This window comes from Microbulbifer sp. TYP-18 (assembly GCF_040932045.1).
GTDB lineage: Bacteria > Pseudomonadota > Gammaproteobacteria > Pseudomonadales > Cellvibrionaceae > Microbulbifer.
Map to the genome: position 1 here is coordinate 1 of NZ_JBFRBC010000019.1, position 57,671 is coordinate 57,671.

At 59.0% G+C, this 57,671-nt stretch carries 50 protein-coding genes (1 of these 50 running past the window's edge); 21 read left to right on the forward strand and 29 right to left on the reverse strand.

Annotated elements, in window-relative coordinates:
• From ABVT36_RS14385 to ABVT36_RS14405, 5 genes are all read left to right on the forward strand, one after another.
• The coding region (locus ABVT36_RS14385) for a hypothetical protein (protein WP_368457158.1) at positions 1 to 773 on the forward strand (773 nt) is incomplete at its 5' end.
• Positions 774 to 1,169: 396 nt separating this feature from the next.
• The gene (locus ABVT36_RS14390) at positions 1,170 to 1,814 is read left to right on the forward strand and encodes a hypothetical protein (protein WP_368457159.1); all 645 of its coding nucleotides are present in this window, start codon (positions 1,170 to 1,172) and stop codon (positions 1,812 to 1,814) included.
• A gap of 869 nt (positions 1,815 to 2,683) precedes the next feature.
• Positions 2,684 to 3,118: a hypothetical protein gene (locus tag ABVT36_RS14395; protein WP_368457160.1), complete on the forward strand. Its 435-nt coding sequence runs from the start codon at positions 2,684 to 2,686 to the stop codon at positions 3,116 to 3,118.
• Between the two features lie 75 nt (positions 3,119 to 3,193).
• Positions 3,194 to 4,114, forward strand: a complete 921-nt coding sequence (locus ABVT36_RS14400) for a hypothetical protein (RefSeq protein ID WP_368457161.1) — start codon at positions 3,194 to 3,196, stop codon at positions 4,112 to 4,114.
• On the forward strand, positions 4,111 to 4,581 hold the full coding sequence (locus ABVT36_RS14405; RefSeq protein ID WP_368457162.1) for a hypothetical protein: 471 nt from the start codon (positions 4,111 to 4,113) through the stop codon (positions 4,579 to 4,581). Before ABVT36_RS14400 ends, ABVT36_RS14405 begins: the two co-directional genes overlap by 4 nt.
• Before the next feature lie 416 nt (positions 4,582 to 4,997).
• On the opposite strand, the gene ABVT36_RS14410 is transcribed toward ABVT36_RS14405, so the two are convergent.
• The 11 genes from ABVT36_RS14410 to ABVT36_RS14460 all read right to left on the reverse strand — a co-directional run bounded on the left by ABVT36_RS14410 (position 4,998) and on the right by ABVT36_RS14460 (position 20,323).
• Positions 4,998 to 5,903 carry a hypothetical protein gene (locus ABVT36_RS14410; protein ID WP_368457163.1) on the reverse strand — a complete coding sequence of 302 codons (906 nt, stop codon included), beginning with the start codon at positions 5,901 to 5,903 and terminating at the stop codon, positions 4,998 to 5,000.
• Positions 5,904 to 6,433: 530 nt separating this feature from the next.
• Complete coding sequence (locus ABVT36_RS14415; protein ID WP_368457164.1) at positions 6,434 to 6,865, reverse strand: VOC family protein; 432 nt, start codon at positions 6,863 to 6,865, stop codon at positions 6,434 to 6,436.
• 305 nt (positions 6,866 to 7,170) lie between these two features.
• Complete coding sequence (locus ABVT36_RS14420) at positions 7,171 to 8,178, reverse strand: fumarylacetoacetate hydrolase family protein (RefSeq protein ID WP_368457165.1); 1,008 nt, start codon at positions 8,176 to 8,178, stop codon at positions 7,171 to 7,173.
• Complete coding sequence (locus ABVT36_RS14425) at positions 8,175 to 8,732, reverse strand: VOC family protein (RefSeq protein WP_368457166.1); 558 nt, start codon at positions 8,730 to 8,732, stop codon at positions 8,175 to 8,177. The genes ABVT36_RS14420 and ABVT36_RS14425 overlap by 4 nt, the downstream gene beginning before the upstream one ends.
• Positions 8,733 to 8,766: 34 nt before the next feature.
• Complete coding sequence (gene hppD, locus ABVT36_RS14430) at positions 8,767 to 9,864, reverse strand: 4-hydroxyphenylpyruvate dioxygenase (RefSeq protein ID WP_368457167.1); 1,098 nt, start codon at positions 9,862 to 9,864, stop codon at positions 8,767 to 8,769.
• Positions 9,865 to 10,069: 205 nt separating this feature from the next.
• Complete coding sequence (locus tag ABVT36_RS14435; protein WP_368457168.1) at positions 10,070 to 11,920, reverse strand: glycoside hydrolase family 3 protein; 1,851 nt, start codon at positions 11,918 to 11,920, stop codon at positions 10,070 to 10,072.
• A gap of 13 nt (positions 11,921 to 11,933) precedes the next feature.
• Positions 11,934 to 12,884: a DUF4380 domain-containing protein gene (locus ABVT36_RS14440; RefSeq protein WP_368457169.1), complete on the reverse strand. Its 951-nt coding sequence runs from the start codon at positions 12,882 to 12,884 to the stop codon at positions 11,934 to 11,936.
• Positions 12,872 to 15,466 (reverse strand): exo 1,3/1,4-beta-D-glucan glucohydrolase, encoded by a 2,595-nt coding sequence (locus ABVT36_RS14445; protein WP_368457170.1) that lies wholly within the window; start codon positions 15,464 to 15,466, stop codon positions 12,872 to 12,874. The genes ABVT36_RS14440 and ABVT36_RS14445 overlap by 13 nt, the downstream gene beginning before the upstream one ends.
• Positions 15,467 to 15,486: 20 nt before the next feature.
• Positions 15,487 to 16,527: a glucokinase gene (gene glk, locus ABVT36_RS14450; RefSeq protein WP_368457171.1), complete on the reverse strand. Its 1,041-nt coding sequence runs from the start codon at positions 16,525 to 16,527 to the stop codon at positions 15,487 to 15,489.
• Positions 16,528 to 16,530: 3 nt separating this feature from the next.
• Positions 16,531 to 18,840: an ADP-ribosylglycohydrolase family protein gene (locus ABVT36_RS14455; RefSeq protein WP_368457172.1), complete on the reverse strand. Its 2,310-nt coding sequence runs from the start codon at positions 18,838 to 18,840 to the stop codon at positions 16,531 to 16,533.
• A 151-nt stretch (positions 18,841 to 18,991) separates the two neighbouring features.
• The gene (locus ABVT36_RS14460; protein WP_368457173.1) at positions 18,992 to 20,323 is read right to left on the reverse strand and encodes a sugar MFS transporter; all 1,332 of its coding nucleotides are present in this window, start codon (positions 20,321 to 20,323) and stop codon (positions 18,992 to 18,994) included.
• Positions 20,324 to 20,709: 386 nt separating this feature from the next.
• Here ABVT36_RS14460 and ABVT36_RS14465 point away from each other — a divergent pair, with 386 nt between their 5' ends.
• Positions 20,710 to 21,879, forward strand: a complete 1,170-nt coding sequence (locus tag ABVT36_RS14465; RefSeq protein WP_368457174.1) for a sensor histidine kinase — start codon at positions 20,710 to 20,712, stop codon at positions 21,877 to 21,879.
• Positions 21,880 to 21,890: 11 nt separating this feature from the next.
• A complete protein-coding gene (locus ABVT36_RS14470; RefSeq protein WP_368457175.1) occupies positions 21,891 to 22,769 on the forward strand; it encodes a LytR/AlgR family response regulator transcription factor in 879 nt (292 codons plus the stop codon).
• Between the two features lie 47 nt (positions 22,770 to 22,816).
• Here ABVT36_RS14470 and ABVT36_RS14475 read toward each other — a convergent pair whose 3' ends face one another.
• The 5 genes from ABVT36_RS14475 to ABVT36_RS14495 all read right to left on the reverse strand — a co-directional run bounded on the left by ABVT36_RS14475 (position 22,817) and on the right by ABVT36_RS14495 (position 29,768).
• On the reverse strand, positions 22,817 to 23,629 hold the full coding sequence (locus tag ABVT36_RS14475; RefSeq protein ID WP_368457213.1) for a symmetrical bis(5'-nucleosyl)-tetraphosphatase: 813 nt from the start codon (positions 23,627 to 23,629) through the stop codon (positions 22,817 to 22,819).
• 165 nt (positions 23,630 to 23,794) lie between these two features.
• On the reverse strand, positions 23,795 to 24,592 hold the full coding sequence (gene rsmA, locus ABVT36_RS14480) for a 16S rRNA (adenine(1518)-N(6)/adenine(1519)-N(6))-dimethyltransferase RsmA (RefSeq protein WP_368457176.1): 798 nt from the start codon (positions 24,590 to 24,592) through the stop codon (positions 23,795 to 23,797).
• A gap of 210 nt (positions 24,593 to 24,802) precedes the next feature.
• Positions 24,803 to 25,810 (reverse strand): 4-hydroxythreonine-4-phosphate dehydrogenase PdxA, encoded by a 1,008-nt coding sequence (pdxA, locus tag ABVT36_RS14485; protein ID WP_368457177.1) that lies wholly within the window; start codon positions 25,808 to 25,810, stop codon positions 24,803 to 24,805.
• On the reverse strand, positions 25,807 to 27,174 hold the full coding sequence (locus tag ABVT36_RS14490) for a peptidylprolyl isomerase (RefSeq protein WP_368457178.1): 1,368 nt from the start codon (positions 27,172 to 27,174) through the stop codon (positions 25,807 to 25,809). The genes pdxA and ABVT36_RS14490 overlap by 4 nt, the downstream gene beginning before the upstream one ends.
• Complete coding sequence (locus tag ABVT36_RS14495) at positions 27,174 to 29,768, reverse strand: LPS-assembly protein LptD (RefSeq protein ID WP_368457179.1); 2,595 nt, start codon at positions 29,766 to 29,768, stop codon at positions 27,174 to 27,176. Before ABVT36_RS14495 ends, ABVT36_RS14490 begins: the two co-directional genes overlap by 1 nt.
• A 236-nt stretch (positions 29,769 to 30,004) precedes the next feature.
• Between ABVT36_RS14495 and ABVT36_RS14500 the strand changes: the two genes are divergently transcribed.
• The 8 genes from ABVT36_RS14500 to trpC all read left to right on the forward strand — a co-directional run bounded on the left by ABVT36_RS14500 (position 30,005) and on the right by trpC (position 37,510).
• Positions 30,005 to 31,087 (forward strand): aminoglycoside phosphotransferase family protein, encoded by a 1,083-nt coding sequence (locus ABVT36_RS14500; RefSeq protein WP_368457180.1) that lies wholly within the window; start codon positions 30,005 to 30,007, stop codon positions 31,085 to 31,087.
• Positions 31,084 to 31,776 (forward strand): NDP-sugar synthase, encoded by a 693-nt coding sequence (locus ABVT36_RS14505; RefSeq protein WP_368457181.1) that lies wholly within the window; start codon positions 31,084 to 31,086, stop codon positions 31,774 to 31,776. The genes ABVT36_RS14500 and ABVT36_RS14505 overlap by 4 nt, the downstream gene beginning before the upstream one ends.
• Before the next feature lie 52 nt (positions 31,777 to 31,828).
• Positions 31,829 to 32,500, forward strand: a complete 672-nt coding sequence (rpe, locus tag ABVT36_RS14510) for a ribulose-phosphate 3-epimerase (protein ID WP_368457182.1) — start codon at positions 31,829 to 31,831, stop codon at positions 32,498 to 32,500.
• A gap of 223 nt (positions 32,501 to 32,723) precedes the next feature.
• A complete protein-coding gene (gene trpE, locus ABVT36_RS14515) occupies positions 32,724 to 34,217 on the forward strand; it encodes an anthranilate synthase component I (protein ID WP_368457183.1) in 1,494 nt (497 codons plus the stop codon).
• The gene (locus ABVT36_RS14520; RefSeq protein WP_367149779.1) at positions 34,214 to 35,077 is read left to right on the forward strand and encodes an ion transporter; all 864 of its coding nucleotides are present in this window, start codon (positions 34,214 to 34,216) and stop codon (positions 35,075 to 35,077) included. Before trpE ends, ABVT36_RS14520 begins: the two co-directional genes overlap by 4 nt.
• Complete coding sequence (locus tag ABVT36_RS14525) at positions 35,074 to 35,652, forward strand: aminodeoxychorismate/anthranilate synthase component II (protein WP_367149778.1); 579 nt, start codon at positions 35,074 to 35,076, stop codon at positions 35,650 to 35,652. The genes ABVT36_RS14520 and ABVT36_RS14525 overlap by 4 nt, the downstream gene beginning before the upstream one ends.
• 17 nt (positions 35,653 to 35,669) lie before the next feature.
• Positions 35,670 to 36,719 carry an anthranilate phosphoribosyltransferase gene (gene trpD / locus ABVT36_RS14530; RefSeq protein WP_368457184.1) on the forward strand — a complete coding sequence of 350 codons (1,050 nt, stop codon included), beginning with the start codon at positions 35,670 to 35,672 and terminating at the stop codon, positions 36,717 to 36,719.
• The gene (trpC, locus tag ABVT36_RS14535) at positions 36,716 to 37,510 is read left to right on the forward strand and encodes an indole-3-glycerol phosphate synthase TrpC (protein ID WP_368457185.1); all 795 of its coding nucleotides are present in this window, start codon (positions 36,716 to 36,718) and stop codon (positions 37,508 to 37,510) included. The genes trpD and trpC overlap by 4 nt, the downstream gene beginning before the upstream one ends.
• 192 nt (positions 37,511 to 37,702) lie before the next feature.
• On the opposite strand, the gene crp is transcribed toward trpC, so the two are convergent.
• A complete protein-coding gene (gene crp / locus ABVT36_RS14540) occupies positions 37,703 to 38,314 on the reverse strand; it encodes a cAMP-activated global transcriptional regulator CRP (RefSeq protein ID WP_367149821.1) in 612 nt (203 codons plus the stop codon).
• Positions 38,315 to 38,647: 333 nt separating this feature from the next.
• Here crp and ABVT36_RS14545 point away from each other — a divergent pair, with 333 nt between their 5' ends.
• Positions 38,648 to 39,055, forward strand: coding sequence for an OsmC family protein (locus ABVT36_RS14545; protein WP_367149774.1), 408 nt, complete (start codon positions 38,648 to 38,650; stop codon positions 39,053 to 39,055).
• A 50-nt stretch (positions 39,056 to 39,105) separates the two neighbouring features.
• Here ABVT36_RS14545 and coq7 read toward each other — a convergent pair whose 3' ends face one another.
• The 11 genes from coq7 to ABVT36_RS14600 form a co-directional block, all read right to left on the reverse strand.
• Entirely contained in the window at positions 39,106 to 39,753 is a 648-nt protein-coding gene (coq7, locus tag ABVT36_RS14550) for a 2-polyprenyl-3-methyl-6-methoxy-1,4-benzoquinone monooxygenase (RefSeq protein ID WP_368457214.1), read from the reverse strand.
• Between the two features lie 26 nt (positions 39,754 to 39,779).
• Entirely contained in the window at positions 39,780 to 41,075 is a 1,296-nt protein-coding gene (gene purD / locus ABVT36_RS14555) for a phosphoribosylamine--glycine ligase (RefSeq protein WP_367149773.1), read from the reverse strand.
• A gap of 84 nt (positions 41,076 to 41,159) precedes the next feature.
• Positions 41,160 to 42,731, reverse strand: a complete 1,572-nt coding sequence (purH, locus tag ABVT36_RS14560; protein WP_368457186.1) for a bifunctional phosphoribosylaminoimidazolecarboxamide formyltransferase/IMP cyclohydrolase — start codon at positions 42,729 to 42,731, stop codon at positions 41,160 to 41,162.
• Between the two features lie 161 nt (positions 42,732 to 42,892).
• Positions 42,893 to 43,204 (reverse strand): DNA-binding transcriptional regulator Fis, encoded by a 312-nt coding sequence (gene fis, locus ABVT36_RS14565; protein WP_367149771.1) that lies wholly within the window; start codon positions 43,202 to 43,204, stop codon positions 42,893 to 42,895.
• Entirely contained in the window at positions 43,201 to 44,199 is a 999-nt protein-coding gene (gene dusB / locus ABVT36_RS14570) for a tRNA dihydrouridine synthase DusB (RefSeq protein WP_367149769.1), read from the reverse strand. Before dusB ends, fis begins: the two co-directional genes overlap by 4 nt.
• Before the next feature lie 215 nt (positions 44,200 to 44,414).
• Positions 44,415 to 45,518, reverse strand: coding sequence for a DUF3426 domain-containing protein (locus tag ABVT36_RS14575; RefSeq protein WP_368457187.1), 1,104 nt, complete (start codon positions 45,516 to 45,518; stop codon positions 44,415 to 44,417).
• An 87-nt stretch (positions 45,519 to 45,605) separates the two neighbouring features.
• Positions 45,606 to 46,487 carry a 50S ribosomal protein L11 methyltransferase gene (gene prmA, locus ABVT36_RS14580; RefSeq protein ID WP_368457189.1) on the reverse strand — a complete coding sequence of 294 codons (882 nt, stop codon included), beginning with the start codon at positions 46,485 to 46,487 and terminating at the stop codon, positions 45,606 to 45,608.
• Between the two features lie 117 nt (positions 46,488 to 46,604).
• Complete coding sequence (gene accC, locus ABVT36_RS14585) at positions 46,605 to 47,945, reverse strand: acetyl-CoA carboxylase biotin carboxylase subunit (RefSeq protein WP_368457190.1); 1,341 nt, start codon at positions 47,943 to 47,945, stop codon at positions 46,605 to 46,607.
• Between the two features lie 15 nt (positions 47,946 to 47,960).
• Positions 47,961 to 48,425 (reverse strand): acetyl-CoA carboxylase biotin carboxyl carrier protein, encoded by a 465-nt coding sequence (accB, locus tag ABVT36_RS14590; protein ID WP_368457191.1) that lies wholly within the window; start codon positions 48,423 to 48,425, stop codon positions 47,961 to 47,963.
• Positions 48,426 to 48,453: 28 nt separating this feature from the next.
• Positions 48,454 to 48,909, reverse strand: a complete 456-nt coding sequence (aroQ, locus tag ABVT36_RS14595) for a type II 3-dehydroquinate dehydratase (protein WP_368457192.1) — start codon at positions 48,907 to 48,909, stop codon at positions 48,454 to 48,456.
• A gap of 370 nt (positions 48,910 to 49,279) precedes the next feature.
• Complete coding sequence (locus ABVT36_RS14600) at positions 49,280 to 51,028, reverse strand: protein-disulfide reductase DsbD family protein (RefSeq protein WP_368457193.1); 1,749 nt, start codon at positions 51,026 to 51,028, stop codon at positions 49,280 to 49,282.
• 127 nt (positions 51,029 to 51,155) lie between these two features.
• Here ABVT36_RS14600 and ABVT36_RS14605 point away from each other — a divergent pair, with 127 nt between their 5' ends.
• The 4 genes from ABVT36_RS14605 to ABVT36_RS14620 all read left to right on the forward strand — a co-directional run bounded on the left by ABVT36_RS14605 (position 51,156) and on the right by ABVT36_RS14620 (position 54,930).
• Positions 51,156 to 51,896 carry an N-acetylglucosaminyltransferase gene (locus ABVT36_RS14605; RefSeq protein WP_368457194.1) on the forward strand — a complete coding sequence of 247 codons (741 nt, stop codon included), beginning with the start codon at positions 51,156 to 51,158 and terminating at the stop codon, positions 51,894 to 51,896.
• Positions 51,893 to 52,342: a copper chaperone PCu(A)C gene (locus ABVT36_RS14610; protein ID WP_368457195.1), complete on the forward strand. Its 450-nt coding sequence runs from the start codon at positions 51,893 to 51,895 to the stop codon at positions 52,340 to 52,342. Before ABVT36_RS14605 ends, ABVT36_RS14610 begins: the two co-directional genes overlap by 4 nt.
• A 93-nt stretch (positions 52,343 to 52,435) precedes the next feature.
• The gene (locus tag ABVT36_RS14615) at positions 52,436 to 53,005 is read left to right on the forward strand and encodes a YajG family lipoprotein (protein WP_368457196.1); all 570 of its coding nucleotides are present in this window, start codon (positions 52,436 to 52,438) and stop codon (positions 53,003 to 53,005) included.
• Between the two features lie 164 nt (positions 53,006 to 53,169).
• A complete protein-coding gene (locus tag ABVT36_RS14620; RefSeq protein ID WP_368457197.1) occupies positions 53,170 to 54,930 on the forward strand; it encodes an EAL domain-containing protein in 1,761 nt (586 codons plus the stop codon).
• 63 nt (positions 54,931 to 54,993) lie between these two features.
• On the opposite strand, the gene ABVT36_RS14625 is transcribed toward ABVT36_RS14620, so the two are convergent.
• On the reverse strand, positions 54,994 to 56,016 hold the full coding sequence (locus ABVT36_RS14625; RefSeq protein WP_368457198.1) for an adenosine kinase: 1,023 nt from the start codon (positions 56,014 to 56,016) through the stop codon (positions 54,994 to 54,996).
• Positions 56,017 to 56,237: 221 nt separating this feature from the next.
• Between ABVT36_RS14625 and mrcB the strand changes: the two genes are divergently transcribed.
• Positions 56,238 to 57,671, forward strand: the 5' portion of a protein-coding gene (gene mrcB, locus ABVT36_RS14630; protein ID WP_368457199.1) for a penicillin-binding protein 1B. Its footprint extends 1,245 nt past the window's final position; the window shows 1,434 of its 2,679 coding nt (coding positions 1-1,434); its start codon is at positions 56,238 to 56,240; its stop codon lies off the right edge, out of view.

The following is a 57,671-nucleotide window of genomic DNA, read 5'->3' on the forward strand; positions in this document are numbered from 1 at the left end:
TTCCAGGTGAAAAAACAAACAACCTCAGGGTTGTTTTGGTCAAATTCAGGCCCGCACCAGAAAATACTGATACTGCCGTAGCGATTGTTGAGTTATTCAGACGTTCCCTAGAAGTGTTGTTGATATTTGGAAGAAAGATTCGGATTAAAATTATGAAAAAAACCATAATAATTTTTTTTAGTATTTTATTTTTAACTCCTTTTAGCTTAAAAGCCTATGTGGTGAAGAAAATAAGTCTGAAAGAAATGTTTTCCAGGTCTTCGCAAGTAGCACAAGTAGAAATTAGTAATGGAAAAAGAAATATAATACTGCGTAACAATAAAAATTATGATTGTGGTTTTAAATACATGGCAGAAGTAGTTTTTAATTTTAAAGGCAAAAAAAGAAAAATTGCATTTGGTTCAGAATCTAAATTAATAATAGGGGGGAGATATTTGGTTTTTTTAAATTTGGAAAATTTGGATGCAAAATTAAATTATTTGGCAATGGGAAGAGCTGACGTAAATGGCTACGAAACATGTACTGAAGGAGGGGAGCTGTATGCAAGTGCATTTCACAGTGAAATTTTTGAATTTGACCCATTGTGGGAAGTGATCACAGGAGATTTGGCTGTTAAATCAATTTTAGAGGCTCCATTTATAGGATCGATGAGAGCGAAAAAAATTATGCTGAAAAGTGACGAGGCGCCTGAAAAATATTTACAGGAAGCCTCTTATTGGATTATTCCATGGGATGAATTTGAATTGAAATTAGACGCATTGTCTTTAAAATAGCCAATTTAAAACTTAACGAAGATAATTTATACTTTAATTTTGCTGCCACCTCTTACTGTTGAAAAATACCAAGGTAGCAAGAAAAACCTTTTTTAGTATTGGGGCAATCCATTTTCATTGGGGTATCTAATTTTGTACTAGCCTCGCATGCTGCTAAGGTTTATTTTGAGTTTAGTTACAAACTTAAGCTTTTAGTGAACATTAAACTAGAGTAGAACTTATACTACAGTTTATTTAAATTAAGTTGAAAACCCAATTCAATCATTTGGGCATGAGGCAGCCCACTCGATGGGGATAGATGTTTCTCAAGCTAATGCAACAGGTTACCACCCGAATGCAGAAAAGATGGGCTGGGGTGGGGTTAGTAAGTTTAATTTTATATATGGGAAATCATAAATGTTCTTCAAATTTGGACTGGCATCAACTTCCATAATTATATTTTCTATGAAAGCATTTTCTTTAGATGTTGGTAAAAAATTTGTGGAATTGGATGATATAGTAAACAAATATGAATATATACTTCGTGTAAACATAATTGATTCTGAGGTTAAATATTTTTATTTTAACAGCGTCAAGCATGATTGTGGTATTGTATATCGCGCCGATATAATTGACTCTCTAGGCAAGAAGGTAAAAGAAAGTAAAATAACTTTTTCTTCTATGATGCCTATGAAAACAAATGCAAATTACTTAGTATTTTTAACAGAAAGTCCCCAGTTTTTACGAAAAAAAGATTTTGTTGTAAAAAATAAAGAAAGTTATTTGCTTTATTCTGAAATAGATAGGTGTGTAGAAGAGTTTCCTTCATTTAACACAAATGGTAATGGAGTGGTGTTTGAGTTTGATGAAACTGAAGAAGATGGAGCCATAAATATTATTTACAATTCTCCGAACATACTTTTACCAGATGAAATTGATTTACGTCAGAGGGTATATGAGTTGTGCCCTTATCCTAATAAAAATGAAAAATGTGTGGTTCAGCTGATATACCAGGTATTCGATTGGTTCGACTTTAGGGCTATGGTTTTGAGAGAACAATAAACTAATTTATGAATAGTAGTTCATGCTATTAATAAATGGAATTGCAAATAAAAAAATGAATACCTTGACTATACTAATCATACTGATTATAGATTTTGGCTAGACAATGGTAAAAGAACAAGAGCGTCACCCGACTGCTCTCTATGGCCAAGTTTTAAACAAGGTAGAACCTACCTTGTAATAATAGGCGATAAGGATAGCTATAAAGCACACGAAGAAATTCGAGTTAATAATGATGCCTGGTTAAGGGAGGTAAGACTACAAGTTAAAATTACGCCTCGTCGGTAAATCTGTGGGTCGCTTCCGGAACCGGTAGCTGCCCAAGCGCATGAAATAGCGAAATTTCCAGGCATCTGTAGGTCCTGAATCCGTAGGGTTTTCTGGCAGTCACTTTCGCTTTGTTGTTCAAACCCTTGATAACGCCTTTGGATAAGCACTGATGGTGATGCCGCAGGAAAAATTTGGACATTACCTAACACCATTATTGGTGCTGCGTATGGCTTAGCTGGACATGTAATTGGAGAAATAGGCTACGCTCTTGGGATTTACAACGTTAGTCCAAGTATAAGTTTTGGCAATAATAGTATCCAGTTTATTAATAATTCATTTACGCTTCGTGGCACGGCAATAACGCTAGGGAATACTATTTCTTATGGTCAAGGGAGCCCGCCATCGAAATATGGTGCATATGGAGATCTAAGTGTTAACATTGGTCTACATGAAGAAGCACACACTTACCAGTACCAGGTATTAGGACCTTTATTCTTGCCCGTTTACCTCGGCAGTGAAATATTTTCAGGTCCGGGTCTAAATATCTTCGAGAACGCAGCTCAGAATTATGGTAGAGGGTCCGAAAAATGGTGGCCACAATGAAGTATTTACTGATAGCTTGTATTTTTATTTTTGGATGTGATCATTTCCCAGGCCCTAATATTAGAAGTGAATTTCCGAAACAAGTTAAGTTAAAAATTTCATATAGTGATGGAAATATTTTTTCATATGATTGGCCCCCGTGTCGAGTTTTTGGTTTAGGGGCTATGGAAGTAGGTCGATTTGGCGTTAGAGAAAAAAATGTATCTATTGAAGAAATTATTATTGAGTCAGAAGGGAAAGTAATCCATCGTTTTGGTGAGGCTATGATTAACTCTTTGCTTGAAAAGGAAAAAATAGAAAACAATTATCCGATCTGGATTATCGATGAGTCGGGTATCCATTTTTCTACAGACGTAGAGTGTTCAATAGAAAATATAATAAGAAATTATAGTTTTAAATCTGCGTTAAAAGATTTTTCTGATGTAGTCTAATTTCCATAATGTCTTTAACAAAGATATGTTTTTTTATGGGCTAGCCTTCTTTTGAATGAATAACAATGCGAGAGTTTGGCTTTCAATTGCAGGGTTTTTAAGTTCTATTCAATCAAATTTTCTTGCAGCCGACATATTTTTTTAGACGACCGGGGAGTCCATCAATGCGGTATCCGCCTCTCCACCGTCGTCGGTATCGCCATCGCCGTTGTAGCCTCACCGGCCGCCGCCGGAGTTTATTTTAAGGTAATGGCAGGGCTAAATGTCGCCATCAGCCTGGCCAACGGGGCGCCCCTGGGGGATGTGATTATGGGCTTTGCGGTGGGGATGGTCACCTCCGGGATCGGGGGCGCCCTTGGCGCCAGTCTCTCCAATTCGCTGGGCGTGGCCGGCCATTATCTGGCCGGTGGCCTGGCCGGAGGTGTGGCGGCGAAGGCCCTGGGCGGGCGGTTTAAGGATGGTTTTGCCGGAGGGCTGTTGGGCGCTGCAGCCCGGCATGTGATGGGAGAATTTAAGCAAAGGCCTGCGCAACAAGAGAGTTTAGAGGCTACGGAATTGAGTTGTTCAGGTGAGGCTTCGTGTCAAGAAAAGTTTGAGGAGCATTGGGCAAAGAATAAAGTAAAAATACAACGAGTGCAATCTTCAGAAGCTGAGGATGTAGCTGCTATCTTAGCTACAAATCAAGACGGGATTGATGCGTCGGCCTTATTAAATCTAAAGAGAGAAACCGAAGGGCTTATGTTTAAAGATGGGACTGTTGCTACGGTTGGCTTTCCTGGGAAAGATGTGTCAACACTCCGAATTCCCAATGTGGGATATGATAAATCGGGCAATACGATAGTGCTTCACTTTCATCCGAACAATAATCCCTTCAATACACAGCTCCTCCCGTCAGTAGCCGATTTGAATTATAGTATAAGAAATAACACTATTATGGTTAATGTTAACCCAAGAGATACTAGTGAATATTTGATATACAGAGGTGTTAGAGAGTGAAGCAAAAATTTTATTTATCTATATTTCTGGCATGGTACTTCCCATATAAATTATTTGCTTCTGAAATTGAGGTATCTGCAGATATATTTGAAGTTACGCCGGTTAATTTAAATTCGACGGGGATATGTATAAAGTATGAGGATACAGGATCCCCATACTTACGTGCAAAAATTGGGCTGCCAAAAACTTTCAAAGACAAAAATTTCAACCTGGCAAATGTTACGATAAAGGGCGAAAGAGGGGAAAGAACAAGCATAGAGGTTGTTCCAGCACTTACAGGATTGTTTTATGAAGTACTTATATCCTCTGTAAGGCACGATGGAACTTTAGATAACCTAAAATTAGAAGCAGTCTATGGTGATTCAACTTCAATCCCATTCGTAGTCACGCTATACTTTAAAGCGTTTAGAGAAGCTTTTAATTCATCAAATGATATTTTTATATATGGGAAAAATTGCAACTTGTAATTGATGCAGAGTATCCTAAGTTAGCAATAAAAGAAAAAATGTTGAGTATGCGTAGATAATTGAGATCCGGATAAAATCTCTATACTAAGCCTTTAAAAGAAGACTTTTAACAGGCGTCTCCATATCAATGATAGGTGTTTCTATTATTTACTTTCTTCAGAAATAGTTAGACATATTAAAAAATGTCTTCCGCTTAAGCTATTTCTTTGGGTGTGGCTGGGGATTATCTGACCGGAGTTGCGGCAGTCCGAGCAATTCTAGGGTAATAGGTTTTCCTTGATGTGTCGGATGCACTGAGTTTTAGCCGAAACTATTTTAGTGATCCGTCAATATGGTGTCGATTAATGATGTATAAATTTTAACAATCAATTATTCCCAATCGCAGTTATCAATAGCATAAAATTTCTTATAGTTTGTTATGGGTATAAATAATCAGCAGCAGCAAGGCTCATCTTTTTGTAGTCATGACCTACGCCAGGAACAATGATTTTTTTCCACTGGAAGTCTGCATTCATTTGTGCTGCCTGTTTTTTAGCCATATCATAGAAATAAGCTCCCCTCTCCAACCTATGTAATCCCTGTTTGTTCATTCGCTTATTTTTAACTAAGTGGCCTCGGGTTTCATTTTCATTGTCTAGCTCGCCAAGAAAGATGACTAGATTCTCTGAAAATGCTTTTTTAACTTGATCTAAGGTAACGGGCGCTCCGGCGATGCCAGTGGGGAACTGGGTGTCAGGGTCTGGAACCGTATACCAACCGGAATTTGCTGACAAAATTCGATTGACTTTGCTTGATTGGTGAAAAAGTGTGAATCGATGTAATATTTGTCCCCCTGCTGAGTGACCGAATAGATCATATTTATCCGTAGTGAGCTCAAATTTATTCTTTATTAAATTAAAAAGACGATCAAAATCACTGAAAATCCATTCATTCGGATCCTTGGTTATAGAAAAACTTTCAAAGTCCGTTTTTTCCGCATTAATCTTTACATTACTTAACATTCTGCCAAGGTTATAATTCCAAAATCTTGGATAATGCTCTTCGGAATAGCTGGGAGAAATTACGATAAATCCTTTTTCCTCTGATTTTTTAATCCACGCATCCCGGTAAGACCAGGCATTTCTCCCCGCTCCCGGCAAAACAAGAACAACAGGGGAATCCTTTTCCCAGGAGGTTGGGATATGGTAGTAAAGATCAATCGTCTTTTCAGTTCGCCCCGGTCCTCCCAAGATTTCTATATGTCCAGAGCCTTCAGTTTGCTCTTGGGCCTGCAGCAGTGGGATAAGAAAAAGTGAAAGTAACCAAGCAAAAAATATTTTCATATTTAGTTCTCCTTTGGCCGTCATCGTGGATGATGGTAATAGAAAATCTTTTAAAGCAATGCAGTTCAAAATTTTTGTTTTATTGCTTTACGCTTAATTCCTGTATGCGGATTGTTTTCGGCTTAGCCATTCTCTGGCCCAGTTTCTAGTCAGATTTTCTACAAAGCATTGCAGGTTAATTAGATGTCAAGCTAATTATTGGTGCTAAGGTCTCATATAGGAAAATGATACTCATGGAGAGTATCCCAAACATCATTGCTGATTATAACCCCTCCTGTATTTATTGATTTTTTAGGGGCGATAAGCTTTGCTGGCATACTATTAACCCGGCAATTAAATAAGTTACCGGATTAAAGCGGTATAAGGGTGTGCCGCCGGGCGGAGGCCGGCGCAAGCCCCTTCGTATATTTGCGCGAGTTTTCAGGGGCGACAATCCAATCGATAAGGGGTCATCTATTGGATTGCCGGGTTAACAGTGGTGGGTGCGCCTGTTTAGCGCCTGCCGGCCAGTGGCTGAGCCGGTATCCGGGTCAGTCGTTGTCCACTGGCAGAAACATGACCTCCGGATTCACCATGGATTTCATTTCCAGCACGTTTCCGTTTGGGTCTTCAATAAAAAAGGTTTCCTGTTCATACTCGCTGCCCACAAAACGGCGGTAGGGCTTGTCCAGGTATTGCAGGCCAGCGGCCTCGATACGGCCTTTGAGTGCCTGGAACTGGTCGTCCGGGAGGTGAATGCCGAAATGGGGCACGGCTACTGCGCCCATGTCGACGTCGTGGCGCACATTCGGCAGCTTTTCGGTACTTTGGTGCAAGGTCAACTCATTGCCCCAAAAATCGATATCGACCCAGCGTCCCTCTTCACTGTTGCCGGTTTTGCAGCCGAGCACATCGCAGTAGAAGGTTTTGGCTTTGTTGAGATCCCCGGCGGGAATGGCCAGGTGCAGGCAGTTGGATTTCATGGTGCCTCCGTTAAGCTATTATCTTTGAAATCATGGTAAAACAGTAAAATACCATTTCGGTTTGTACTGATTCAGATGACAATATCCTAACAAATTCCCCACCAGGGGAATATTCATAGGTGACATAAAATTCGACAACCGGAACTGTGTCACCGGTGAAGTGGGCTGGTGGCCCTTGGTCGGCCTGGGCTGTGCGCCAGGGAGGTCTGGGGATCTGCTTCTTGGGGCAAGCCGCAAAAACTCACTTGCGGCCCTGGCCCGCAGTATCGGGCGGGTGTGGCGCGGCCTTCCCTGGCCGCTGAGGGTCAGGCTTTGCTGACCAGCTGGTCAATGCGGCCAAAGATGGAGTGGCCGTGTTTGTCGAACATCTCGATGGAGATACAGTCCCCAAAGTCCATGAAGGGTGTCTTGGGCCCACCGTTGTTGATGGTCTCGATCATGCGGATCTCGGCGATACAACTGTAGCCGTGACCGCCCTCGGCCACCGGCCTGCCGGGACCGCCGTCCATTTTGTTGGACACGGTGCCGGAGCCGATGATGGTGCCGGTACCCAGGGGACGGGTTTTGGCGGCGTGGGCGATCAGCTGGCCGAAGTGAAAGGTCATGTCCACACCGGCGTTGGGTTTGCCGAAGATTTCACCGTTCAATTCCGACACCAGTGGCAGGTGCAGCTTGCCCTCCTGCCAGCTGTCGCCCAACTGGTCCGGGGTGACGCATACGGGGGAGAAGGCACTGGACGGCTTGGATTGGTAAAAGCCGAATCCCTTGCCCAGTTCGTTGGGGATCAGGCCGCGCAGTGACACGTCGTTCACCAGCATCACCAGCTTGATATGCCCCAGCGCATCGGTGGCGGATACGCCCATGGGCACGTCGTCGGTGATAACGGCGATCTCCGCTTCGAAATCGATACCAAAGCCTTCGCTCTGGGGCATGACGATGGGGGCGCGGGGTGCGAGGAAAGTATCGGAGCCACCCTGGTACATCAGGGGATCGGTCCAGAAACTCGCCGGTACCTCGGCGTTGCGCGCCTTGCGCACCAGTTCGACGTGATTTACATAGGCGCTGCCGTCGGCCCATTGATAGGCGCGCGGCAAAGGTGAGGCGCACTGGGCCTGATCGAAGGGCTGCCCCTCGATGGCGCCGCTCTGCAGTTTCAGGTAGAGCGCCTCCAACTGCCCTGAGACCTGGCCCCATTCGTCCAGGGCGCTCTGCAAGTTGGGCGCTATGTCCCCGGCTGGGGCCATGCGGCTCAGGTCTTCGGATACTACTACCAGCTGGCCGTCGCGGCCGGAATTGAGACTGGCTAATTTCACTTTGCCTCCCCTGCTTGTGTTGGTTTGAATTCCTCTTGGCCGTGCATCCAGGCCGCGTGACGGGGCGCTTTTTTGGTGCGGGACCACTCTTCGAGCATATCTTCCGCGACCCGCTTCAGCTCCTGGTGCATGCCGGGCTTGGCGGTGTTGGCGGCTAGCTCGATGCGGTGGCCGTTGGGATCGAAGAAGTAAATGGACTGGAAAATGGTGTGGTCGGTGGGGCCCAGTACCTCGATACCCGCTTGCTCGAGTTTTTGCTTCATCTCCATCAGTACATCCATGGTTTCCACTTCCAGCGCGATGTGCTGCACCCACTGGGGGGTGTTTTCGTCGCGGCCCATGTCCGGTGAGTTGGGCAGTTCGAAAAATGCGAGCACATTGCCCTGTCCCGCATCCAGAAACACGTGCATGTAGGGATCGGGCGCCCCGGTGGAGGGCACCCGGTCTTCGGCGATGGCCAATTGAAATTCCATGCCCAGGAGGTCGCGGTAGAAGTTCACCGTCTCCCTGGCATCGCGGCAGCGATATGCCACATGGTGTATGCGCTTGATCATGGTCTCTGTTCCTGTCAATGGATCGCGGATGCCATCAGGCCTTGGGCGTCTCTGCTTTGTCGTCGCCGATCACGCCGCGCTGCAACTGGTCGCGCTCGATGGATTCGAACAGGGCTTTGAAGTTGCCTTCGCCAAAACCTTCGTCCTGTTTGCGTTGGATAAATTCAAAAAACACCGGGCCGAGCATATTGGCGGAGAAGATCTGCAACAGCAGCCGCGGCTGGCCGCCTTCGGTGGTGCCGTCCAGCAGTATACCGCGGGATTTCAGTTCGCCGGTGGGCTCGCCGTGGTCCGGAAGGCGCTCCTCCAGCATTTCGTAGTAGGTGTCCGGCGGCGGGGTCATGAATTCCATGCCGCGCCCCTTGAGCCGGTCCCAGCACTGCAGCAGGTCGTCGCAGGCGAAGGCGATATGCTGGATACCCTCGCCGTTGTATTTCATCAGGAATTCTTCGATCTGGCCGCCACCGCCGGCCGCCTCTTCATTGAGGGGAATGCGGATCTTGCCGTCCGGTGCGGTCATGGCCTTGGACAGCAGGCCCGTGTATTCCCCCTTAATATCGAAGTAGCGGATTTCGCGGAAGTTAAATAGTTTTTCGTAGTAATTGGCCCAGTACTCCATACGCCCGCGGTAGACGTTGTGAGTCAGGTGATCCAGGGTGTGGAAGCCGCAACCCTCTGGGTGCCGGTCGACGCCCTCGAGCCAGTGAAAATCGATGTCGTAGATAGTTCCACCTTCCTGATAGCGGTCGATCAGGTACAGGGTGGCGCCGCCGATACCTTTGATGGCGGGCAGGTGCAGTTCCATAGGCCCGGTATTCACCGCCACTGGCTGGGCGCCTCTGCGCAGGGCCTCCTCGTAGGCGAATTTGGCATCCTTGACCCGAAATGCCAGCCCGCAGGCGGAGGGGCCGTGTTCCTGGGCATAGAAGTAAGCGTGGCTGTCCGGCTCGTAGTTGGTGATGAAGTTGATGTCACCCTGACGCCACAATTCCACATCCTTGGAGCGGTGGCGAGCGACTTTGCTAAAACCCATGGCTTCGAACACGGTTTCCAGTACACCCTTTTCAGGTGCGGTGAACTCTACAAATTCAAAGCCGTCGAGGCCCATGGGGTTTTCAAATAAATCGGACATATGGCCCTCCCTTTTTTGCTCGATTGGCCGGTGCTCCAGGCATGGATTCCGACCCATTAGTTACACATGCAACTAACCTAGTTGCATGTGTAACTAATGTCAAGAACCCAGTCTGGATGGTGGCTGGATGAGAGGGCAGGGCGGAAAAAAGCAGCCGGTGCGGCGCTTCCCCTCGCCGCACCAGCCGACAGGAAACCCGACCCGGCTATTGATAGGTGAGGCCGAAACCGAAGGGGAACAGTGGAGCGTAGTTTGTGTCGCCGATATTGATCGGAACCTGTTGCAGGGACCTGGGCCAGGTCACCGGCAGCTTGCCTTTGGGCCCATAGTCGCCGAAGAGTACATCCGCCACACCGGCGCCCTCACTGCCTGGCAGCCAGGCCGCCACCACCGCCTGGGCGGAGGCAATTTCATCGGCGATCAGCAGGGGACGCCCGGAAATAACCACCAGTACCGTGGGTGTGCCGCTCTCCTTTACCCGCGCCAGCATTTGCCGCTGGGGTTCGCTCAGGGTGAGCGGCTGACACTTTTCACAGGGGGCGGGGCGGTAGTCGCCGAAGCCCTCGGCGTAGGGCTCCTCGCCCACCACCACTATGGCGACATCGTGGCCAGCCGCGCCTTCGCCGGCGGCGTTATAGGTCACTTGCCCCCGGGCCAGCGAGCGGATCCCCTCCAGAATCGTGGTGCCGTCGGTGATGGCCCCGCGCTTGCCCTGCCACTCGATGGTCCAGCCACCGGACTGCAGGCCTATATTGTCGGCGTGGTCGCCGGCCACAAAGATGCGGGCATTCTTTTTCAATGGCAGCAGACCGGCCTCGTTTTTCAGCAGTACCTGGGATTCGCGCACCGCCTGGCGGGCCAGGGCGCGATGCTCCGGGTTACCGATAGGGGAGTCGACGCCGTCGGCGCTGCTCAGGGGCGCCATGGGCGCATCGAACAGGCCGGCCCGCAATTTGGTGGCCAGGATCCGGCTGACGGCGTCATCGATGCGCGCCATGGGCACTTCACCGGCCTTGACGGCGGCGGTGAGGTCGCTGATAAAGTCGCGCCAGTTCTCCGGTTCCATGATCATATCCAGGCCGGCGTTGACTGCGCGCACTACCCGTTCACGGTTGGTGTCTGCGGGTATTTCCTCCAGTGCGGCCCAATCCGAGATGGTGATACCGTCGAATCCCAGCTCACCTTTGAGTTTGTCGGTCAACAGCGCCTTGTGCTCATGCATTTTGGTGCCATTGACGCTGCTGTAGGACACCATTACCGCGCCCACACCGGCCTTCAGCGCCGGCACATAGGGGGCTATGTGGATGCGCTCCAGCTCTGCGGCGTCGAGGCGTGTGTCCCCGCGGTCGATCTCGTAACCTTCATCGCCGGTGCCATAAATGGTGCCACCATCCGCCACCCAGTGCTTGGCAGTGGCCACCAGTTTGTTGTGACGGATATTGGCGCTGTCCAGAGGGCCGCCCTGCAATCCTTCCACATAGGCCCGGCCCAGTGTGCCCACCAGTTGCGGGGATTCGCCGAAACATTCGTAGGCCCGGCCCCAGCGGTCGTCGCGGGCGACACAAAGCGTGGGGGCGAAGGTCCAGTGGACACCGCTGGCGGCCACTTCACTGGCGGTAGCCGCACCGATTTCCCGCGCCAGCTTTGGGTTGCGAGTGGCGCCAATGGCAACGTTATGGGGAAAGATAGTGGCGCCTCGGACATTGCTGTGGCCGTGCACGGCGTCCGTGCCGTAGATCAGGGGAATTCCCGCCGGGGTGGAAGTGGCGGCATCCTGATAGGCGTCGATCATTTCGACCCATTCGGCGCGGGTGTTGTTTCCCGGGAAGGAGCCACCCCCATTCAGGATTGAGCCCAGGTAGTATTTTTTTACGTCTTCCGGGGTGGCGAACTTGCGTTCGGCCTGGGTCATCTGGCCGATTTTTTCCGCCAGCGTCATCCGGCTCAGGATTTCACTGACCCTTTTATCGGTGGCATCCGCAGCCGGCTGGCCCATTAAAGGAGCGGCGGTGGCAATGGCCCCCAGCAGTGTGCAGATTTTTATCAGTTGTTTCATGCTCTTCCTTACTTCACTTTGAGTTGGGGTCCGGTGCCGCTTCTGCCACCGATCCGCCATGGATCAAGGCCCTGGCACGCTGCAGCTGCTGCCGTACCAGTCGCAGCAGTGAAGGCGAGGCGGGTTCAACGGCCACTTCGTCCGGGATTTCGGTGACCAGCCAGTGGACGCGCCAGTCCAGGTGCTGCGCCGGCGCCAGCGCCTGTGCAGCGCTTTGTATTTCCAGCTCCAGATAGGGGCTGTGCCCGCTCAAATAGAGTTCGATATCCCCCTCGCCGCTGGCCATACGATGCTGCGCAACGGGGGGGTAAATTTTCAAATACAGCTGGCCCTGGGCGGCGTAGGCGAGCCAGCCGGCGGTGCCGTTGGCGATGACTTTGCCCTCGCGCAGGGGTTCACTGGGCGCCATGGGCAGCCACAGGATGCCCTCCTTATCCAGCAGATAATCCACTTGTCCCCGCACCTGTTGCACACTGGCGGGGGTTACCGGTGCAAAGGCCAGCCCGGCGCGGGCGACCCGCGTCACCTCCCAGGCGGCCACCTGCTCAAAGCCGCTTTGCGCCTGGATGCGGTAGTCCAGTTGCAGCAGGTTGTGGCCCAACGTGCGCAGGTTCTTCCGTACCTGGGCGCCCGCACCGGGCGCACTCAGTAGGGTGACGCTGTTGCCCCCCTGTTGCAGAACCTCATACGGTTGGTTGTCGTGTTCGGGCACCGGTGGCCAGGACCACAGCGCCTGGGGACTCAGCCAAAAGGTGGAGCCGTAGTTATCGGGGTGCACCTCCGGGCCGCTCAGTAGCTGCTGATCCTTCAGGCGCAGTTCGCTGATACGGGCACCGGTGGCGGGGTCTATGCGGACACTCAGGTCGCCGCTGCGCAGGGAAATTTCCGTGCCGGCTGCAGCCGCCGCGCAGCACAGGGCTGTGGCGGCGCTATACAGACGCAGACTGCGGCTTAGCCGGGGCATTGGATATCGGCGGATTGCGCCGCTCCGGGTACATACTTGATATTTGCCACGGCCAGGGACAGGGCGCCGGCGCTGTTGAGTGACAGGGCGCTGGAGACCCTGCTGAAATCCACTCCCTGTTCGACGAAACAGCGCAGGTCGATGGACAGCCTGGTCCACTCTCCAGGTGCCAGTTGCGCCAGTTGCGCCAGTGGCGACTGCAGCGGCAATTCCCCCGCACAGCCATCGCCGCAGGCGATCTGTGCGTTTACAGGTTGCCGGGGGGGCTGGTCCACGCGAATATCCAGGGTCAGGGCGGAGTCTTCCCGCAGGTAGCGACTCAGGTCCTGTGGGTTTTGCGTGCCCAGCTGCACACCGCCTTCACGCAGCCCCTGCCATTGGATCAACCGGGCATCCTCCTGGGACTCCATATCGATGGCGGCCACCGTGATGTTGTCATCGTCGCCACTGCTGGCACGGTTGCCGGTGACCGCTACAGGCGCGCGTCCCGCTTCGGCAATTGCCAGTTGCCAGGGGGCCCGCGGGCGGGACACCATCAGCCAGGCGTCCTCCAGTTTTCCCTCGGCGTAGGTGTCGCCATCCTCGGGCAGGGAGTTGCTGACCAGGGACTCTTCGCCATTGCGCAGGCCATAACCGAGCGGGAACAGGGGCTGGTAGCCGGGGTGGTAGGGATTCAACACCACCTGGTGTACATATTTGGGCCAGCTAAAGGGCAGCCTGCCGGTGAACTGGTGGCGGGCATAGCCTTCGGCATCGGTAAACAGGACATCGGCCACGCCGCCGCCCTCGGACCCAGGCAGCCAGGCGGCCACGAAGGCGTCGGATGCGTTGAGTTCCTTGTTGACCCACAGGGGGCGGCCGGACAGGAACACGCTCACCACCGGCACACCCTGGGCGCGCAGCTTTTTCAGCAACGCCAGATCGTTGTTATGGCCCAGCTGGTATTCGATGCTGGCCAGGTCGCCGTGCCACTCGGCATAGGGCTCTTCGCCGAACACTACGATCGCCACGTCGGGCCTGCCGCCACCGGGAAAGGTGTCGGCGGAAAAGCTGCCATCCTCGCTCAGGGCAATCTGGCCCCCGGCGGCTTCCACCACTGCTTGGAAACCGGCGAACAGGGAAGTGGCACCGGGAAAATCCTCGCGACTGTTGCCGGTGCCCTGCCAGGAAATGGTCCAGCCACCGGACTGCTTGGAGAGGTTGTCAGCACCATCGCCGGCCACAAGAATTCTCTGCCGTGGGTGTAGCGGCAGAAGGTTGCCGCTATTCTTCAGCAGCACCAGGGATTTGCGCACCGCTTCGCGGGCCAGGGCCCGGTGATCATCGTTGCCAAGGATGCCATCCCTCCCGGCCAGTGGGCGGACATGCTCAAACAGCCCGGCGCGGATCTTGACCCTCAGGATACGTCGCACGGCGTCATCCAGTCGCCGCGGCGGAATCTCGCCGCTCCTGGCCTGCGCCAGGGTATTCTGGTACAGCTTTTTCCAGTCGGACGGCACCATGAACATGTCCAGACCGGCGTTGATGGCCGCCGCGCAGCTGTCCACACTGCATCCGGGCACGAAACGGTGACCGTTCCAGTCTCCGACGACGAAGCCGTCGAAACCCAGGCGGCCCTTTAGCACATCGGTGAGCAGGTACTTGTGTCCGTGCAGGCGTTCACCGTTCCAGCTGTTGAAGGAAGCCATGACGGTCTGCACTCCGGCGGGCAGCGCACTCAGATAACCGGCCCCGTGCAGTTCGGCCAGCTCCCTTTCCGCCACGCGGTTGTCGCCGCGGTCGATACCCCGCTCGGTGCCGCCGTCGCCGAGGAAGTGCTTGGCGGTGGCCACCAGGTGTTCGCCGCGCAGGAAGTCCTCGCTCTGTTTGTCGCCCTGGAGTCCGCGCACCATTTCTGCGGCATAGTCGCGCACAACGGCCGGGTCCTCGGAATAGCTCTCGTAAGTCCGGCCCCAGCGGTCGTCGCGCACTACGGCAATGGTGGGTGCAAAGGTCCAGTCGACTCCGGTCACCGCCACCTCGCGCGCGGTCGCTGCGCCGATGCGGCGGATCAGCTCCGGGTCCCGCGCCGCACCCAGGCCGATATTGTGCGGGAACAGGGTGGCGCCGATGATATTGTTGTGGCCGTGCACCGCGTCGCTGCCCCAGATAATCGGGATGGCGACGCCGCCGTCGGAGGTGTCCATGGAGGCCGCATAAAAGGCTTCGGATAACTGCAGCCAGTCCTGTGGTGTGGCGAACTTGTTGTTGTCGGGATAGGTGCCGCCACCGTTCAACACTGAACCCAGGTGGTAGGTCTTGACGTCTTCCGGTGTGACATACTTGATTTCCGCCTGGATCATCTGGCCCACCTTTTCCTCGATGGACATACGGCTGACGAGGCTGTCGATCCGCGCTTCCAGTGTCGGATCTTTTGGCAGGGCGGGCTCTAGCTTTGGCCATACCGAGAGGTCTCCCACCGCACTGTGCGCCGACGGGTCAGCGCCCGGCGCAGAGACTTGGTGTTTTTCGCCGCTGTCGCAACCTCCGAGGATGGCACTGCAGAGCAGCAGTCCGGCGGTTATTTGCTTGGTCAATGCCATGGGTTCTCTCCCGAAAATTATTATTGTTCGCTGCCCAGGAAGGCTGCCGCCCCGACCAGTGCCGGAAATGGATGGCGCACCAGGTAGACGGGCAATTTGTGCAGATAGGCGGACATGACGCCTTTGGCGCGCAGGCGCGACATAAAGTCACTGGCCCGCAACAAGGGTTCAATTCTCGGCAGTATGCCGCCCCCCAGGTAGAGGCCACCGCGTGCGCCCAGGGTCAGCACTGCGTCGCCACAGAAGCTGCCAAGCAGATTGCAGAAGAGGTGCACCGTGTACCGTGCCAGGGCACAGCTACCGTCCAGCGCTGCGGCGGTGATGGCCGCTGGATCCCGCGACGTTTCCCGTCGGCCACCTATGGCGGCGAGGCCGCGATGGATATTGGCCAGTCCGCGGCCGCACAACAGGTGCTCTGCGGAGATATGACTGTGCTCCCGGCGCAGGTATTGCACTATGGCCAGCTCTTCTTCGGTGACCGGGGCGATGGTTGTGTGACCACCCTCGCCGGGCAGGGCGCGCCAGGTGTTGCCATTTCGCAATAAACCGCAAACACCCAATCCTGTGCCTGGGCCAATCACCACGCGGGGTTCTTCGGGCATGGGGTGTACGGAGACCGGCTCTGTCTCCGTATCGACCCGCGCTAAATCCTCCCCTTGCAGGCCCGGGCAGCTGAGCGCCAGGGCAGCGAAGTCGTTGATGACCTCAAAACGCGTATAGCCCAGGGAGCGCTTGAGGCTGGACCTGGAGAAAGACCACGGCAGATTGGTCACCGCTATCCGGTCTGAACCGACCGGGCCGGCAACTGCCAGGCAGGCTTCACTCAAGCTGGCCACCTTGCCTGCTGGCAGCGATTGCAAATAGCTTTCCAGTGCCGCTTCAAGTTGCTCAAACTCGGCGCAGGGCAATTGTCGAATGTCCTCGACCAGGGTTCCCTGCAGTCCACGGTGGCCGTCTCCCCCATGTCGAGCGAGACCGAAGCGGGCGTTGGTGCCACCAATATCGGCGACCAGTTTCCAGTTCCGCGAAACCGTTGTGACCGATTGCGTGCTTTCTTGCATGGTCTATTTATCACCCCTGTCAGTCGACGGCTGGCCTGGAGTTCGGCGCGGAATAATCCAACTATCCGTCGACGGATCAATATGGCCACCCAACTGGCGTTCCACTATCTGGTCCACAAGCTGCACGCCGCGCTCAGCCATCCGGGTAAAAGTGTCCTCGCCGGCAAGGTTGGGAATATAATCGGGAAAATTTCGGCGTGTGCGGTGGATCCAGTAGGTATCACTTAATTTTCGGTCGGGAAACGCTTTTGCAATACCATCGCGGCCCAACATAAAACCCAACAGGCCGCCCCAGGTTGCGGTGGGATTATCCGAGTCCCAACCCGCCAGCGCCCCGATTTGCACGGTACGCTTCAGGTCCCCGCCGCCGTAAAACAAGCTGACCAAGCTCGCGGCAAAGTTGATTCCGGCATCGAATGGGCGCTGGTACTGGTAGCCATCGTCGCCCCCCAGCTGATAACGCCGGTAAATGGCATCGCGGGTTAGCTCCCAGTCGTTTTTGTCCGGATTGCGCAGATAGGACTGATAAATAAAGTCATACATGCGTCCAGCATAGGAATCGTTTGCAAGCTGGCTGCGTGCCTGCGCCGCTAGCCAGAGTATTTTTTCCCGCGGGGACAGCGTTGGCTCGATCACTGGCACCAGCGCATGCATGACTACATAAAAACGTGCGATTTGCGCCGCGACACCGCTGGCTGTAGTACGGATTGGCAGTTCCGCAAACTGGAGTGCCACATCCGGGCGCGTCGGTACCAGCAGACCAAACAGCTCAGTGGTGAGCTGTGCGTCTATCATGGTCGAGTCCGGATTGTGTTTGGGCTCACTCGTCTGCGGTGGCAGTATACCGTCGCGCATCAGATAGTAGGCCCGCTCGTTGGACACCCAGAGAAAATTCTCTCCGTCCGGCGCATCTTCGTTTGAGTAGATATGCTCTAGCCAACCCGCCCGGATCTGTGCCGGTGTCAAAGGTTCACCATCGTGCCGGTTTAGCAAGTGGAGGTACAAATATTCGATATCGGTGTCGTCATCGGCGCCCCAGGGTTCATCTGCCGGTACCGTATAGAAATCGATTTTTTTCGCATGGGGCACATAGTTGCCCCATATATTTCTCTGATCGTCAGCGCCCCAGTCACGGTCGGTATAAAAAGGCGCTTCTACTCGGTCCATCTCGGTAATCAGTCCGGTCCAGTTGGCGATACTCGCACCCAGCCAGAACCCCGCCAGTTGCTCACGATAGCGCGAGCGGGATACAGTGATGGATTGATCCTGTTGATCAGCTGGCGGGGCAACGCGGCTTTTCCCACTGGCTTTGAGATCCGGGAGCGGGGTGCCTGCCGGTTTTACTTTTGGATCGATACTACTGGCACAGCCTCGCCCACCGGCATCGCCTCCGGTGCAGCGATAGACGCGCACATAGTCAATTGCCAAAGTTTGTGGGAAGACGGTATTGTCATCGGGTTCGCCAGGCCAGTTGCCGCCAACCGCGAGATTGAGTATCAGGTGGAAGGGCTGATCGAACGGTGCTCCCGCGGCAGCCAACCGGGTATCATCCGCTTCTGCCTGCGGGCGATAGGTATACCAACCGGGCTGGTCATCCGTCGCCGGCCGCTGGGTGCCATAGTGAATACCATCTAAATACCAGCGAATTTCATCCCGCTCCCATTCAATCGCATACTGATGGAAGTCCTCCCAGACGTTACCGGGTGGATCGTAGTGCGCGGAGGTATATTTGTTATTGGGCCATGCCTCACCATAGTGGAGGGTGCCGTAGATACGGTTGCCTCCAGCGGCGTTACTGTTGATCGCCTCCATAATGTCGATCTCGCCACTGTGTGGCCAACCGCCATAACGCCACTCTGTCGGCAGCATCCAGATCGCTGGCCAAATACCCTGCCCCTGGGGCAGTCGCGCGGACACTTCGATGCGGCCATACTGCCAATCCCCGTGATGCCTGCTGCGCAGGCGTGCCGAAGTGAAGTGCCGGAGTGCACTGGTATCGGCCACGTTATAGTCGGCTTCGTCGTCCTGAAAAGCGGGGCCGCGGAAGTCTTCCCTGTGTGCCACAATGTGTAAAACACCTGCGGAAATAAAACTGTTTTGCTCACGGGGCGTGTAGCACTGTAATTCATTGTTGCCACCGCCGGCACAATTCACCTCGTAGCGCCACTTAGTCCGGTCCAGTGAGTGATCCGAAAATTCGTCACTCCAAACTAACTTCCAACCGCCCTTCACAGCGGACACCGTCTGGTCAGCAGTGGCACCAATGGATGCACAAAGAATCGCGACGACGAAGAGGGAGAACTGCCGTACCATCTTTTTTGTTTGCCACCCAGACCTGCAGTTTTGACAGCACAAAATGCAACGACCGCCTTAAAACAACAAGCCATTGTCGGTGAGAGGGACCGAATCACAGTTGAGAGGGTTGGCAGTCACACTGCCAACCGCTGTGGTGGGCGTCGGGTTTTCAAACCCCGTTGCGCAACATGGGCGAAAAAGTACCGTAGTAAACGATATAGCAGTAACACAGCAGAGGAATCAGAAACGATAGCTGGATACCGGCGAAATCCGCCATCACTCCCTGTGCCAGTGGCACTATGGCGCCGCCGACGATGGCCATGCACAAAACCCCGGAGCCCTGACTGGTATTTCTGCCCAGCCCGGTCACGGCCAGACTGAAAATGGTGGGAAACATGATGGAGTTGAACAGGCCCACCGCGAGGATGGACCACACCGCCGGCATACCGGTGGACAACATGGCTGCGGCGATCAACAGGGTTGCGCAGCAGCCACAGACCGCCAGCAACAGGCCCGGGGAAACGTATCGCAACAACAGGGCGCCGGCAAACCGGCCAATCATCGCGCCGCCCCAATAATAGGAGACATAGCGGGCGGCCTGAGCGGTACTCATACCGGCCACGGACGGCTCGCCAAAGAAATTAACCAGAAAACTGCCTATGGCCACTTCGGCGCCCACATAGACAAAAATAGCGATGGCGCCGAGCATAAGACGCGGATAGCGCAGCGGGCGGAAAGCGGAGTCCACATCGGGGGCTGTATCGGCGGGGGGCTGTTGGTGCGGTGCGGATGGCAGTCGGACCCAGGAAAAAAATGCCACCATCAGCAGCAGCACCAGGGCGAGGATGAAATAGGGTTTCTCCACCAGGGCGGCCTCGTGGGCGCGAAACAGCTGCAGGCCTTCCACTGTAGTGGTATCCGCGCCGGAGGCAACAGCAGAAAAAATAACCAGGCCGCCGAACGCCGGTGCCAGGGTGGTGCCCAAACTGTTGAAAGCCTGGGTCAGATTCAGGCGACTGGGCGCGGTGCTGGCCTTGCCCAGCGCGATTACATAGGGGTTGGCGGACACCTGCAGGATGGTAATGCCCGCGGCCAGTACGAACAGACCCAGCAGAAAAATGCCGTAAATCTGCATGCGCGCCGCGGGGATAAAAACCAGGCAGCCGGCACAGGCAATCAGCAATCCCAGCACCAGTCCCAACTGGTATCCCACCCGCTTGATCAGAGCGCCGGCGGGCACCGACACGACAAAGTAGGCGATAAAAAAACAAAACTGGACGAAAATCGCCTCGGTATAGTTCAGGTCGAAAACATTCTTGAGGTGTGGGACCAGGATATCGTTGAGGCTGGTGATAAATCCCCAGATAAAAAACAACGAAGCCAGAATCGCCAGGCTGAACCTGTGCGAGGGTTCGGCAATGGAAGTCCTCTCGATTAGGGGGACGGCATTGGTGGCGTTTGCCACTGTGTCCTTAGCCACACCGCTGATTAACTCTTTCATCGGCAGTCCGATTTATTACTGTGTTCCCGCCTGACAAACCACCCTTCAGATTCGCCTGCCCCGGGGGGTGGGTGGAGCGCTGAGGCTCGCAGCCTGTCGGGTGAAACTACCATATGCGGTTGCGCGGCAAACAATCCCCGCGATAAGCCGGACCAAATTCAGGCTGGCCGGACCCCGCGGACAGCACCGGGAAAAATATTTCTGCAAAAGAGGGGTTCACCAGGGAAAGAATTCTAAAGCAAACGGGCTGATAGACAAGCCGGACTGAATTTGCGCTGAAGCGGACTGTGCAAGCCATCTGCATTGGCTGTGCCGCTACTATCGCGGTAATATCGGTAGCACACGTAGGGATATAAACCCTGCGGTAGATAAGAATACGGACAACCATGGCCGAACCCTCTTCCCACAAGACCGGCACCGAAGTGATATCAGGTACGCAGCGCTGGTTCTGGAAGCTGCAACTGGTGAGCTGGCTGGGTATTTTAATTGTCACCTTCCTGTCGATGTCTTTCTGGCAGTCGTCGGTGGCTTGGCCGGAGATCGAGCCGGCCAACACACTGGTCCAGTGTACAGTTGCGTTTCTGCTGTCGCTGTTGTTGAAGCCGATTTTCGATATCGCCTGGGATACACCCATCGGGGTGCGGACCTTTGTCTATCTGGTTGCCGTGGCGGTGATCGCCGGAATCTGGACTCTGGTGCGCATGGAGCTGTTTATTCGCCTTACGGGAAAACACTCGCTTTGGTCGGAATTCGGGGGTTGGTATTACGCGTCACTGTTCGTGTTTTTGTTCTGGAGCGCATTGTACTGCGGGGTAAAGTACTATCTTTTACTGGAGCAGGAACACGATAAAATGCTGCGGGTGGCGGCGGTTCATGAGCGGGAGCAGATACGCCGGCTGCACGCTGAATCGGTTGCCAAGGAGGCGCAGTTGAAAATGTTGCGCTACCAGCTCAACCCGCATTTTCTGTTTAATACTTTGAATTCCATCAACGCCCTGATTCGCTTTGAACAGCGGGAAGAGGCGGGTGACATGGTGATGCGGCTGAGCCAGTTTTTGCGCCACTCCCTCAAAGAGGACCCGGATCACAAGGTGAGTCTGGAGCAGGAAATAGCGGTGGTCCTGCTCTACCTGGACATAGAGAAAACCCGCTTTGCGGATCGGTTACAGGTGCAGCTGGATATTGAGAAATCCGCAGTATCCGCCAAGGTGCCCAGTATGCTGCTGCAGCCTCTGGCAGAGAACTCGATAAAATATGCGATAGCGCCCAGCGAATCCGGCGGCACCATAGAAATTTCCGCGCGCCGGAAGGGTGGACGTTTACTGCTCCGGCTCACGGATTCCGGCAGCCGCTGTGGCGGTTCAGGAAATTCCGGTGAGGTTCCGTCCTCGACGGGTGTCGGCCTGTCGAATATTCGCGACAGACTGAAGACGCTTTATGGCGACGGCTACGGGTTGCAGCAGGACTGGGCACCGGGCGGCGGTATGCGGGTAACCATCCGCATCCCTTTTGAAACTGACTCAGCAAATAACAAGACCGGCAAGATACCGGCATAGGAGTGACCGCTGTGAAGCCACTGAGAGTCATCGCTGTGGATGATGAGCCCCTGGCGCTGCGCTTGATAAAATCCATGTTGCAGGAACTCCCTTATATGGAGGTGCTGGCAACTTGTCGCAACGGGCGCGAAGCGGTGTCGGCGATCGCTGAATGCACCCCGGATCTGGTATTTCTGGACATCCAAATGCCTGGCATGGGGGGATTCGACGTGGTGCGTGCCCTACAGGCCGATACTATGCCGCTGGTAATTTTTACCACCGCCTACGACCAGTTCGCCCTGGAGGCGTTCGAAATACATGCGGTCGACTATGTGCTGAAGCCACTGGAAGTTGAGCGGTTGCAACTGGCGGTAGACCGGGCCCGTGAACGCCTTCTGGCGCAGGGTCCGGGCGCCGGGCATGGCACCCCTGACAGCCGCGCCGGCACCAAGGCAAGCCTGCTGAATTCCATTGCGCGGGTGGAAGGGGCAGAGGACAGTGAGGGGGGCGGAGGAGACCAGCAGGTTTTGCAGGATACTGCGGCGGCTCCGCGCAAGCTGGCGATCAAGGACCGCAGTCGTATCGTGATGGTGAATCAGGCGGATATCGAGTGGATAGATGCTGCGGGAGACTATATGTGCGTACACGCCGGCGGCGAGACCCATGTGATGCGCAGCACCATGAAGGAATTGCAACAGCAGTTGTGCGCCGATACTTTCAAGCGGGTGCACAGGTCCACACTGGTCAACCTGACTTTTATCGACCATATCAGGGTGCTGAGCAAGGGTGAATATCAGCTGACACTGAGCAGCGGTTCGCAAATAAAAGTCAGCCGCAATTACCGCCAGCCAATCAAGGAGTATCTCGATGAGGCCCGGGGCGCGACCCTGGGGCCTGTTCACACTAATTAATCCGGCAACTTATTGCATAGTCCCACTGGAACGGGCCGGTCTCTGTGTCAGAGACCGCAATCGGTGCAGAAAAACTTTTCATCGCTGAGCCGCATGGCGGTGAGATATCCCCCCCAAACACAGCCGGTATCCAGCGCGTAGACGTTGGGGGTATCGGCGCGCCCCTCCAGGGCGGCCCAGTGGCCAAATAGGATTTTGTCGTTGCGGGTTTTTCGCCGCTTATGGCTGAACCAGGGACGGTAGCCATCGTGCCCTGCGTCGGCACCGCGCTTGGTCACCAGGTCCAGGGTGCCATCCTCTTTGCAGAAGCGCATGCGGGTGAAGTAGTTGGTGATGGAGCGCAGGCGCTCCACACCCACCAGGTGATCGTTCCAGCAGTGGGGTTCGTTGCCATACATACCGTAGAAATAGGCCTTTGCCATGGCGTCGTCGCTCAGGGCCTGATGCACCTCACGGGATAATTCCACCGCTTTGGTGACACTCCACATGGGGGGAATACCCGCATGCACCATGGTGAAGCCTTTTTTGTGCACCACCAGCGGCTGCTTTTGCAGCCAGTGCAACAGTTTGTCCGCGTCCTTGGCCCGCAGGACCTTTGCCAGGTCGCGCTCTTTGTCGGTCAGGGATTTGGCGCCGTGGGCCAGCGCCAGGAGGTGCAGATCGTGATTGCCCAGTACCGCTGTCACCTGGGCGCGGTGTTTGTACAGGAAGCGCAGGGTACTGAGGCTGTCGTGCCCGCGGTGTACCATGTCCCCGGCCAGCCACAACTTGTCCCGGTCAGGCCGGAAGCGCAGCTTCTCCAGCAGGTGCATAAACGGGTCAAAACAACCCTGTATATCTCCAATGGCGTAAGTGGCCAAAATAATTCCCGTATCCTGTTTTGCTTCCCCAGCTGGCTGTTGCAAAAGCCTTTCTTGGCTTTCCTCAACCCGGCCTTGTGGTGTACGTTCGCAAACCCTCCACAACAAATCGTGCAGTTACACGCTTGACCTGCGGCCCCCAGTATCCCGGTTCGGGACAGTTGGCTATTGGTCCAGCGTGGACAGATAGTTTGCCAGTTGTACGAACTCCTGCACGCTCAGTGTCTCGGGGCGGCGCCCGGCGTCCAGAGGCAGTTGTGCCGCGTCCAGGTCCGGGTAGAGCGGCTTGATCGCATTGCGCAGTGTCTTGCGACGCTGTTGAAAGGCCACCTGGACCAGGCGCTGCAACAGGTTTTCGTCCACTGCCGCATAGGGCGGGGTCGGGTGGGGGACCAGTCGCACTATGGCCGAATCCACTTTCGGCGCAGGGCGAAAGGATTGCGGTGGCACCGGGAAAAGCCCCTGCACCTTGCAATGGTACTGCACCATTACCCCGAGACGACCGTAAGCCCGGGTGCCGGGGGCGGCGACCATGCGATCCACCACTTCCTTTTGCAGCATAAAGTGCATGTCCCTGACCGCGCCGCGAAACCCGAGCAGGTGAAACAGCAGTGGCGTGGAGATGTTGTAAGGCAGATTGCCCACCACCCGGATGGGCCCGTCGCCGGCGAGGCTGCCGAAATCAAACTTCAGTGCATCCTGTTCGATAATCCGGAAGTCGGGGTAATCGCGGAATTTGAACTTCAGTATTGGGATCAGGTCGCGGTCCAGTTCCACCGCCGTCAGCCCCGGGCAGTGGTGCAGCAACAGGGCGGTGATGGCGCCCTGTCCCGGTCCTATCTCCACCAGGCGATCCGTTTCCCTGGGGGCTATAGCGCGCACAATGCGCTCGATAATGTTCTCGTCTACCAGAAAATTCTGGCCGAAACGTTTGCGCGCCCTGGGTTGGAAAAAGTTATCCATACAAAACAGCATATGACGGTTGCATTGATGCGCCACCATACACGCTTTGGCGCCCTTTCACACAGAAGAAGTTGTGGGACTTATCAATCCGGCAACTCTATAGGTATCTCAACATAGGTATCTCAATATTAACCCGGCAACTCAATAAACTGCCGGGTTAACAGTAGCCGCCCGCCTGGACCCGGCCTCGAAGCCCTGAGCATAAACGGATCAATGACCGGCCTCACCTTCAGCGCGCAGCTCAGTCAGTTGTATCGCCTGCGCCAGTGCCGCCCTCAGGCTGCCGCAGTCGGCTGAGTTGTGGCCGGCGATACCGAGGGCGGTGCCGTGGTCTACGGAGGTGCGGATAAACGGCAGGCCAAGGGTGATATTGACCGCCTGGCCGAAGCCGTGAAATTTCAATACCGGCAGCCCCTGGTCGTGGTACATGGCCAGCACCGCATCGCAGCGGGCCAGCTGCGGTGGCGTGAACAGCGTATCGGCGGGCAGGGGACCCAGCAGTTGCATACCCAGTGCCCGCAGCCGCGCCAGTACCGGCTCGATGATCTCGATTTCCTCGCGCCCGAGGTGGCCGCTTTCACCGGCGTGCGGGTTGAGCCCACAGACGCCGATCCGCGGTTGCGGGATACCAAATGTCTGCTTCAGGCTGCGATGCAGTATGCCGATCACCCGATCCAGGCGCTCGCTGGTAATTGCTGCGCTGACGTCTTTCAGGGGCAGGTGGGTGGTTGCCAGGGCGACACGCAGGTCCCCGGCGGCCAGCATCATGACCACTCGATTGACGCCGGCGCACTGGGCAAAAAATTCCGTGTGTCCACTGAAGGGGACACCGGCGTCGTTGATGACACCTTTGTGTACCGGGCCGGTCACCAGCGCGTCGAAGGTACGTGTCAGGCAGCCTTCGGCAGCCAGGCGCAGGCTTTCCACCACATAGGCGGCGTTGCCGGGGTTGAGGGTGCCGGCGGTTGCCGGCGCGCGGAGGGACACAGGCAGCAGGTACAGGCAGTCTGCCGGAGTATCTGCCGCCGGGCGTTGGGGATCGAAGGGTATCAGTGTCAGGGGCAGTTGGAGCGCCCTGGCTGTCTGCTCCAGCAGCTGCGGGTCGGCAACGGCGATGAGTTGCGCCGGCTGGGGGTCGCGCAGATGCGCCAGTTTGACCGTGAGTTCGGGACCGATACCCCCGGGTTCGCCGGGGGTCAGGGCTATCCGTGGGATCATTGGGCCGGCTGTGCGCCTCCGTCCGTGGTGTTGTCTGCGTCGGTGTCGTCTCTCAGGTCGGGCAATTTGATATCCACGTACGCCTGGTCGCGGATTTCGCGGCGCCAGTTCTGCAGCTCTTCCTGATAGCGGCGGTTGCGCAGCAGGTTCGCGGCCTGGTTGCGAATATAGCGGTCGGTCATATCCTGCTGGCGACGGCCGTCCACACGCAGAATATGCCAGCCAAACTGGCTGCGGAAAGGCAGGCTGATCTCACCTACCGGGGTATTGTCCATGGCCTGGGTGAATTCGGGTACGAACTGCCCGGGGGTGGACCAGCCGAGGTCGCCGCCGGCCAGCATGGTGCCGATGTCCTCCGAGTATTCACGCGCCAGCTGGTCAAAGTCGGCACCTTTTTCCAGCTGTTGCCGCAGATCGATAAGGAGGTTATAGGCATCGTCATCGGTGCGGATCTCGGAGGTCTTTATCAGGATATGGCGGACCTTGGTCTGTTCCACCATCTGTTCGCTGGCGCCCCGCTGGGCGTGGATCTTCAGCAGGTGAAAGCCGGCGTCACTGCGGAAGGGGCTGGTGACCTCGCCCACCTGGAGGCCTTCCAGGGCATCGGCGAACAGAGTGGGAAGCTCGACTGTTTTGCGCCAGCCCAGGTCGCCCCCGGAGAGGGCATTCTGGCCGGCTGAATTGGCAATGGCCAGGCGGCGGAAGTCGGCGCCGTCTCTGATTTCCTGTGCCAGCTGCTCGGCCTTGGCGCGGGCCCTGGAAACTTCGTCCGCGGGGGCGCTGGAGTTGACCGGAATCAGAATGTGGCCCAACTCGTACTGGGGGGACTTCCAGAACTCGCCCTCCTTGGAACGCAGGAAGTTGTCGACGTCCTGCTCGCTGATCTGGATGCGGCGATTGACGCTGCCCTGCTCCACTTGGCGGATCATCAGCTCCTGGCGGATCTGTTCGCGGAAGGATTTCATCGACATACCGTCGGCGGCAATACGCTGGCGAAACTGCTCCGGGCTGACGCCGGCATTCTGCTGCACCCGGGCGATGGCCTGGTCCAGCTCGTTGTCCGCGACGGTGACACCGGCGCGGGCCGCCATCTGCAGTTGCAGCCGTTCGATAATCAGTTGTTCCAGCACCTGCCGGCGGAGGATTTCTATGGGCGGCGCCTCCACCTGCTGGGCGCTGATCTGCGTCATGATGGTATTCAGGCGCTGTTGCAGCTCGCTGGCCATGACAACGTCGTCGTCGACCACCGCCACCACCGCGTCCAGTTGCTGTACTTGCGCCCAGGCCAGGTTCGCAGCGAGTGCACCGAACGCCAGCAGTGCCAGCAGACCGTTTTTGTAATTGAGTTTGGTCGTTAGTTTCATCACTGTTTCAGTAATTCTCTCTGTGCAAAGTTGGGGATGCCTTGGCTGAGCATACGGGTTACGGTGGTACCCAGTCCCGCCAAGCCCTTGAGCTGAATCTCCAGATAGATACCCTCGTCGAATGTCAGGTCCTCCGGCTGGACCACGTCCGCCAGATTGTTGTCCAGGGTGCGCCGCCAGGCCACACGGGCGCGGTAGCAGCAGCTGTCATATTCGATTCCCGCCAGATACTCCAGTTCCCGGTCGAAGGTGATATCGTAGTTGGCCCTGGCGAGAATGGAGAGGGAGGCGCTGACAGGCAGTACCATGGACGCGTCCACTTGCCGCACCGGGCCGCGGATCAGGTTGTCGTCGAGATCGAACTCCTCCTCCTGGCGCAGGTAGCGGTAGCCGAGGTTGAACAGCCTGAGATCGTCGTCGAGGTAGCGCAGGCTGAAGTTGCCGCGGTTCATCTCTCCCCGATCGTCGTCGTAGATGAGTTCGCTGGCAATCCGCATCGATTCGATGGGGTAGCTCTCCAGGCGGGCGGCAAACTCCGACCGGGGCGCGTCCTCGACGATGCCTCTGAGTGTGGTTTCCCGATCCTGCAGGTAGAAAATCTGCCCGCCGCTGAGGGTGAACAGGTCGCGGCCGCTAGACGGGTCGATGATGCGGCTGGTGAGCCCCAGTGCCACCCGGTCCGCATCGTCGATGCGGTCCTTGCCGGTAAAGCGGCTGTCGCGGAACAGCTGGTCATAGCTGAAAGTGAACAGCGATGTGTCGAACAACAAATCGTTGCCGCCATCGCTGGGACTGGTGCTTACATCGATAAAGTCGCTCTGGTCCGCCCTGGAGCTGCCCAGCGCGAACAGCCGCGGCTCCAGGGTCTGCACATAGTCCCGGCCGAAGGCGGTGGCGTTGCGCTCGAAGAACAGGCCGGTATCCAGTGTGACCTGGCCGGCGGATGCCTCCGGTGAGGAACTCGCGTCGGGGCGCAGGAATTCATTGTCGAGACTGTAAGAGAGATAGCGGAATGCCAGTCCCGGGGTGATATAGCCCCACAGCCACTGCTTGTCCCAGTCCAGTTCGTAGTCGATGCGCATCCGCCGGGCATTGACGAAATTGCGCGTCCGTTCAGTGACACTGTCCGGGTTGCCCACATCGGCGATAAAGCGAATGGTTTCCTCTTCGTCGTGGTCCCAACTGGTGACTTCGTGCTGCAGCGCTAGGGCCAAGTCGCCCCAGCGGTAGTCGCCATCGATATTGAGGCGGGGCAGCTGACTGTAGGTTTCGAAGCGGTCTTTCACCAGCTGTTGGTATTCCTGTGCGCGCAGGGTTGCCTGCCAGTGCTCCCCGGACAGGCCCGCCTGGGCACTCTGACTCAAGGCCGTTTCCGCGGAGACACTCAGGTTGGCGGTGTCCAGGTCGCGAAAATAATCCGGGTCGCTGACTTTGGTGTAATCGATCTTGGTGCGCCAGGGGCCGCCACTGCTGCCCTGCTGCTCGATGTTGGCGAGCCAGCGGTCCTTGCCTTTGGCGGGCAGCACCAGATCCTCCGGGAATCCCTGCCGGATCAGGCTGCGGGCATCCTCATCGTCGCCGCCCTTGTCGTTGGGCAGGCCGGCGGCGCGCACTTCGGTGTTGAACCAGGGGCTCAGGTGGCGCACCTCCACCTCGGCGCCGGACCCGCGGTACTGGATATAGCGCGGCACTATGGTGGCATCCAGTTGCGGCGCTATGTTCCAGTAGTAGGGGATGGCCACATCCCAGCCGTTCTCGTCACTGTTGCTGATGCTGGGGAACAGGAATCCGGACAGGCGCGCATCGCCGACGGGAAAGCGCAGATAGGGGAAATAAAACACCGGTACATCCAGCACCTCCAGGCGCACATCGCGGGCGGTTCCCTGCCGTTCGACATTGTCGATTGCGATTTCGCCCCCTGTCATGCGCCAGAATACGTTGCCCGGTTCGCAGCGAGTATAGTCCCCCTGGGTCAGTATCAGTTCGCCGCTGGCCTCCCGCGTCGCATAGCTGGCACTGCCGTGAACATACTGGTCGTGGATGACGTAGGTGGCATCCTCGATGGCGGCCGCCCTGCTGTCGGTGTGCACTTCGGCGGCGCGACCCCGCACCAGCAGGTTGGGCTCCCGCAGTTCAATGGCGCCGCGCAGATAGGCGGTGCTCTGGGCGCGGTTGACATCCACCTCGTCGGCGAACAGCTGGCGGTAACCCTGGGTGATGCGGACATTGCCGCGCAGTTCCGCAGTGCCGTCCACCAGTGACTGCTGTGAGGTGTCGGCGGTGGCCCGCATGGGGGCGTCCTGCGGCAGCAGAGCCGCATCCGGATAGTCGGCCGGGGGCGCGACGAAAGCGCCGCTGCAGGCCGCCGGCATTGCCGCCCGGCGGGCCGGGGGCAGCTGATCGGCCGGCAGCCAGTCCAGATAGAGGTAGGGGTTGTATTCCTCCACGGAGCCGGCCACGGGGTCTGCCGTCTGCGCCAGTGCCCCCTGGCCCCACAGCGGCTGCGTGGCGAGAAAACCGATAGCGAGTGGGTGCGGTCGGGGGATCTGTCTAATTGCCAGCGCCAGGCGGCGCCACCGGGAAGCTTCCAGCATCAGGTGATATGTTCCGGCTATCTTTAGAGTTTGTTCCGTGGCGAGGCGCGGGCGGGCGGCGCGCGGAAAATCAGCGATTGATTCTACTTCAATGTGGGCATGGTGCACACTACTAACGGGGCTATCAATTTTGTTGGTTTCGCCTGCCGGTGGGGGTGGAAAGAAGAGCTTGTCGCTGGACGGCGGCGGTGCCGCCGCTAAAATGCCAGCCGGGATTTGTGGAGTAGTAGCGGCTCATGAGTGAGCGACTTGAAAGAGATGGGGTCGACCAGCGGCGCAGCGGATTGAGCCGCTGGTGTGCCCGTGCGCTCAAGAGCGGCAACGGCACGCCGCTACAGCCGCTGGCCGGTGACGCGGGTTTCCGCCGTTATTTCCGCACCGGCAGCAGGCCCAGCATGATTGCGGTGGACTCCCCGCCGGAGTTTACCGATCCCCAGCGGTTTGTGGCCGTGGCGGATTATTTGCGCCGCCACGGTATCCACACGCCAATGGTGGCGGCCGCAGACACTGAACAGGGATTTATGCTGTTGGAGGACCTGGGCGACACCCAGCTCTTTGCAAGGCTCGATGGGGACAGTGTTGCCGGACTTTACGGGGAAGTGCTGAACGAGCTGCTGTGCCTGCAGCAGATTCCGGCCCAGGAGGATCTTTTTCCCCTCTATAGCCGCGAGCTGTTATTGAATGAAATGCGCATTCTGCCGGAATGGCTGGCGGAGAACATGCTCGGCTATCGCCTTGAAGCTGCGGACCTGGCCCTGCTGGAAGACACTTTTGCACTGCTGCTGGACAGTGCGGAAGAGCAGCCCCGGGTGCTGGTGCACCGGGACTACCACAGCCGCAACCTGATGCTGCGCGATGGCGAGCGCCCGGGGGTGGTGGACTTTCAGGACGCGGTCTGGGGCCCGGTGACTTACGACCTGGTGTCTCTGTTACGGGACTGTTATGTGCGCTGGCCCCAGGATCGGGTACAACGCTGGGCACTGTGCTACGCCGTCAACGCTGAAGTGGCCGGCATCATGGAAGCCGTGCCGGCGCAGAGGTTTCTGCGCTGGTTCGACTGGATGGGACTGCAGAGGCATATCAAGGTGCTGGGCCTGTTCCCGCGCCTGCACCTGCGCGACGGTAAAGACAGCTATCTGCCCTACCTGCCCCTTGTAATCCGCTATGCGCTGGAGGTGGCGGACCGCTACCCGGAACTGCGGCCCTTCGCCGAATGGTTTCGGTCGCGATTGCTGCCGCTGTTGGAGCATTGTCACTGGTATCGCGACTACCGCAGCGCCGGCGACACCGACAGACAGATATACGGGGTGACCCAATGAGTCAAAGCAAGCAATCCCGGGGCCCCGTCGCTATGGTGTTGGCCGCGGGTATTGGCCGGCGTATGCTGCCGCTGACTGAGCACACCCCCAAGCCATTGTTGGAGGTCAGCGGCAAGCCCCTGATCGAGCACACCCTAGAGCGGCTGGCTGCAGCCGGTGTGCGCCGCCTGGTGATCAATCTGAGTCACCTGGGCGTCCAGATCCGCGAGCACCTGGGGAGTGGCGACCGCTGGGGGCTGTGTATCCGCTATTCGCAGGAGGAAGAACCGCTGGAGACCGCCGGAGGTCTGATACGGGCGCTGCCACTGTTGGGAGAGGAGCCCTTTCTGGTGATAAACGGCGATGTGTGGAGCGATTTCGACCCGGCGGCTTGGCTGGCCCGGCCACTGCCGGACGGGTGTCCCGGCCGGCTTCTTATGGTGCCCAATCCCCCCCATAATCCCGAGGGGGATTTCGGTATCGAAAGGGGGCTGTTGTCCGGTACCGTCAAACCCCGCTATACCTTTGCCGGAATCAGCTGGCTGCGCCCGGAGATACTGCGCGATTATCCCCGGGCCCGCCGCTGTTTTGGCCTCGGTGAGGTTTTCACCTACAACGAAGATCGCCTGCAGGCGGAGTTGTTTGATGGCGACTGGTGTGACGTGGGGACACCGGAGCGTCTGCAGAGACTGGAAGCGCGTCTTACGTGACTCTATAAACAGGCCCTGAGTAAGTTGCCGGGTTAATAATTAGGAGTATTCCATGCCGGACTACAAGATTGCACCGTCGATCCTCTCCGCCGATTTCGCCCGCCTCGGCGAAGAAGTGGAGGCGGTACTGGCCGCTGGGGCCGACTGGGTGCATTTCGATGTGATGGACAATCACTATGTACCCAACCTCACCATAGGTCCCATGGTGTGCAAGGCGCTGCGCAGTCACGGGATAGAAGCGCCGATCGACGTGCACCTGATGGTGGAACCGGTAGACGATTTGATTCGCATGTTTGCCGATGCCGGGGCCACCTACATCACCTTCCATCCGGAGGCGTCGCGCCATGTGGACCGCTCCCTGCAGCTGATCCGCAGTCTCGGCTGCAAGGCCGGGCTGGTGCTGAACCCGGCCACCGGCCTGGACCCGGTCAGGTATGTCACGGACAAGTTGGACATGCTGTTGCTGATGTCTGTGAACCCCGGTTTCGGCGGGCAGAAATTCATCCCCGCCACTCTGTGCAAACTGCGCGAGGCGCGCAAGCTGATCGATGCGTCCGGCCGGCAGATACGCCTGGAGATCGACGGCGGGGTGACCCGGGATAACATCGGCGAGATCGCCGTCGCCGGTGCCGATACGTTTGTGGCCGGCTCGGCTATCTTCAATGCCGAAGAGTACGGCGAGGCTATCGCCGCCATGCGCACACAGCTGCCCCGGGGCGGGTAGGGCCGGGGGCCTTGCCCGCCTGGGGTGGTCTTTGTACACTGGCGCGCTGGAAAAATGAGGCTTTGCCGTGAATCGTTCCGCCCTCCATGTCGACAGTTGGCGATGGTGCCACTGATCCCCTGAAGCCCGCGCTGCCTGTTTTTCGCGCCGGGCCCCTGGTCGAGCGGATGGGATTTGCCGGCTCCGCTCGAGTGAAACTCTCCCGAATATCTTCGGAGTCGCCATGACCCCCAGCGAATACCGCCGGCTCGCTTCGGCCGGATACAACCGCATTCCCCTGTTGCGCCGTGTGCTTGCGGATGTTGAAACGCCGCTGTCCACCTACCTGAAACTGGCCGCGGGTCGCTACAGTTATCTGCTGGAATCGGTGCAAGGGGGGGAGAAGTGGGGGCGCTACTCCATTATCGGCCTGCCGGCGCGCACGCTGCTGCGGGTATACGGGCACCGGATAGAGGTGGAGTGCGATGGGGAGGTGACAGAGCGCTGCGAAGCAGTCGATCCCCTGGCGTTTGTGGAGGAGTTCCAGCGCCGTTACCGGGTACCGGAGTTGCCGGGCCTGCCGCGCTTCAACGGCGGCATGGTGGGCTATTTCGGTTACGACTGTGTGCGCTACATAGAGCCGCGCCTGGCCGTCGGCGCCCCCCCGGACAGTCTCGGCAATCCGGATATCCTGCTGATGGTCAGTGACGAGCTTGTGGTGTTCGACAATCTGGCGGGGGCGGTGATTCTTATCGCTCATGCGGATCCGGCACTGGATGACGCCTATGATCACGCTCTGCAGCGCCTAGACAGTCTCGCGGCCCGCCTGTCGCAGCCGGTGCCGCCGCTGCCGGCACTGGATATGGATGGGCGCGGATTGCAGGAGTCTGCGTTTCGTTCCCACTTTGGCGCCCAGGCGTTCAAGGCGGCCGTGGGGCGGGTGAAGGAGTATATTCTCGCCGGGGACGTCATGCAGGTGGTGCCTTCGCAGCGGCTATCGACGCCGTTCAGTGCGCCGCCGATCAATCTCTATCGGGCGCTGCGCAGTCTCAATCCATCCCCTTACATGTATTTTCTCGACCTGGGGGATCACCAGGTGGTGGGTTCCAGTCCGGAGATTCTGGTGCACCTGGAGGATGGCGATATGACGGTGCGCCCACTGGCCGGCACCCGCCGTCGCGGTGCCAATGCGGAGGAGGATGCCGCATTGGAGCGGGAACTGCTGGCGGACCCCAAGGAGATCGCCGAGCACCTGATGTTGATCGATTTGGGCCGCAACGATGTGGGCCGTGTGGCGGAAACCGGCAGTGTGCGTGTCACCGAGAGGATGGTGGTGGAAAGATACTCCCACGTGATGCACATCACCTCCAATGTGACCGGGAAACTGCAGCGGGGCCTGTCGGCCATAGACGCGCTGCGCGCGGCCCTGCCGGCGGGCACTCTGTCCGGGGCGCCGAAAATCCGCGCTATGGAGATTATCGATGAGCTGGAACCGGAAAAGCGCGGTATCTATGGCGGCGCCGTGGGTTATCTGGCCTGGAATGGCAATATGGATACGGCCATTGCCATCCGCACGGCGGTGATCAAAGGCGGCCAGTTGTACATTCAGGCCGGAGCCGGGCTGGTGGCGGATTCAGATCCCCAGGCGGAGTGGGATGAAACCATGAACAAGGCGCGCGCCCTGTTCCGCGCCGCCGCCATGGCCGGCGGCAATGGGGATGGAGAGCCGGTGTCATGAGCGAGGCGAGTGTCCCCCAGGGGGCGAGTCTGGTGGACCAGTGCCGGCGCATCGTCGCCGCGCCCCTGTTCAACCACTTGATTATCGGTTTGATCCTGCTCAACGGCGTGGTGGTGGGGCTGGAAACCTCCGCGTGGATGAGCGCCCGGTTCGGCCCGCTACTGCAGGGCATCAACCAGTTCATTCTGGCCGCTTTTATCGCCGAGGCGATCTGCAAGATACTGGCCCATGGCAGCCGGCCCTGGCGCTACTTTGCCAGCGGCTGGAACTGCTTCGATTTCACAATCATCGCGCTCAGCCTGATCCCCGCGGCGGGACCGCTGGCGACATTGGCGCGCCTGGTGCGGGTGCTGCGGGTACTGCGCCTGGTGTCGGCGTTTCCGGAGCTGAGGCTGCTGGTGGATACGCTGTTGCGCAGCCTGCCCAGCATGTTTCACATAGCGCTGTTGATGGGGCTGATTTTTTATATCTACGGTGTGGCCGGTTATTTTCTGTTCCACGAGGTGGATCCGACCCACTGGCGCAACCTGCCCATCGCACTGCTCAGCCTGTTCCGCATCGTCACTTTTGAGGACTGGACCGACATCATGTATGTGGCCATGGAGTCCATGCCCTGGGCCTGGCTCTACTTTGTCAGCTTTGTAGTGATGGGGGCCTTCGTGATGATCAACCTGTTTATCGGGGTGGTACTGAACAATCTGGAGGAAGCCAAGCTGAGGCGCCTGGATGAGTTGCAATTGCCCCCGAGTCAGACTGAAATTGTACGGGAGCTGCGCTCCACTCAGGAGGCGCTGGCGCGGTTGCAGAGGCGTATGGAAAATAACTTTCCGGCATCAAGGGGCGAGGGCAGCGGGCGATGATTTTGATGATCGACAACTATGATTCCTTCACCTTCAACGTGGTGCAGTATCTGGCCGAGTTGGGGGCGGAAGTGGTGGTAAAGCGCAACGACCAGATAGGAGTGGAGGATATCGACCGCCTGGCACCGGAGAAAATTGTGATCTCGCCCGGTCCCTGCACCCCTAACGAGGCGGGCATTTCCATGCAAACCATCCGCCACTGTGCCGGCCGGGTGCCGATTCTGGGCATCTGCCTCGGTCTGCAGAGTATCGGCCAGGTGTTCGGCGGACAGGTGGTGCGCGCGCGCAAGGTGATGCATGGCAAAACCTCCCCCATTGTGCACAACAACCTCGGTGTGTTTCACAACCTGTCGAACCCCTTCGAGGCCACCCGCTACCACTCGCTGGTGGTGGACAAGGACAGTCTGCCCGACTGCCTGGAGGTCACTGCCTGGACCGAGACTGAGGCGGGGGAGATCGACGAAATCATGGGTCTGCGCCACCGCGAACTGTCGGTGGAGGGGGTGCAGTTTCACCCCGAGTCCATCCTGACTCAACACGGCCACGATATGCTGAAAAATTTTCTGCAAGCCTAGAGCTGCTGGGGGATCACATGAATATTCAGGAGGCGATTGCCGCGCTGGTGGACAACAGGCATCTGCAGCGTGCGCAAATGCGCGATGTCATGGGCCAGGTAATGCGCGGCGAGGCGGAGGATGCGCAGATCGGCGGGCTGCTGGTGGCGCTGCGCGCGCGCGGCGAGACGGTGGACGAGATCGCCGGAGCGGTGGAAGTGATGCGCGCGCTGGTCCGGCCGGTGCAGGTGGATCTCACCAACGCTGTGGACATAGTGGGCACCGGTGGTGACGGCGCAAACCTGTTCAATGTGTCCACTGCGGCCAGTTTTGTCGCTGCCGCCGCCGGTGCCCGGGTGGCGAAACACGGCAACCGTTCCGTCTCCTCCAGCAGTGGCGCCGCGGACCTGCTGGAGCGGGCGGGGGTCTTTCTGGAGCTGACCCCGGACCAGCTGGGCCGCTGTATCGAAACCCTCGGCGTGGGCTTTATGTTCGCGCCCAGTCACCACAGCGCCATGCGCTATGCCATAGGCCCGCGCAGGGCCCTCGGGATGCGCACCATTTTCAACCTGCTCGGCCCCCTGACCAACCCGGCTGGCGTCAAGCGCCAGGTGATCGGGGTCTACGACCGCGCCCACTGCCGGATGCTGGCGGAAGTGCTGCGCACCCTCGGCTCGGAGCATGTGCTGGTGATGCACAGCGACGACGGTCTCGACGAAGCCAGCATAGCGGCGGATACCTTCGCCGTGGAACTGAGGGACGGCGAACTGCGCGAGTTGCAGATTCGACCGGAAGAGTTCGGTCTTCAGCGGCGCTCCCTGGAGGGGCTGTCGGTTTCCGGTGCCGGTGCGTCCCTGGCGCTGATCGGCGATGCCCTGGGCAAGCAGACCACCCAGGCGGCGGCCAAGGCGGCCGATATGATCGCCCTCAACGCGGGTTTGGCCATCTATGCGAGCGGTGTCGCCGGGACCCCGAAGCAGGGGGTTGCCATGGCCCAGGACGCCATTGCCGGCGGCCTCGCCGGGGAGAAAATCAGGGATCTGGCGGCGTTTACCAGTGCTTTCCGTCCGCGGGAGGAGCAGGCGTGAGTACTCCCACTATTTTGACCGAGGTGGTAGAGCGCAAATGGCAGGAGGTGGCGGAGCGTATTCGCAGTTGCCCGCTCCCGGAGATCCGCGCCCGCGCACTGGACCAACCGCCCACGCGCGGGTTCGTGCAGGCGATAGAAGCCAGGCTGGCGGCGGGCCAGGCGGCGGTAATCGCGGAGATCAAGAAAGCCTCCCCCAGCAGGGGCGTGATTCGCGAGAACTTCATTCCCGCCGAGATAGCCACCAGTTATGAACGGGGTGGCGCGGCCTGTCTGTCGGTGTTGACGGACGTGGATTTCTTTCAGGGCGCCGATGCCTATCTGCAGCAGGCACGCGCCGCGGTGCGGCTGCCGGTGTTGCGCAAGGACTTCACTGTGGACCCCTTCCAGGTGTATGAAGCCCGGGCCATTGGTGCCGACTGTATTCTGCTGATCGCCGCCTGCCTGGAGGATGCACAGATGCAGGACCTCAACGGGCTGGCTGCGGAGCTGGGCCTGGATGTCCTGCTGGAAGTGCACGACCGTGTGGAACTGGAGCGGGCTCTGGCCGTGCCCAACCGGTTGATCGGTATCAACAACCGCAACCTGCACACCTTCAGTGTCCAGCTGGAGACCACTTTTCAGCTGTTGGATCTGATTCCCGCGGACCGTATCGTGGTCACCGAGAGCGGTATCCACACCACCGACGATGTGGCGGCCATGCGCGGTCACGATGTGAACGCTTTTCTAGTGGGTGAGGCTTTTATGCGCGAAGAGGAGCCGGGGCGCAAGCTGATGGAGATGTTTAACTAGTGTCTGTTAACAGGGCCTAGGGAAAAACCTTTCCCGGCTTTTCTCAGCAAGGGTTTGCGGCCCATGTCCGCAAACCTCGACGCCAAATCAAATGGTTATGCACTTAATTTGCGAGTTTGGTGGTCGCTTTACGCCCCTAAGCGGATAGTGCAGAGGCTCAGTCGCGCGCTTCGCCTCTGGGTCAGGCCGGCATCAGCGGGTGCCGTAGACCACCATCGTCTTGCCTTTGACCGATACCAGCCCCTGTTCTTCCAGGGTTTTCAGTACCCTGCCCACCATTTCCCGCGAGCAGCCGACGATGCGGCCGATTTCCTGGCGGGTGATTTTAATCTGCATACCCTCCGGGTGGGTCATGGCATCCGGCTCGTTGCACAGATCCAGCAGGGTGCGGGCGACCCGGCCGGTGACGTCCAGGAAGGCGAGATCCCCCACCTTGCGCGTGGTGTTGCGCAACCGGCTGGCCATCTGCGTGGCCAGAGCAAATAGGAACTCGGGGTTCTGCCGCGTCAGCTCCTGGAACTTGGCGTAGGAAATCTCCGCCACTTCGCACTCTGTCTTGGTGCGCACCCAGGCGCTGCGGGTGTCCTGGTCGAAGAGTCCCATTTCGCCAAAGAAATTGCCGTCATTCAGGTAGGCGACAATCATTTCCCGCCCCTCGTCGTCTTCGATCAGAACCGCCACCGAGCCGCGCAAGATAAAATAGAGTGACTCACAGCGGTCACCGGCGTAGATGATGGTGCTTTTGGCCGGGTAGCGGCGCCGGTGGCAATGGGCGAGAAAGTCTTCAATGTTCCCCACAGACATGAATTCTTCAATAGCAACCGTCACGGACCTACTCCTTTTTTTTAGTTGTGTGCCTCGCACAGAGAGACGTGGCAGCAAGTTGGGATTATGGCGCTAATTCCCCGTCGCCAAAAGTGGCCCAGGGCAGGAAAGGTGTGCAATGTGACCTGTGACACCGTGATTTTGCCAACGTTCGGAATAACTTTTGTGTTGTCGACGGCTATTTCGTTGTCCGCTGGCCCCGTTTGACCAAACTGGCCCGCTCAGGCTCTTCGCTACGAGGCGTTGCCGCCTCGGATAGGGGAGTGCGGATATGCTAAGCTCCGCGTCCTTGTTATGAGCGGGAGTTAGCGGATGCAGGCCAAGGTAAGCTGGGTTGATGGGGTAACATTTATAGGCGAGGCCGGCAGCGGCAATTCTGTGGTCATGGAAGGTGGACAGAAAAACAACGGCATCCGCCCCATGGAAATGCTGTTGCTGGGGGTGGGTGGCTGCGCCTCCTACGATGTAGTGAACATTTTACAGAAGGCTCGCCAGGAGATTTTTTCCTGCCATTGCGAACTCAGCGCCCAGCGCCCCGATGCGGTACCGGCCCCTTTCGAGCGGATTGAAATGGAGTTCGTGGTGCGTGGCCGCAATGTCAAGGAGGCCCAGGTGGCCCGGGCGGTAGAGCTGTCGGCGGAGAAATACTGCTCCGCCTCCATCATGCTGAAAAACGCCGGAGTGGAAATGGTGCACCGCTTCCGCATCGAGGAGGTTTGACCCTCCAGCGACAGTGGGGCAATCCGCGCAGGGGGCGCTTGCCGGCGGGGCTAAAGGCGGTAGCTGGCCGAGGTCATTACCTTGGACACCAGTGTCATCAGGCCCTTGAGTGGCCGCGGAAACTCTGTCCCTCCAGCCGCCAGCGCCGCGTGCTGGTGGGCTTCTTCGTCCACCAGCATCTGCTCCACCACGGCGCGGCTGCGGCGGTCCTGGGCCGGCAGGCGCTGCAGGTGGCTTTGCAGGTGGTCACAGACTCTCTCTTCGGTGGCCGCGACAAAGCCGAGACTCACCCGGTCGCCTATTTTGCCGGCGGCGGCCCCGAGACCGAACGACAGGCCATACCAGAGAGGGTTGAGCAGGCTGGGGCGGCTGTCCAGTTCCCGCAGGCGCTGTTCGCACCAGGCCAGGTGGTCGATTTCCTCATCCGCAGCCTCTTCCATTTCACCGCGCACCTCCGCCAGCTGTGCGGTCAGCGCCTGGCCCTGGTAGAGTGCCTGGGCACAGACCTCACCGCTGTGATTGACCCGCATCAGCCCCGCCGCATGGCGGCGCTCGGCCTCGCTCAAATCCGCTTCATCCTCGCCCCTGGCCGGGGAGGGCCGGGTGTGAGTGGGCGCGCCCGGGCTCAGGGTGCGCAGGGCGCGATCCGCCTGGATCAGCAGCCGGTCCAAGCCGGAAAGTTTTCGTCCGCCACCCATGTTGTCGCTGCTCTCCCGGGCCATTGTCAGTCCACCAGTTGCTGTTCCCGCGCCACGGCGCGGCTGCCGATATCCTTGCGGTAGAAGGCACCCTCCCAGTGTATCGCCCTGGCCGCCGTATAGGCATTCGCCTGGGCATCGGCCACGGTTTCCCCCAGGGCGGTGGCGCATAGCACGCGGCCGCCGCTGGTTACCACGCGCTCCCCATCCAGGGCGGTACCAGCGTGGAATACTTTGGCGGTGTCGCTGTCGGCCCGCTCCAGGCCGGAGATGGCATCGCCCTTGCGATAGCTGCCAGGGTAGCCGTTGGCGGCAAGTACCACCCCAAGCGCCGGGCGGGGATCCCATTCCGCCACCACCTGGTGCAGGCGTTTCTCCAGCGCCGCCTGGCACAGTTCCACCAGGTCGGATTTGAGACGCATCATGATGGGCTGCGTCTCGGGGTCGCCAAACCGGCAATTGTATTCTATGACTCTGGGCGCGCCCTCGGCATCGATCATCAGGCCGGCGTAGAGGAAGCCGGTGTAGGGGATGCCATCGGCAGCGAGCCCCTTGACGGTGGGCTCGATCACTTCCCGCATAATACGCCCATAGACATCGTCGGTTACAACCGGCGCCGGCGAGTAGGCCCCCATGCCGCCGGTGTTGGGCCCGGTGTCGCCGTCACCGGCCCGCTTGTGGTCCTGGCTGGTGGCCATGGGCAGGATATGCTCACCGTCCACCATCACGATAAAGCTGGCCTCTTCACCGGTCAGGTATTCCTCGATCACCACCCGGCAACCCGCCTCGCCGAAGGCGTTGCCGGACAGCATGTCGCGCACCGCCAGTTCGGCCTGTTCGACGGTCTCCGCCACAATCACGCCTTTGCCCGCCGCGAGTCCGTCGGCTTTCACCACTATCGGCGCTCCCTGGGCGCGTATGTACGCCAGTGCCGGCTCCAGGGTGGTGAAGTCGCGATAGGCGGCGGTGGGGATCTGGTAGCGCCGGAGGAAATCCTTGGTAAATGCTTTGGAGCCCTCCAGTTGGGCGGCGCTTTTGCCGGGCCCAAAGATAGCCAGTCCCCGGCTGTTGAAAAAGTCGACGATCCCGTTCACCAGCGGTGCTTCCGGGCCCACGATGGTCATTTCAACGCCATTGGATTCGGCGAACTCCGCCAGTGCAGTAAAGTTGTCAACGCCGATGGCGACGTTCTGGAGTTTGGCTTCGCGCGCGGTGCCGGCATTGCCCGGCGCCACAAACACAGTATCGACAGCGGGATTCTGGGCCACTTTCCAGGCCAGTGTATGCTCGCGGCCACCTGCGCCAATAACCAGTATGTTCATGTGGGGTCCCCCTGTATCGGCCGGTTGGTATCCAATCTGGTGCGGTATTTTAGCCCGGATTTGTTGCGGGCAAGCAAAAGCCGATCAGTGACGGAAATGGCGCATGCCGGTGAAGACCATCACCATGTCGTGTTCGTTCGCGGCGGCGATGACTTCATCGTCGCGGATTGAGCCGCCTGGCTGAATCACGCTGCGAATACCCACTTCGGCGGCGTTGTCGATACCGTCCCGGAACGGAAAGAAGGCGTCCGAGGCCATGGCCGAGCCGGCCACCTCCAGGCCCGCATGCGCCGCCTTGATGGCGGCGATACGAGCGGAGTTTACGCGGCTCATCTGGCCTGCGCCTATCCCGATGGTGTGCCCGCTGCGCCCGTAGACAATCGCATTGGACTTGACGAATTTGGCCACCTTCCAGGTGAACAGCAAATCGCAGAACTCTTCCTCTGTGGGTTGTCGCCGGGACACCACCTGCAGGTCCGCGGCGGTGATGATGCCGTCGTCGCGATCCTGGACCAGCAGGCCGCCGTTGACCCGCTTGTAGTCAAGGGCTGGTACAGGCTCCGGATTCCACTGGCCGCACGCCAACAGGCGCACATTTTTTTTCTCCGCCAGCGCGGCCCTGGCCTGCTCGGATACGGCGGGGGCTATGATCACCTCCACAAACTGGCGCTCGACGATGGTTTTGGCGGTATCTCCGTCCAGTGTGCGGTTAAAGGAGATAATGCCGCCAAAGGCGGATTCGCTGTCGGTTGCGAATGCCAACTCGTAGGCTTTGCCGATGTCTTCGGCGATGGCGACGCCACAGGGGTTGGCGTGCTTGACGATGACGCAGGCGGGCTCGCTGAAGCTTTTTACACACTCCAGCGCCGCATCGGTGTCGGCGATATTGTTGTAGGACAGGGCCTTGCCCTGCAGCTGGACAGCGGTGGCGACACTGGCCTCGGCGGGCGTCGCCTCGGTGTAGAAAGCGGATTGCTGGTGGGGGTTCTCGCCGTAGCGCAGATCCAGTTTCTTGATGAACTGGCTGTTGTAAGTCCGCGGAAAGCGCTGTTTAGCACCGTCCTGGATAGTGCCCAAGTAGTTGGCAATGGCGCCGTCGTAGGCGGCGGTATGTTCAAATGCCTTGACCGCCAGGTTGAAGCGGCTCGCCTGGCTGAGGGTGCCATCACCGGCGAGCATTTCCTCGATAACACCGTCATAGTCGGAGGTGTTCACTACGATGGCCACGTCGCGATGGTTTTTCGCCGCTGCGCGCACCATGGTGGGGCCGCCGATGTCGATGTTTTCAATGGCGTCCGCCAGCGGGCAGTCCGGTTTGGCCACTGTCTGTGCGAAGGGGTAAAGGTTGACCACCACCATGTCGATGGGGCTGATACGGTGTTCTGCCATGACGCTGTCATCGGTGCCCCGGCGGCCGAGGATACCGCCGTGTATCGTCGGGTGCAGAGTCTTGACCCGGCCGTCCATCATTTCGGGGAAACCGGTGTGATCGGAGACTTCAACCACCGGGATACCGGCTTCTTGCAGTTGGCGGTGGGTGCCGCCAGTGGAGAGAATCTCCACGCCCATCGCCGCCAACTGGCGGGCAAATTGCACAATGCCACTCTTGTCCGAAACGCTGATCAATGCACGGCGAATCGTCACCTTGTCTGTCATAGCAATTGGTCCATCTGGTTTTTTGGCGGAAGCCGGTTCACCCTCATGCGGTGGCAGGAGTGACCCGAAATGGTGATATTTGTGCCGGTAAACGGCGAGGGGGGATGAGTTTTCCCATCCCCCCTCGCCGTTTACCCGGCCTTGGCAGGCGCGAGCGCGCTTTACAGAAGTCCGTAGCGCTTCAGTTTCTTGCGCAGGGTACCGCGGTTGAGCCCCAGCAGGGTGGCCGCGCGGGTCTGGTTGTGGCGGGTGTACTTCATTACCACTTCCAGCATCGGCGCTTCGATCTCTGACAGTACCATATCGTAAACATCGGTCACCATCTGGCCATCCAGGTGACGGAAATAGTTTTCCATCGCCTGCTCAACCGCGTCGCGCAGCGACTGCTGCTGCGGGCGTTGCAGTTGAGTCTGTCCCCCCGGGGATGTCTCGTCAGAACCGCTGGTATCCGAAATAAATGCTTCGTTGTTCATGCCGCATGTGCCCCTCTAGTTATTCGGCGTTCAAACCACTGCTGAACGCTGGCATGTTGTGCTTCTGCGTCTTCCAATTGGAGAAAGTAGCTGCGAAAAGACTCGCTCCCCACGAGTGTCTTCAGGTACCAGCTCACGTGCTTGCGAGCGATACGGACCCCTGCCACACCACCGTAGAAACGGTGCAGTTCGCCCAAGTGGGCGACCACTGTATCCCTGATCTCTTCCACTGAGGGTTCCGGCAGTCGTTCCCCGGTGGCGAGATAGTGTGCCATCTGCCGAAAAATCCACGGTCGTCCCTGGGCCGCGCGGCCCACCATGACCGCTGCGGCGCCGGTGTAATCGAGCACCTCGCGGGCCCTTTCCACACCGGTGATGTCGCCATTGGCGAAAACCGGGATCTTCACCCTGGATACAATTTCGGCAATGGTATCGAATTCGGCCTGCCCCCGGTAGCCGCAGGCGCGGGTGCGGCCGTGTACGGCGAGGGCGGATACGCCAATGTCCTCCGCCAGCCGGGCCACAGTGACGCCGTTGCGGGACTCGGGGCACCAGCCGGTGCGTATCTTCAGGGTTACCGGTACCGATACGGACTGCACTACGGTCTGCAGAATATCCGCCACCAGTCCCTCGTCCCGCAGCAGTGCGGACCCCGCCGCTTTGCGGCACACTTTCTTGGCCGGGCAGCCCATATTGATATCGATAATCTGAGCACCGCGACGCACATTCTCCCGGGCAGCCTGCGCCATCATCTCCGGGTCTGCTCCGGCTATCTGCACCGACACAGGTTCGGCTTCACCGCTGTGTTCGAGCCGCAGCCGGGATTTTCGGCTGTCCCAGAGTCGCGTGTCCGATGTCACCATTTCCGACACCACCAGTCCCGCACCCATATTCCGGCACAACTGGCGAAAAGGGCGGTCGGTGACCCCCGCCATTGGCGCCAGGATTACCGGACTGCCGATAACATAGGGGCCTATGGCGATTTTCTGGGACACTCAGGCTCCGCAAAATATGGCTTCTGGGGCCATTTTGAGACCCTCGCTGGACCCGGGGTCCGGGAACTAGCCGCCTATGATAGCGGTTGCATCGGTATTGGAAAAGCGAAAAAGCGTTCAATTTGGTCACCTGTTGTGCGTTTAGCTTGTGCTTTGCACAGTTCTTATGGAGTGACAGGCCCTTTTTTCCGCCAGCTTCAAACCGGGACTGAGGGTCAGGGTGCGATCGCTAGCTCGTAGTTCACCGCCGCCAGGCCGGGGTCGACGATCTCAATGGCGATATGTACCGGATTCCCGCTTGGCATCTGCTTGCGGCCGGCCAGCTCCCCCTGGAGGTAGTCTGTGGGGGCAAAGCGGCGGCTCGCCACCGCCCTATTCTGCAGGTCGCTGAAGGTCAGCAGCAGATTGGGAAAAGGCTGGGAAAATTCTGCCGTGTTCAACAGTACGGCGTCCACCACCAGAGCACCTTTTAGCTGGGGGTGGCTCCGCACCACCAGATTTGCGGTGCGGATGGCATCGGTATCTGCCAGTATGGGTAGTGTACAGCCCAGCTGGGGGCATGCCAGAGCATAGAGGTCGCGCCAGGGTTGCCGTTTGCTCAGGCTGTCGAAGCGGAAATAGGCGGTTTGTGCCAACAGGCCGCCAACCAGAAGGGCCATCAGCAAGGTCCACAGCCATCCGGGTATCCGTTGGTCCCGGCGGGGCCGCCAGGTCATTTCCAGCGGCGCCGGTTCAATGGCGGAGAGCAGCCGCTGTCGGTCCGGCGGTGCCGACAGCGGTTCCTTCTCGGGGCGGAAGCTGCGCTGCCTGCGGCGGTCATCCAGGGATTGCTCCACCTGGCTGGGTATTCCATCCCCATCCCGGGGCGGGCTCCTATCCAGGGTTGGGGCCAGTATTTCCCCGCTTTGGGGGTCCGGGTCCCAGTCCGGCGCCAGCTCGCCGCTGTCAAACTCCGCCTGCCCGCTGTCTTCGATCACTGTGGTGGGGTCGGTCTGGGTCTGCCAGTCGCTGTCCGCGAATGCTTCGTCGATGACAGGGCCCTGCCCGGGCCCGGAGGCCTCTGCCGCAAGGGGTTTGGATGGCTCTGTGTCCAGGTCCCCATCCAGATCGATATTGTCGTGGATCAGGAAGTCGTCATCTTCCAGCAGTGCTTCCAGGTTGCGGTCGGCGTCGTTGTCACCGAACACAATGTTTTCGTCCGCGCGGAAAACCTGCAGGCAGGAGCCACAGCGCACGGCACCGCGGGCGGCGCGCAGCTGCGCCTCGCTAACGTGGAAGGAGGTGCTGCAATGGGGGCAGCGGGTTACCAGTTGCGACATACTGCTTTGGCGGAAATTAATCGGCGGTCAAGTGTAGGCGTCTTGCGGCGTCCCAGGCAAGGGTTGCGGAGCCCAACTGAGTAATTGCTAACACACTCGCGAGCCGCTGATGCGCACCCACTCCTCCCGCTGTCCATCTTCATCGAACTCAATCCAGGGTGCATAGGCCGCTTTCACCTGCCGGGACTGTGACGCCAGTATTCCCGACAGGCACAGGCGACCGCCGATGCGTGTCAGTTCAACCAGGCGCGGCGCCAGCTGCACCAGCGGGGCTGCGAGAATATTGGCCAGCAGCAGGTCCGCACTCTCCTGGGGCATCTGCTCCGGCAGATAGACCGGAAAGCGCTCGGGGGCTATGCCGTTGCGCCTGGCATTATCGCGGCTGGCTGTCAGGGCCTGGGGGTCGATATCGATCCCCAGGGCGCTTTCGGCACCCAGCAGCAGGGCGCCGATACCCAAAATGCCGGAGCCGCAGCCGAAGTCTATCAGGCGCCGGCCCTGCAGCGGCTCCAAGGACAGCCATTGCAGGCACAGGAAAGTGGTGGGGTGGGTGCCAGTGCCAAAAGCGAGACCCGGGTCCAGCAGCAGATTGACCGCCTGGGGCTGCGGCGGTTCGCACCAGCTGGGGCAGATCCACAGCTGGTCGCTGCACTGGATGGGCTTGTAGTGGGACATCCACTCGCGCTCCCAGTCTTTGTCTTCCAGTTGCTCCCAGCGGGCGTTGGGAAGTGGTTCGCACAGAAATGCGGCGCATTTCGCCTCGGTGACCCCGGTGTCCACACCGGCATCGAACAGGCCGGTTACGCGGGTCTGGTCCCAGAGGGGCACTTCTCCCAGGCCGGGCTCGAGAATGGGTTGGTCGGCATTGTCCTGCAGGGTGACGGATACGGCACCGGCAAACAGCAGCGCCTCTTCGATTGTTTTCGCGCGGATACGGTCGGTATCCACGCGGAGCTGTAGCCAGGGCATAGGGATTCCGCGGTTATTGCGCCCGAAATAAGGGTTGCCGGTCGCGCCCGTCCCTGTGGCGACCGGAGACTGGTTTGGATTCGCAATGGGCTTTACAACGGGCCCCGCTCGGCCGGGTTAGAGCCCCAGTTTCTTCTCCAGGTAGTGGATATTGACTCCGCCCCGGGCGAAGGCCTCGTCCCGCACCAGCGACTCCTGCAGGGGGATATTGGTTCTGATACCGTCCACCACCAATTCCGACAGGGCGACGCGCATACGCGCCAGGGCGGTTTCGCGGTCCTCGCCGTGGGTGATCAGCTTGGCGATCATGGAGTCGTAGTTGGCCGGTACCGTGTAGCCAGAGTAAAGGTGTGAATCGACCCGCACGCCGAGGCCGCCGGGGGTGTGGAAGTTGTTCACCCTGCCGGGGCTGGGGAAGAAGGTCTTCGGGTCCTCCGCGTTGATACGGCACTCGAAGGAGTGGCCCTGTATCACTATATCCTCTTGCTTCAGCGACAGCTTCTCGCCGGCACACACGCGTATCTGTTCCCTGATCAGGTCTACACCGGTGACCATTTCCGTCACCGGGTGTTCGACCTGGATACGGGTGTTCATCTCGATAAAGTAGAAGCGCTCGTCCTCATAGAGGAATTCGAAGGTGCCGGCACCGCGGTAGCCGATATCGACACAGGCCTGTACGCAGGACTCCAGTACCTGTTTGCGCACCTCGTCGGGAATACCGGGGGCCGGCGCCTCCTCCAGCACTTTTTGGTGGCGACGTTGCAGGGAGCAGTCGCGGTCGCCCAGGTGGATGGCATTGCCCTGGCCGTCGGACATCACCTGAATTTCCACATGGCGGGGGTTCTGCAGAAATTTTTCCATATAGACGGTGCCGTCACCGAAAGCGGCCAGCGCTTCGGACTTGGTGACGGAGATCGCATTGAGCAGCGCGGCCTCGGTGTGCACCACGCGCATGCCGCGGCCGCCGCCGCCAGCGGCGGCTTTGATGATCACCGGGTAGCCGATACGGCGGGCGATTTCCAGGCAGCGCTCGCCATTGGCCGGCAGTGGTCCGTCGGAGCCGGGCACAGTCGGCACCCCGGCCTTCTTCATCGCCGCTATGGCGGAGACCTTGTCTCCCATCAGCCGGATCACGTCTGCGTCCGGACCGATGAAGGTAAAGCCACTTTTCTGCACCTGCTCGGCGAAATCCGCATTTTCCGCCAGAAACCCATAGCCGGGGTGGACAGCCACCGAGTCGGTGATTTCCATGGCGGAAATAATTGCGGGGATGTTGAGATAGCTCTGTGGTGACGGGTTGGGACCTATGCACACCGACTCGTCGGCGAGACGCACGTGTTTGAGATCGCGGTCCACCTGGGAATGCACAGCGACGGTGGCAATATTCATCTCCTTGCATGCCCGCAGGACACGCAGGGCGATCTCCCCCCGGTTGGCGATCAGTATTTTGTCGAACATGTGTAACAGCCCCGATCAGACGATGGTCACGAGGGGCTGGTCGAATTCTACCGGCTGCCCGTCTTCGGCGAGAATACTCTCAATGGTGCCGGCCTTGTCCGCCTCTATCTGGTTCATCATTTTCATTGCTTCGATGATGCACACAACGTCACCTACTGCGACCTGTTGGCCGGCTTTCACAAAGGGCTCGGCACCGGGGCTCGGCGCGGCGTAGAAGGTGCCTACCATGGGCGACTTGACCGCGTGGCCCGTCAGTGCGGGCACTGTGTCCACGGGTTCCGCAGAGGTTGCGGGCGCCGCAGCCGGGGGAGCCGGTGCGGGGGCCGGGGGAGCGGCGACCGCCAGCGGAGCTGCGGGTTGGGCACCGCCGCTGACACCGCGGCTGATGCGCACTGATTCCTCACCTTCTTTGATTTCCAGCTCGCCGATATCGGATTCCTCGAGCAGCTCAATCAGTTTCTTAATCTTGCGGATGTCCATAGTACCTACTCGCAGTTATGGTTCTTTGTCACTGGCCGGCAGCGATCTGGCGCAGGTGCTGGATCGCGGCGTCCAGGGCGAGGGTGTAGCTGTAAGCGCCAAAGCCACACACCACCCCCAGGGCCAGGTCGGAAAAATAAGAGTGCCGGCGGAATTCCTCCCGCGCGTGCGTGTTGGAGAGATGCACTTCGATAAACGGTGTGCCCACCGCTGCCAGGGCGTCCCGCAGTGCCACACTGGTGTGGGTGAGGGCCGCCGGGTTGATCACGATAATATCGGTGGCGTCCCCAGGTGCCCCGTGCACACTCTGGATCAGGTCCGCTTCACTGTTGCTCTGCAGCGAGCGCAGTTGATGGCCGGCGGCAGCGCACTGGGCGCGGGCGGCATCGTCTATCTGTGCCAGGGTGGTGGCACCGTAGATTTGTGGTTCACGGGTGCCGAGCAGATTGAGGTTCGGTCCGTGTAGCAGTAGAAGTTTTGCCATAGATCGCTTTATAGAAAATGCTGCAAACGGTCAAAAACCTGGGCCAATGTCGGCAATCTTGCAGCCAAACCTACGGAACTGTGCGGGTTATTGCCATCTGGAGGGAGTTTGCCGCAAAAGTGACCCTCTGTCCATTCCTGTAGTGCAGTTTCTTGAAGTTGGCCACATTTCGCTGGCTTTTCGTTGGCGTTTGGCGCAGTAATTTCAGTGGCCCGGTTATTGAGGCGACAGGGGAATGGTTTCGGGGTGGGGCTATCGCTTAGGGCCTGATGAGCGACAGGTAACAAAAAGTGGTGTTTTCCCGGCCACAAGCCGGGGATATGTCCTGCGCCTTACTGGCGACCCCGGCGCAAAGCCTTAGCTTGCATCCCTAGTCCAGCGCCGCTGCGGCCCTGAGTTCCGTGACAACCCCTGTGCGGGTCAAGAGTTGTGGCAATACCTTGGCTTTGCCGCCGCCAGCCGGGTAGACCAGGTACAGGGGTACGCTGGTGCGACCGTAGCGCGACAGCAGTGCACTGATTTGCGGATCCTGGTTGGTCCAGTCCCCCTTCAGGGCCACCACGTCCAGTTCACGCACTGCATCGCCCACCTCGCGGCTCGACAGCACCATCTTTTCATTGGCCAGGCAGGTGATGCACCAGGCGGCGGTCATATTCGCCAGTACCGGGCGGCCCTGGTCGAGCGCGGCGCTGAGCTTCTCCGGTGAATAGGGCTGCCAGTACCCGGAGGCCAGTTTCGCACCGTTAGTGGTGTCCAGGCGCGGCAGGACGGCCGTTGCGGCTGCGAGCGCGGCGAGCGCGACTGTGCCGCGGGTCCAGCGCCACTGGGGGCGGGGCCAAAGCCACAGGGCGAAGGCGATAGCGACCGCCCCGGCGAGGACCAGCGCCACCCCGTCACTGCCGCTCTGGCGACCCAGTACCCAGAGCAACCAGACTGCCGTCAGGTACATGGGGAAGGCCAGCAGTTGCTTCAGGCGCTCCATCCAGGGGCCCGGGCGGGGCAGGCGCCGGGTGAGGGACGGCAAATAGGTAAGGAGCAGAAACGGGGCCGCCATGCCCGCACCCAGTGCAGCGAACACCCCCAGGGCCGCCGGGGCCGGCTGGGTGACGGCAAAGCCCAGTGCGGAGCCCATCAGCGGCGCGGTGCAGGGGCTGGCCACCACCGTGGCCAGGACGCCGGTGGTAAAAGAGCCCCGCAGACCCTGCTGGGCACTGGTGTCAGCGCCGATACCCATGAGCCGGGTACCGAATTCCGTCAGCCCCGAAAGACTGAGGCCCATGGCGAAAAAGAGATAAAACAGCACCGCTACCAGAACCGGGGACTGCAGTTGAAAGCCCCAGCCCACCGCCTCGCCTCCGGCCCGCAGCCCCAGCATGAGCGCGGCGATCAGCACGAAACACAGCACCACCCCGGCGCTGTACGCCCAGCCGTGCAGGTGGCGGTGATGGGGCTTCTCGGCCGCCTGGCTGATGGCCAGGGCCTTGATGGAGAGCACCGGGAATACGCAGGGCATCAGGTTCAGAATCAGACCGCCGATTAAGGCAAATGCCATTGCCAGCAGCAGGTTGAGATTGTCCTCGCCGCCGGGGAACTGTCCCGCGGGCGGTGCGGCGGCGGCCACCGGTTTGGCGCTGCCGCTATCCAGATCCAGCTGGAACTGGCGCACCTGGGGCGGATAGCAGAGGCCGGCGTCCGCACAGCCCTGATAGTGCACTTCCAGGGTCGCGGTGCTCGCATCCCGGGCCATGGCCAGTGGGAATTCCAGCTGCAGCCGGTAGACCTCTGTCTCTTTTTCGAAGTATTCGTCCCAAATGACTTCGCCGTCCGGCAGGGTCAGCTGCAGCGGTGTCTTGCGCCCTCCATCGACCTGGTATACCGCCAGTTTGTCGCGGTACAGATAGTGTTCCGGCGCTATCTGGAAGATGGCACTGGCACCGTCAGCACCGAACAGGAAGTCCTGTTGAAAAGCTTCGTCCACCGGAAGGAACTCCACCTCCTGGACGCCGGTCAATTCTGGAGCGGAGAAGGGTGAGTCCTGTGCCCAGGCGCCCTGGCCGCACAGCAGCGCAAAAAAAGCGGCCGCAGCGGCGAGGAATACTTTTCCGAAACTCTTGGTCATCACAGCCATGCTGGTAAAAATTCCGTATAGTCTGTTATCCGGGACTGTCAGGGCGGACGGTGGTTCCCCTCAGCGCCGCAGTATAACGGCCGCCCGGGTGTAAAAAAATAACATGTGGAGGAGCGGTTTGGTCGCGTTTACGACAGGTGGTGGCAAGAGCCCCTGGCGGATACTGGTGCTGGTGGGCGCTCTGGCCCTCGGTAGTTGTGTTCGCGCCCCGCACAAGCCCACACCTCAGCCGGCGCCGGTACCGGAGCCAGCCCAGCCCCGCCAGCCATCCCCCGAGGAGGTACGGCAGCGCGCGGTGGCTTACTTTCTCTCCCGTGCCGAGGGGGCCCGGCAGAAGGGATTCCTGACCCAGCCGGCCGGCGCCAGCGCCTACGATCACTACCTGCGGGTACTACAACTGGACCCCGGCAATGTCCGCGCGGAGAGCGGTATCCAGACGCTGGTGATCGAATATGTCCAGCGGGCCCGCGACGCCCTGCGCCGGCGTGCCTTTGGCGAGGTGACGGCTTTTCTCAGCCAGGCCGAGGCACTGGCGCCGGGCAATGTCCTGGTGGCGGAAGTGCGGACCCAACTGGCCGGGGAACGGAGCCGGGCCAGTGCGAACCCCCTGGCCGGCGACGAGATTCCCCTGCCGGCAGGATCCCTGGCGAACAGGGATGAGGCAGTATTGGCGCTATTAAAAAATGCAGCCGGGAGAATCCGCAGGGAGGGTCGCCGTGTCATTATTGTTGCCCGCAACGACGCCGAGGGGCGCTGGATTTATCAGCAGCTGCGCGAGGCTGTGCCCGGGTACCGGGTGCGCGGGGATATCCGGCTGGGGCAGAGCCCGCGATTGATTCTCACAGGAGGCGAACCATGACCATGAAACGAACGGGTGGGGCATTTGTGCTAATGGCGCTCAGCGGCGCCCTGCAGGCAAACTCCGACTCACTGACCCTAGCGGGTTACGCCCGCGAGACGGTCCCGGGCACTGCCATGAGTGCAGCCTATCTGTCGATACAAAACGACGGCGCTGCTGAGCGCCAGCTGCGGCGGGTGGAGCTGGTGGGGGAGGGGGCCTCTGCGGAGCTGCACACCACGGTAAAAGACGGCGATGTCAGTCGTATGCGCCCCCTGGCATACCTGAAGGTCCCCGCCGGTGGCAAAGTGGAGATGGCTCCGGGGGCTGTGCACCTGATGTTGCACGGTGTACACCTGCGCAGGGGGGAGGCGTTGCCACTGCGGCTTTTTTTCGCCAACGGGGATGAATATGAAATCAGTGTGCCGGTTCGCGGTCTCACGGGTGAACAGCACCACCACGGCTGATGCCGGCCAGGTTTGGCGACAATCCAAAGGATGCGGGATCATCTATTGGATCGCCGGGTTAATAGCGGAATTCATAAGAGGTTGGAGATAACCATGAATAAATTAATGTTGTTTCTGGGCTGCTGTGCCCTGGTGGCCTGTGCCCACAGTCCAGTGCAGGTGGATCTGCGGCCCCAGGTGACTGTTGCGCCCGAATCCATAGGGGCGGGGCGCACCATCAGTATTCGCGGCGTCAACCAGTTGCAGGGCAGCGGTCTGGGCTCACTGGGCGGTGTCTATGCGAGCGACTCACAGGTGCAGCTGGCCAATAATGTCGAGCAGGCGATGGCGGATACGCTGCGGGATGGCTTTACCCAGTGGTCTTTCCAGCCGGTCGCCGATGATGCGGATGTGCAGATTGTCGCCAGCCTGACCACCCTGCGTTACAGCAGCCCCGACAAGCTGATTACCACAGAGGTGGATACCAGTGCCGGGGTACAGCTGCAGGTGACCATTGGTGGTGCCACCTACTACGGCAGCTACCGTTCCAGCGGTAGGGACAGGAACCTGATCAAACCCGATCGAAACGAGGTAGAGGCGCGTATCAACGGCCTGCTGAGCGCCACCCTGCAGCGTGCCTTTGAGGACGAAAAGCTCAAAAATTTCCTCCGCACCCACGGCTGAGAAAACCCCGGGCCTTAAGACAGCTGACGTTTATGTGGCGCCCGGTGTGAAGAACTTGGCAGTTTTAGGTTTTTGATACCCGCCGGGGAACTTTCACCTTTATGCTGTGGTTAAAAATGTGCTCATCAGCAGGCCCTAAGCCCTAACGACAAGAAGTTGCCACCGTGACCGAGTTTAATTCGCAAGCTGCCGACGAGCCCCTGGGGGACAGGAGTGCCGTAACGGAGACGCCCGGCTTCAGCCTGACAGCCGCGGATGCGGCGCTGGCGGAGGTGGCCGACAGCGTGATTGTGACGGATTACCGCGGGCTGGTGACCTACATCAACCCTTTGGCCCAGGAGATGCTGGGTGGTGCGGTGCGGATAATTCCCGGGCAGCCGCTCGGCGATGTCCTGCACCTCAGGGATAGCGATGGCAACCGTGTCTGGCCTGTTTGCCGGCACCCCGGGGACCCGGGCGGCGAGGTGCTGCCGGTGGCGCGGGAACTGCGCGCTGCCCTGAAGCCTCTGGACGGGCGCGAGTCCCTGGAGGTGACGGTACAGATACTCGCAGTCCGGGATGACCCGGCGCCGCAACACTTAGTGCTGGTGATACGGGATACCTCCGCTGCGCGCCGGCTCTCCTTTCGTCTCAGCTGGCAGACCAGCCACGATACCCTGACCCGCCTGGCCAACCGGCAGTTTTTCGAGAGCGAGTTGCAGCAGGCAATTGTGGCCTGCGTCAACAAGCGCAGCCACCAGGTACTGCTCTATCTGGATATCTACCAGTTCAAACTCATCAACGACACCCTGGGCTATGCGGCCGGGGACAAACTATTGGCGTTGCTGCCCAGGCAGCTGGAGTCCTGCCTGAGCGCCAGGGACCTGTTCGCCCGTGTGGGCAGCGACGAGTTTGCCATTCTGCTGCGGGATCGCGACGTGGAGGAGGCGGGCCCGGTTGTGTCGCGCCTGCGCCAGGCGGTACAGGATTTTGTTTTTCACTGGAATGGCAGCGAGAGCCGGGTTGCGGTTTCCATTGGCGCGGTGGCAGTGGACTGGCGCTCGCCCCCTGCGGGGCAGTTGCTGGCGTCCGCCAACGACGCCTGCCGCGCGGCGCGCGAACAGGGGCGCAACCGGGTAAAACTGTTCAGCGATGCGCGCAAAGCGCTGGAGCAGCACCGCGAAAAAAACTGGGTGGTGGAGATAGGCGCGGCGCTGCGGGAAAATCGCCTGCTGCTGTTCCGCCAGCCAGTGGTGGCATTGCAACAGGGCGGGGACCTGCATCACTACGAAATACTGGTGCGGATGCGGAGTCGCGAGGGCGATGTGATAGCGCCGGGCAGATTTCTTCCCGCCGCCGAGCGCTACGGGTTGATCGAAGAGGTGGACCGCTGGGTAATCCGGCAGGTCTTCGCGTATATGGCGGCGGAGCAGGCGCAGGGCATTGGCGGGTTTGGCTATGCGGTCAATATCTCCGGTATCAGCCTGGGGGATGAGACGCTGGCGGACTATGTGCTGAGCGAGCTGACTTCCGCGGGGGTGGCACCCGCCCGGGTGCAGTTTGAAATCACGGAAACCAGCGCTATCGACAACCTGGACCGGGCCCTTATCTTCATCTACAAGCTGCGCGCCGCCGGTTGCAGTTTTGCTCTGGACGATTTCGGTTGCGGCGCATCGTCACTGGCCTATTTGCGCCAGTTGCCAGTGGATTATCTGAAAATCGACGGCAGCTTCGTGCGCAATATGCTGATTGACGAAATCGACAGTGCCATGGTCAGTACCGTCGATCACCTGGCCAAATGCATGGGGGTCCGCACCATCGCCGAGTTCGTGGAAACTCCGCAACTGCAGGCCAGGCTGCGGGATATGGGGGTGGATTTTGCCCAGGGGTTTGGCATCGCAGCGGCCTCACCGCTGCCGGAACTTGGTGTGCCCGAAGAGGGATGAGAAGGATCTGTTAACCCTAAGCCCGGCAGTGACAGACCCCAATGTGGACACGCCCTAGATTGTTCAGCGCCCGCCGGTCTCCTGGGCCGCAACCGGGTTTCCAAGCAGCTGGCCGTGTTGTTCACTGCGCAGGCGGGGGCCGTACTGGCTGACCACCTGTGCCGCAGCCCGACAGGCCAGCTCGCCCGCCTCAGGATAGGACATACCGCGATTGATCCCGTAGAGAAAGGCCCCGGCAAACATGTCGCCGGCGCCATTGGTGTCTATGGCGTGGACCTGGGGGCTCGCAACCCGGTAGCTCTGCTGGCCGTCCCACAATAGTGCGCCCTCGGCCCCGAGGGTGATAGCGAAACTGTGACAGTGGCTTTGCAGCGTCACTGCGGCCGCCTCCAGGGAGTCGCTGTCGGTAAAGCCCAGTGCCTCGTCGCGGTTGCAGAACAGCATATCCACGCCCGTACCGATCATCTCCTGCAGGCCCTCCCGGAACAGCAGCACCATGGCCGGGTCGGACAAACTGAGGGCTGTTTTCACCCCGGCGCTCTGTGCCTGTTCCCGCAGGGCGATGGCGGCTGCCCGCCCGCTATCGGAAGACACCAGGTAACCCTCGATATAGGCCCAGCGCGACGCCGACAGAGCTTCGCCGTCCAGTTCACTGGTGGACAGCGCAGCGCTGATGCCCAGATAGGTATTCATGCTGCGCTCGGCGTCCGGGGTTACCAGCACCAGGCACCGGCCGGTCACACCGCCGTCCGCCTGCTTCAAGACGGCCGGATATTGCACCCCGGCGCGCGCCAGGTCGGCCAGGTAATAGTCGCCGTTGTCGTCCGCCGCCACCTTGCAGGAGTAAAAGGTTCGCAGGCCGAAATAGCTGGCCGCAATCACTGTATTGGCCCCCGAGCCTCCACAGGCGCGCTTGGCCGTCACCAGATGGTCAGACAGGCTTCCCACAAGCTGCCGCTGGCGCTGGTCGTCCACCAGGGTCATGACCCCCTTGTCGACTCCCAGGGACTGAAGGTCGCTGTCGCTGACCTCGATTTCGGTATCTAGCAGGGCGGCGCCTATGCCATAGAGGTCGTACTGGTGCATAACAGTCCTTTGATGGAGGTGTGTTTAAGAGGGATTGCAGCGCATTATGGCGTTGTCCATGCCGAGTGCAAGGCGCGGGTTTGACTTGTGGGGAGGAGACCTTATAAATGGCCCACCCGCGGGCAGCGGTGAAACCCACGCCCGTCTTCGAGGTCAATCCACGGGTACGCAGTGGTGACGCCTTATCTATAGTTCACCCACAAGCTTGGTATTGCATCTCTATGGCAGCGACGAAACGCCGGCGCAGAAAAGCGCCCAAACCCCCCAGACTCTACCGTTGGATGGTACGCCTCGGTTTGCTCGCGCTGGTGGGGGTGCTGGTGTTGGCCGGCTATATGGTGTACCTGGACGTGCAGCTGCGGGAGCGACTGGACAGTCGGCAGTATCAGCTTCCGGCGCGGGTCTTCGCCCGGCCGCTGGTCCTCCGGGAGGGCATGGTGATGCGGCCGGACGAGCTGGAGGTGGAGTTTGCGGCGTTAAAATACCGCCCCGTGGAACAGCTCTCGGAGCCGGGCCAGTGGTCCCGCTCGGGGATGAACTACCGGGTCTGGCGGCGCGACTTCGTGCATGCCGACGGGCGCGAACCTGCTGCGGTGGCGACGTTTCGCCTGCGCAATGACGAACTCAGCAACCTGACCGACGAGAGCGGCGGTGCGCTGCAGACGTTCCGTCTCGACGCGGCGGGCATCGGCACATTGCTCGGCGGTGGCGATGACCGGGATCCGGTGCGCTTCGCCGATATCCCGCCGATGCTGGCCAACACTGTGATCGCGGTTGAGGACCAGAACTTCCTCGCGCACTTTGGCGTATCGCCGCGGGGCATCGTCAGGGCCATGGCGGCCAACCTGAAGGCGGGGACGGTGGTGCAGGGCGGCTCCACCATTACCCAGCAGCTGGTTAAAAACATATTCTTCGATCACAAGCCGAGCCTGTGGCGCAAGTTCAACGAAGCGCTGATGGCAGTGCTGATGGAGATCCATTACGACAAGCCCTATATCCTGCAGGAATACGTCAATGAGGTATGGCTGGGGCAGCAGGGCAGTCGAGCCATATACGGCTTTGGCCTGGCGTCGGAATTCTATTTCCAGAAACCGCTGGATACGCTGGAACCCCACGAGATGGCGCTGTTGGTCGGGCTCGCCAAGGGTGCTTCCTACTACAATCCCTGGCGCCATCCGGAGCGGGCACTGGCGCGGCGCAATATCGTGCTCGATGTGATGCTGGAGCAGGGGCTCATCTCACCCCAGCAGCACCAGCGCTACCGGGCCCGAGGACTGGAAGTGGCCGCTGCCGGCGGCTCGGCGCAAAATCCCTATCCCGCTTTCACCGAGCGGTTGCTGGAGGAGCTGCGTCCCTACTATTCCTACGAGGAACTGCGCACCGCCGGCTTGCGGATTTACACCACCCTGGCACCGTCGGTGCAGAAGCTGACGGAAAAGGCCATCAGCGGGGGTGCCGGCAAACTGGAGCAGGACCGGGGCTTGCGGGAAAACTCCCTGCAGGCGGCGGCGGTGGTGCTGGAGAGTCACAGCGGTGACATCCTGGCGATGGTGGGTGACCGCCGCCCCCACTACCCGGGCTTCAACCGCGCCCTGGAGGCGCGGCGCCAGGTGGGCTCCCTGATCAAACCGGCGGTTTTTCTCACCGCTCTGGAG

Excerpts from the sequence above, each read along its gene's own strand:
- ABVT36_RS14625 (WP_368457198.1), bottom strand. The coding sequence starts at position 56,016 with ATGCACCAGTACGACCTCTATGGCATAGGCGCCGCCCTGCTAGATACC.
- ABVT36_RS14610 (WP_368457195.1), top strand. The coding sequence starts at position 51,893 with ATGACCATGAAACGAACGGGTGGGGCATTTGTGCTAATGGCGCTCAGC.
- ABVT36_RS14455 (WP_368457172.1), bottom strand. The coding sequence starts at position 18,840 with ATGGTACGGCAGTTCTCCCTCTTCGTCGTCGCGATTCTTTGTGCATCC.
- hppD (WP_368457167.1), bottom strand. The coding sequence starts at position 9,864 with ATGTCCGATTTATTTGAAAACCCCATGGGCCTCGACGGCTTTGAATTT.
- prmA (WP_368457189.1), bottom strand. The coding sequence starts at position 46,487 with ATGCCCTGGCTACAGCTCCGCGTGGATACCGACCGTATCCGCGCGAAA.
- coq7 (WP_368457214.1), bottom strand. The coding sequence starts at position 39,753 with ATGGGTGGCGGACGAAAACTTTCCGGCTTGGACCGGCTGCTGATCCAG.
- ABVT36_RS14545 (WP_367149774.1), top strand. The coding sequence starts at position 38,648 with ATGCAGGCCAAGGTAAGCTGGGTTGATGGGGTAACATTTATAGGCGAG.
- ABVT36_RS14525 (WP_367149778.1), top strand. The coding sequence starts at position 35,074 with ATGATTTTGATGATCGACAACTATGATTCCTTCACCTTCAACGTGGTG.
- ABVT36_RS14505 (WP_368457181.1), top strand. The coding sequence starts at position 31,084 with ATGAGTCAAAGCAAGCAATCCCGGGGCCCCGTCGCTATGGTGTTGGCC.
- accB (WP_368457191.1), bottom strand. The coding sequence starts at position 48,425 with ATGGACATCCGCAAGATTAAGAAACTGATTGAGCTGCTCGAGGAATCC.
- ABVT36_RS14495 (WP_368457179.1), bottom strand. The coding sequence starts at position 29,768 with ATGCTGGAAGCTTCCCGGTGGCGCCGCCTGGCGCTGGCAATTAGACAG.
- purD (WP_367149773.1), bottom strand. The coding sequence starts at position 41,075 with ATGAACATACTGGTTATTGGCGCAGGTGGCCGCGAGCATACACTGGCC.
- ABVT36_RS14490 (WP_368457178.1), bottom strand. The coding sequence starts at position 27,174 with ATGAAACTAACGACCAAACTCAATTACAAAAACGGTCTGCTGGCACTG.
- ABVT36_RS14615 (WP_368457196.1), top strand. The coding sequence starts at position 52,436 with ATGAATAAATTAATGTTGTTTCTGGGCTGCTGTGCCCTGGTGGCCTGT.
- ABVT36_RS14440 (WP_368457169.1), bottom strand. The coding sequence starts at position 12,884 with ATGCCCCGGCTAAGCCGCAGTCTGCGTCTGTATAGCGCCGCCACAGCC.
- ABVT36_RS14415 (WP_368457164.1), bottom strand. The coding sequence starts at position 6,865 with ATGAAATCCAACTGCCTGCACCTGGCCATTCCCGCCGGGGATCTCAAC.
- glk (WP_368457171.1), bottom strand. The coding sequence starts at position 16,527 with ATGCAAGAAAGCACGCAATCGGTCACAACGGTTTCGCGGAACTGGAAA.
- purH (WP_368457186.1), bottom strand. The coding sequence starts at position 42,731 with ATGACAGACAAGGTGACGATTCGCCGTGCATTGATCAGCGTTTCGGAC.
- ABVT36_RS14500 (WP_368457180.1), top strand. The coding sequence starts at position 30,005 with ATGAGTGAGCGACTTGAAAGAGATGGGGTCGACCAGCGGCGCAGCGGA.
- trpD (WP_368457184.1), top strand. The coding sequence starts at position 35,670 with ATGAATATTCAGGAGGCGATTGCCGCGCTGGTGGACAACAGGCATCTG.
- trpE (WP_368457183.1), top strand. The coding sequence starts at position 32,724 with ATGACCCCCAGCGAATACCGCCGGCTCGCTTCGGCCGGATACAACCGC.
- ABVT36_RS14465 (WP_368457174.1), top strand. The coding sequence starts at position 20,710 with ATGGCCGAACCCTCTTCCCACAAGACCGGCACCGAAGTGATATCAGGT.
- ABVT36_RS14395 (WP_368457160.1), top strand. The coding sequence starts at position 2,684 with ATGAAGTATTTACTGATAGCTTGTATTTTTATTTTTGGATGTGATCAT.
- ABVT36_RS14390 (WP_368457159.1), top strand. The coding sequence starts at position 1,170 with ATGTTCTTCAAATTTGGACTGGCATCAACTTCCATAATTATATTTTCT.
- ABVT36_RS14425 (WP_368457166.1), bottom strand. The coding sequence starts at position 8,732 with ATGATCAAGCGCATACACCATGTGGCATATCGCTGCCGCGATGCCAGG.
- ABVT36_RS14520 (WP_367149779.1), top strand. The coding sequence starts at position 34,214 with ATGAGCGAGGCGAGTGTCCCCCAGGGGGCGAGTCTGGTGGACCAGTGC.
- ABVT36_RS14435 (WP_368457168.1), bottom strand. The coding sequence starts at position 11,920 with ATGAAACAACTGATAAAAATCTGCACACTGCTGGGGGCCATTGCCACC.
- crp (WP_367149821.1), bottom strand. The coding sequence starts at position 38,314 with ATGTCTGTGGGGAACATTGAAGACTTTCTCGCCCATTGCCACCGGCGC.
- rpe (WP_368457182.1), top strand. The coding sequence starts at position 31,829 with ATGCCGGACTACAAGATTGCACCGTCGATCCTCTCCGCCGATTTCGCC.
- fis (WP_367149771.1), bottom strand. The coding sequence starts at position 43,204 with ATGAACAACGAAGCATTTATTTCGGATACCAGCGGTTCTGACGAGACA.
- pdxA (WP_368457177.1), bottom strand. The coding sequence starts at position 25,810 with ATGATCCCACGGATAGCCCTGACCCCCGGCGAACCCGGGGGTATCGGT.
- ABVT36_RS14600 (WP_368457193.1), bottom strand. The coding sequence starts at position 51,028 with ATGACCAAGAGTTTCGGAAAAGTATTCCTCGCCGCTGCGGCCGCTTTT.
- rsmA (WP_368457176.1), bottom strand. The coding sequence starts at position 24,592 with ATGGATAACTTTTTCCAACCCAGGGCGCGCAAACGTTTCGGCCAGAAT.
- ABVT36_RS14460 (WP_368457173.1), bottom strand. The coding sequence starts at position 20,323 with ATGAAAGAGTTAATCAGCGGTGTGGCTAAGGACACAGTGGCAAACGCC.
- ABVT36_RS14410 (WP_368457163.1), bottom strand. The coding sequence starts at position 5,903 with ATGAAAATATTTTTTGCTTGGTTACTTTCACTTTTTCTTATCCCACTG.
- accC (WP_368457190.1), bottom strand. The coding sequence starts at position 47,945 with ATGTTCGACAAAATACTGATCGCCAACCGGGGGGAGATCGCCCTGCGT.
- aroQ (WP_368457192.1), bottom strand. The coding sequence starts at position 48,909 with ATGGCAAAACTTCTACTGCTACACGGACCGAACCTCAATCTGCTCGGC.
- ABVT36_RS14575 (WP_368457187.1), bottom strand. The coding sequence starts at position 45,518 with ATGTCGCAACTGGTAACCCGCTGCCCCCATTGCAGCACCTCCTTCCAC.
- ABVT36_RS14445 (WP_368457170.1), bottom strand. The coding sequence starts at position 15,466 with ATGGCATTGACCAAGCAAATAACCGCCGGACTGCTGCTCTGCAGTGCC.